The sequence below is a fragment of the Rhizobium sp. L43 genome, assembly GCF_002531725.1.
In the GTDB taxonomy this organism is placed as follows: domain Bacteria; phylum Pseudomonadota; class Alphaproteobacteria; order Rhizobiales; family Rhizobiaceae; genus Rhizobium.
This window is the reverse complement of sequence record NZ_NWSQ01000011.1, coordinates 109,267-164,277: the sequence shown is the minus strand read 5'-3', so window position 1 is coordinate 164,277 and position 55,011 is coordinate 109,267. Positions and strand designations below refer to the sequence as shown.

Genomic DNA, 55,011 nt, shown 5'->3' with positions numbered 1-55,011 from the left:
CCGGCCGCGCCATTGCTTGAAAAGGCGCGACACTCATAGGCCAAAAAACCGCCGAGGCAAAAGCCTTTCTTTGCGTCAAACCGGCGGCGGCGGAAATGCTGTTTCCGGATGGCGGTGCATTCCGGCGTCCCTCCGTTCGAAGGCGGCGGTCATGAGGCCAGCCGCCACCCCGTTCCGGTTGCTTCTGCGGTGAAATCGTCGAAGGAGAGAGGTCGCGAGAAGGCGTAGCCCTGCAGGATATCGCAGCCGAGATCGCGCAGCAGTTCGGCATGGGCTGCCGTCTCCACCCCTTCGGCCACTGTCTCGACGCCGAGCGAGCGGGCGATTTCGATGATCGAGCTGACCAGCGCGCGCTCCTGCGTGGCGTTGACGATCGGCTGCACCAGCTGACGGTCGATCTTCAGCCGCTTCGGCTTCAGCTTCAGCAGGCTGACGATCGAAGTATGGCCGGTGCCGAAATCGTCGATCTCGATATCGATGCCGAGCGCCTTGATGCGTTCGAGATTGTGTGAGACGACGTCCTCACTCTCATCGAGGAAGATCGATTCCACCAGTTCGAAGGAGAGTTCGCCAGGGCGGATATGCAGGTCGGCGAGCGATTCCAGCAGGCTGCCGTCATGCAGCCGCCGCGCCGAGACATTGACCGAGACCTTGGGCACGGCAATACCGTGCGCCGTCCAGCGCATCTTGTCGCGCAGCGCCGTTTCCAGCACGATCCGGTCGAGCATCTGCACGACATTGATCTCGTCGGCGATGCGCAGGAACTTGTCGGGGGTGAGCAGCCCCTTGGAGGGATGCTTCCAGCGCACCAACGCCTCCACTCCCGTCAGCTCCATCGTCCGCGCCGAAAATTGCGGCTGGTACCAGGCGGTGAATTCGCCATTGTCGATGCCGGCGAGGATCTCGTCGGCGGTGCGCTTGGTGTTGATGATATCGGCCTGGAGATTGTGATTGAAGAATTCGAAGCGGTTGCGGCCCATGCTCTTGGCGCGGTAGAGCGCGATATCGGCATTGATCAGCACCTTGCGCGCATCGACATGGATACCGTTGGCAAGCGCCACGCCGATCGACACGCCGCAGCGGCAGGAAAAACCCTGAAAATCGATCGGCTGGCGCATCTCCTCGATGATCCGCGTCGACAGCTCCGCCATCTCCTTGTCGCCGACGTCAAGCGCGAGGATGACGAACTCGTCGCCGCCGATGCGCGCAACGAGATCGCTGCCGCGGACGTTCCTGGCGAGCACTTTCGAGGCATGCACCAGCATCGCGTCGCCGGCGGCATGGCCGAGCGTGTCGTTGATTTCCTTGAAGCGGTCGAGGTCGATGTGCAGGATCGAGAATTTCTGCCGCTGCCGGCGGCCGTCATGGGTGAGGCTTTCAAGCGCAATGTCGAGCTTGCGGCGATTGGCGAGTGCAGTCAGCGGGTCATGCAGCGAATTGTGTTCGATCCTGTTCTTGGCAAGCTCGAGCTCGATATTCTTGGCGACCGCCTCGTCCTTGGCCGCCTTCAGCCGGATCGTCATCAGCACGTCTTCGGTGGCATCGAAGGCGATGCCCATGATTTTCATCTCGCCGGTCCCCGTCTGGTGGACCTTGCCGACCGAGCGCACATAACGCACCTGGCCGTCGCTTGCTATTACCCGGCAGACGAGGGTGTGCGTATCGCCGTTCTTCTTGAAGTAACGTGCGCTTTCGAGCGCCAAGGCCCGATCCTCCGGGTGGATGCAGCCAAGCCAGATCTCCTCGGTCATGAATCCGTTGCGCGGGGTAAGCCCGTAGAGCTCGTGCATGCGCTCGTTCCAGATCGAGCCGCCCCGGCCGGGCCGCGCTTCCCATATGCCGCATTGATAGGAATCGAGCGCGAGGTCGAGCCGGCTCGACAGCTCGGCGAGCTCTGCCTCGCGGCTGGAAAGCTCTTCAAGCGCCAGCTCCAGCTCGGCATTCTTGACCTCGCTCGTATCCCTGGCCTTGCGCAGCGTGTCGGTCGTCTCCGCATCCGTTGTCACGTCCCAGACGATGCCGATCGTCTTGCTGACGCCGCCGGCATCCGTATAGAAGGCGCCGACCGAGCGGAGATGCCGGATGCCGCCATCGGCAAGCAGGATGCGGTACTGCGCCGTACAGGCAGCGCCGGCGATACTGCAGCTGAAGAAGTGCACTTCGGCGATGTCCCGGTCCTCGGGCAGGATCGTCGCCAGCCATTCGTCGAGCGCCCCGCTTGTCTCCTGCGCCGGCTTGCCGTGCAGGGCCGCGGCGCGCGCATCCCAGAGCAGGCTGCTCGTATGATCCTGCAGCTCCCAGACGCCGATATTCGAGGATTCCAGCGCCAGATCGAGCCGCTGCGACAGTTCCTTGAGTTTCGCCTCGCGTGTCTCCAACTCCATGATGTTGCGGTTGCGCTCGCCGAGCAGCAGCGTGGCAAAGAAGATCGGGACGATGATGATGATGCCGGCGGCACCGACGATCAGGCGCAGCTCGGTTCGGTTTTCCGGTATCGCGTCCCAACCGCTGTTCGGGACGACGGAAAGCTCCCACTTGCCGCCGGCAAAGCCGATCTTCTGACGCATCGGATCCTTGTCGTCGATATCGGACGACCCGAAGAAGGGCGCCCTCGTCGCGGCCCTTGCCGGCGGGCCGATATCGCGGATGGCGATGGAGAGATGGTCGAGATGCGGATAACGTTCCTGGTTCTCGCGGTCGCGCGCCGGCATCAGCCCCGTCGCCTCGTAGAACATCTGCTGGTCGATGACGAGCTCGACCGCCCCCCAGACCCGCCGCTGGCCGTTCTCCTTGACGAAAACCGGGAAGAATATGGCAAAGGCGTCGCGGCCGTTGGTCGCGATCGGGCCATAGAAACGCGCCGACTGATCGCCGGCAGCGGGCGTCATCGCCTGGCGTGAAAGGAGCGTTTCGCGCACGTCGCGGCCGATCCGCTCATTGCCGGATTGCGGTGGATAGACGTTGCTGACGATGAAATCGGGTGCGACGGCGATATGGATGAAGGGTGGATTCTGGATCAGCAGCCAGTTGATCTGCCGCTCTATCTCCTCTCCGTTGGCCGGGCTGACGGAGATCAGGTTGGTCAGGTCGCGGACGATGCTGAGGTCCATGTTGATCTCGGCCATGACCCGGGCGCGGATGAGGTTCGCCTCGCTTTCGGTGCGGATATGAAGTTCGCGCATATAAGATTGAGTATTGGCCCGGTCGAGGCCGAAGCCGACCAGAATGACGACAAGGGCGACGAACGATGAAACCAGAAACGAGACGCGGGTATTCTTCAACACGCGCCGTAACTGCTTGTTGTCGCTCAGCCTGGAAAGCAAAATGAAACCCCCATATTCCGGGCAACTGTAGGGCGCTGGGGTTAATTTACGATTGCCCGCAGGCGATGCCGAAAAATCATGGGAAGGGAAAAACCGCGGTGAACGCGGCATCTTGATTATATTTAAAATCCTATTCATCAATTGGGCGGGAAAAGCCATTCTTCCGGGCAATTTTCGCCATATTCAGGAGGCTATCTGTGGCCAGTCATTTTTTCGTGCAGCTTCTCGTGCAGCGTTTCAAAAGGATTGTCGCCATGCGTTTCGTCGTCGCCACGCTTTTGGCAACAGCAAGTTTCCTGTCGCCGATGAGCGGTTTTGCCGAGAGCGCCGATGTCGAGGCGACGATCAAGAAGGTCGACACAGCAAATCTCGTGCTGACGCTCGATGACGGCAAGACCTATCAGGCGCCGGAGGAATTCAATTTCGACGGCCTCGAAGCCGGCGTGAAGGTGATCGTCTTCTATACCGAGGTCGACGGCAAACGCGTCATCAACGATCTCGATATCGTCAAGTAGGCAGGACTCTGGAGAAGGCTGCCCCTCACCCTAATCCTCTCCCCGTAAACGGGGCGAGGGGACGTGCCATGCGAGAGATCGGTGGGGACGGAGAGGTTGCGGCATATCCCTTCGCCCCGCGAGCGGGGAGAAGGTGGCGGCAGCCGGATGAGGGGCCGGTCCCGGTAATCTCCCGGGCCGAACTCATATCCCAATCCGACCAAGACTGAGGGCAGGCGCCCTGCAATGCCTACAGCCAGACGATCGTCCGCTCATCGGTGTCGATCCTGGCGATCCGGTCCTGCGGGATCGCGCCTTCCGCGGCACTGCTCTTCGGCAGGTCTGAAATCGTCTGGAAAAACGTGCGGATGACGCCGCCATGGGTCACGCAGACCGTCGGGCGATCGACCGATTGCAGCCATGAGCCGGTGCGCCAGGAGAGAATCTCGTAGCTTTCCGCATCGTCGCCGGGCGGGATGAAATCCCATTTCGAGGCGTTGCGTTCCGCCACCCGCTCGCGCTGCGTCGCCTTCAGCTCCTTCAGCGTCGAGCCTTCCCAGTCGCCGAAGGAAATCTCGACCAGCCGCGGATCGGTGCGATAGGCAAGCGGCGGCAGGCCCATGGCGTTGCGCATGATTTCCATCGTCGCGCGGGTGCGGCCGAGCGGGCTGGCGACGAAATCGAAGTCATCGACTGTGTCGCCGAGAATCCCGGCAAGTGCCACGCCGTTCTGCCGGGCCTGCTCCAGGCCCGTGGCATTCATCGGGATATCCTTCTGACCTTGCAGGCGGCGCTCGGCATTCCAGGCGGTCTGGCCGTGTCTGATCACGTAGATAAGCACGGTCTCAGCCCCACTCGAAATGCTTTAGTCCTTAATGACCGAAATGTCAGGCGCGTCGACCGCCTTCATGCCGATGACATGATAGCCGCTGTCGGCATGGTGCACTTCGCCGGTGACGGAACGCGACAGGTCCGACAGGAGATAGAGGCCGACATCGCCGACTTCTTCGATGGTGACGGTGCGGCGCAGCGGCGCGTTGTATTCGTTCCACTTCAGAATGTAGCGGAAATCGCCGATGCCGGAGGCGGCGAGCGTCTTGATCGGCCCGGCCGAGACGGCGTTGACGCGGATGTTCTGCGGTCCGAGGTCGACGGCGAGATATTTGACGCTTGCCTCGAGCGCGGCCTTGGCGACGCCCATGACGTTATAGTTCGGCATCACCTTTTCGGCGCCGTAATAGGTCAGCGTCAGCATGGCGCCGCCGTCCGTCATCAGCTTCTCGGCGCGGCGTGCGACCGAGGTGAAGGAATAGACGGAGATCTGCATCGTCTTGGCGAAATTGTCGGCCGAGGTGTCGACATAGCGGCCGGTCAGCTCGTCCTTGTCGGAGAAGCCGATCGCATGCACGAGGAAATCGATCTTGCCCCACAGCTTTTCGACGTTGGCGAAAACCTCGTCGATGGTGTCTTCGTCGGCGACGTCACAGTGGCCGACGAGCGTCGCGCCGATTTCGGCGGCGAGTGGCTCGACGCGCTTCTTCAGCGCATCGCCCTGGTAGGTGAGCGCGACTTCGCCGCCCTGCGCATGAATGGCCTTGGCAATACCCCACGCAATCGAACGATTGTTGGCGACACCCATGATGACGCCGCGTTTGCCTGCCATGAGGCCGGATGCTTGAGCCATATTTCGCTCCCTAGGAATTCTGATCGATCCTGCCTATGGCATAGGCCGTTAATCGGTTCAAGCTTGGCCTGGATCATCAACTGTTAGGTATCGTAACAAAGGGTGCGAATGTCATAAAAATTTCACAGGAATAGGCCTTCGCGCATGCTCCGCATGAGATCGGTGACTTTATCGTCGGGTTTTTCCCACAGGATAATGCGCAATTCGACGACGAGATCGCCTCTGCCGCCCTCTTCGCGGGGCAATCCCTGGCCGGGGATTCTGATCGTCTTGTCCGAGCCCGACCATGCGGGGATGGTGATATCAAGCGGCCCGCTCGGTCCGTCGATGCGCGCCTCGGTGCCGAGCACGGCATTTTCGATGCTGAGCGGCAGCACGGCGTGCAGATCGAAACCGTCGACCGTGAAGCGCGGATCGGCTGCGATGCGGATGTTGATGACGGCGTCGCCCCGCTGCATGCCCGGCAGCTTGAAGCCCTGACCCTTGAGCCTGATCTCGTGACCGTCGGTCGTGCCCGCCGGCAAGGAGAAGCCGATTTCGCGGCCTTCCGGCAGCGACGCGGTGATCCAGCCGCTCTTCAACACGTCGTCGATCGTCACCGTCGCTGTCGTCACCTCATCGGGTGCTTTTTCGAGACCGGTATCCTTGGCGCCGGTGAAACGGCGTACCAGGTTTGTCAGGATGCTGAGCGGCAGCGGCAGGTTGGCGCCGGCATTCGCGACGGTCTCGCCGGTCTCCTCGTCGCCCTTGGGGTCGGCCTCGGCGGTATCGCCCGTCTGCTGGTACTGGGCCTGCTGGTTCGGGCTCTGCTGATTCTGGGCCTGTTGGTATTGTGCCTGCTGGGCGCGACCCTGCGCCTGGCCGCCGGCCGCAGCGCGCGCCTGGGCGCCGAAAATGCGCTCGACCATTTCGTCGGCGGGCTCGGCCGATCCCGCCTGTTGTCTGGAGCCGTCGGCGGCGGCCTTCTGGGCAGCACGCGCCAACTCTTCCATCACACGCTCGGCATTGGCCTGCGCCGCCTTGGCGCGCACGGCCGCCTCGCGGGCGGCCTGACGCTGCTGCATGATCGTCTGTTCGTTCTTCTTGGCTTCCGCCATGCGTACGGCATTGTCGAACAGGCTGCGTTTGCGCGGGTCTTTCAGCGTTTCATAGGCACGGCCGATCTCGGCGAACCGGGCTGTTGCCGTCGGGTCGCCCTGATTGTGGTCGGGATGGGCCGATTTGGCCATGTTGCGCCAAGCCGCCTTGATCTCGTCTGCTGCCGCGTCGCGCTTGACGCCCAGAATTTTGTAAGGATCGCGCATGTCAAAACCGCCGGTGTTGCGATGCGGGAAGCCACGTCCTTGCCCGGCATCCCGAAACTCCAATATCACTGGTGCGGCGCCACCCGCCGCAAAGGCAGGGAGAGCCACTCTCAACGCCGATCGTGCGTTGGAGTTGCTAATCACTTCTTATTTCTATGGAGAGATGTGGGGTGTTTTGCCCTAAATGGTTAGCTCTTTGCTAAGCATCCGGCAGAAAGCCGTCAGGTGTTAACCTGTTGACGCGCCGGATGAACTTCCGGCTGGGATCAGCTCTCGGGCTGGAAGCTCAAAAGCTGCCAGTTGCCGCCGCCGACGAGGCAGGTCTTGCCGTAGAATTTGGCGATGCCGACATAGGAATGCCGGGTCGTGCGGAACTGGCGGCAGACCTGGCCCGACTCATTGTTCTCGACGATCGTATCGATGACGCCGGCACTGCCCGTCGATGCATTCGCCCAGGGAAGCGGCTGGCCTTCGAGCCTTTGCACGTCGGCCGAGGTCACGGCGTTGCGCACCGTCATCTCGTCGGAAAGCGTATCGGTGCTCGGCGGCGTCTGCGGCACGGTGCCGGTTGCCACCGACCGGTCGACCTTGGCTTCACTCAGGAAATCCATGCCGCTGCCGACGCAGCCGGAAAGCGAAAGCATGGCAACGCCAATGACGAAGAACGCGCTGCTGCGTTGCCGCAGGCCCTTTGTATGGCGATTTGACTTTGCTATGACTTCCACCCTGCGTCCTGTCCAGTTATCAAAAGCTGGGCGAGTTTTGAATAATCCGGGGCATTTGAACCAATATGTCGGCAAACGAGTTAACAAGCGGTGACTTTACCGAAAGTGGCGAACCCTTCAAGCTCTTTGCCGAATGGCTGAAAGAAGCCGAGGCCTCCGAACCCAACGACCCGAATGCCGTGGCGCTGGCAACGGTCGACGAGGATGGTCTTCCCAATGTCCGCATGGTTCTCCTGAAGGGATTCGACGACGACGGTTTCGTCTTCTACACCAATTTCGAGAGTCAGAAAGGCCGTGAAATTCTGGGCCAGAAAAAGGCCGCCATGTGCTTCCACTGGAAAAGCCTGCGCCGCCAGGTAAGGCTGCGCGGTCCGGTCGAAATCGTCACCGACGCCGAAGCCGACGCTTATTTCCAGACGCGGGCGCGCGGCAGCCGCATCGGCGCCTGGGCCTCCAAGCAGTCCCGCCCGCTCGAAAGCCGATTCGCGCTCGAGAAAGCCGTGGCCGAATACACCGCCCGTTACGCCATCGGCGAGATTCCCCGCCCCGCCCACTGGTCGGGCTTTCGCATCCGGCCGACCTCGATCGAATTCTGGAAAGACCAGAAATTCCGCCTGCATGACCGCGTCGAATTCCGCCGGCCCTTACCGCAGGGCGAATGGGACAAGGTCAGGATGTATCCCTGACAGGTCTACCGGCCCATCAGCTTCGGCGGCCCATCAGCTTCAGCGGCCCATCAGCTTCAGCGGAATGCCGGAGGCGAGCGCCGAAACATAGCGTCGCTTCTGGTAGAAGCCGTTGAGCGACATGCGGGGGAGATAGCCGGTCATCTGCGCCGTCGGCAGTCCGGGCTGAGTGGTGACCGCTAGGGTAAAGCCGAGATTGCGGGCAATCCTCGCCTCACGGCCGGTTGCAGCCTCGGGTGTGCCGTAGGGATAGGCGATCGTCTCGGGACGGATGCCGGTCGCCGCCTCGACGTAATCAGCCGAAACCTGCATCTCTATCCGCGCCTCGGCTTCCGGCAGGCGGGCAAGCGCGCGATGGCTGATCGTATGGGCGCCGAGCGATGCGAGCGGATGCCCGGCGAGCCATTGTAATTGACTGGGCCCCATCACCAGTTCGCGCGTGATATCGGTCGGCTCGATGCCGTTTTCCCGCGCCAGCCTGTCGATGGCGGCGACGGCGCCCGCCTCGTCGGAGCGGTGGATATACCACGCGAAGCGGTCGAAGGCGTGCCATTGCTGTTGCGGGTTGTCGAGCGCCAGCCGCTCGCTGCCGCGGCCGAAATCGAAGTGGATTTCGTTTTGCCGGCGCAACAGGACGGCGAGCGTCTCCCACCAGATGCTATGCGAGCCCTCGGCAAAACCCTGGGCGACGAATACCGTGAACGGCGCCCGGTGCCGCTCGAACACCGGCAGCGCATGCTCGAGATTGTTGATGTAGCCGTCGTCGAGCGTGAAAGCGGCAAACGGCTTTCCACCCTCGGGCTCCGCCAGCAGCCCTGGCACCTGATCGAGTGGCACGAAGCGATAACCCTCCCGCTTCAGCCGCTTAAGCGCCGCATCGAGAAAGCGCGGCGTGATTTCGAGATGCGCGTTCGGCTCGAAAGCCTCAGGCACGTGCGGACGGACATGATGCAGTGTGAAGACGACGCCCCGTCCGCGCGCCTGCCGCATCAGCCCGACTGACGCGAGCAGCCAGGAAACCTCGAGCCCGGCGCCGATCGCTGCGCGTTTTGCCAATCGCTTCAATTGTCCCGTCATGGCGCGTCCCCTGCCTTTGCCGGAGACTAGCAGGGGTGACTTAAGCCTTGCTGAATCCCGATTCGGCGCAGATGCTTCATGTCGCATTAACCAAGACGATGAAAAGACTAGAAAAATGATAGGCGTTGCCTCAAAGTCGCGCCAAACTTGCGGCTTCTGTCACATTACGGCACAAATGCCGATCTGACTGACGAGCCTGGCGCATCAAGGGGACCTGCATGAGAAAGCTTCTGGCGGCTGTTTTGACCGTAACGCTTGCCGTTTCGGCGCCGCTTGCGGCCCTTGCCGGCAGCGCTTCCCTGATCCTCGATGCCCGCACCGGCAAGGTTCTCGCCGCTGAAAACGCCGATACGCTGAACCATCCGGCCTCGCTGACCAAGATGATGACGCTTTATCTCACCTTTGAGGCGTTGAAACGCGGCAAGATCGCCTGGGATACGCCGATCAGGATGTCGAAATACGCCGCTTCGCGGCCGCCGACCAAGCTTGGCGTCAAGGCCGGCGGCACGATCACCGTGCGCGAGGCGGTCTATGGCATGATCATCAAATCCGCCAATGATGCCGCTTCCGCCATGGGCGAGACGCTCGGCGGCTCGGAAAGCGGTTTTGCCCGGATGATGACGGCCAAAGCCCGCCAGCTCGGCATGAGCCGCACCGTCTTCGTCAACGCATCCGGCCTGCCGGACGGCCGTCAGGTGACGACGGCGCGTGACATGTCGACGCTCGCCGTCGCGCTGATGAAAAATTATCCGAACGAATACCGGCTGTTTTCGGCGGCAAGTTTCAATTTCCGTGGCCGCACCGTGCGCGGCCACAATAATCTCATGTATCGCTATCAGGGCATGGACGGCATCAAGACCGGTTACACCAACGCCTCCGGCTTCAATCTCGTCAGCGCCGTCAGGGACGGCAACCGCCGCGTGGTCGGCGTCGTGCTCGGCGGCCGGACCGCCCGCAGCCGCGACGACAAGATGGCTGGTTTGCTCGACCGTTATCTCGGCCGCGCCTCCTCTTCCGGCGGCGCCAAGCTGGTGGCGAGCGTCGGCGCCAAGGAAACTGTCGAAGTCGCCTCCGCTGCCGAGGCTTCCGATGTACCGGTTCCGCTCAACGCACCGCGGCCAGTCGACGATCTCGCTGCCAAGAGCCTGGCCTATGCCGACGACGCCGTCGTGCCGCTGGAGCGCCCGGTCGCGATGGACGAAATCCTGAACGCCGGCAAGACAGCGAAAACCGCGGCGAAAAAGGCCGATGGCGACTGGCAGATCCAGATCTCGGCCGCACCGAGTGCCGATGCGGCGCGTGCACTTCTCGCCCAGGCGAAGTCGGAAGGCGGCGCGCCGCTGGTTTCCGCTTCACCCTATACCGAGGCGGTCGGGCAGGGCGCCAACAAGATCTACCGCGCCCGCTTCGTCGGCTTCGCCAGCAAGGATGCCGCCGTCTCGGCCTGCGATGCGCTGAAGCAGCGCTCCTATGACTGCATGCTGCTGCCGGACCACAGCTGATCGCCCCCCGCGCCACTGCGGCAATTCACTCTGGACAAGCATCGGGAATCAGCGTCTCCTCCCTAAACAAAAGGAGAACGTCCATGTTGCGTCGTCTTGCCGACCAGTTCGAAATCTCATCCTCTGTCCATGTCGCCGCCAACAACATCGAGCGCGATGCCGACTGGTTCCTGCTGAAGCTGCAGGAGGAAATGGGTGAACTGACCCAGGCCTGGAACCGGCTGACCGGCCGCGGCCGTGCGAAGGGCCGCACGCCCGAAGACATGCAGCGCGATCTCGCCGACGAGACCGCCGACGTTCTCGGCCACCTTCTGCTGTTTGCCCGTCACAATGATCTCGACCTTGCCGCCGCGATCGAACGCAAGTGGCTGTTTCGGCCCGCGGAGGTGGCGAAGAGCTGATGCATGTCGGCCGATAAAGTCAGCCGACCTTATAACGGTAGAATTTGCTGTCCACCGCCATCAGCGGGAAGGCGCGGGGCAGGGCGCTCTTGGCGATCTCGCTAAAGCCGTTCTTTTCGTAGAAACGATGCGCGGCGACGAACTTGTCCGTTGTGCCGAGGAAGATATCGGTGAGGCCGGTATCCCTGGCATGCGCGATCAGGCGATCGAGGAGCCGCGCCGCCACACCATGCTCGCGGCCGCGCACCGCGGCTGAGACGAACATCTTGCGCAGCGCCGCCTGGTTGTTGCCGATGTCCTTCAGCCCGACCGTGCCGACGATGGCGCCGTCCTTGACGGCGACCCAGAACTGGCCTTTGCCGGACTGATAGAAATCCGGGATGACCCGGAGATCCGGCTGCGCATCCGCGGTGATGTCGATGCCGAATTCCTCGCGCTGGATCGGGAGGATCACCGACAGCACGGCATCGGCATCGTCTGATGCGAAGGGTCTGATTTCGATGTCCGCCATCAGAGAATCCTTTCGCCTCAGGTCTGGGTGCCGCCGACGGTGATCTGATCCATGCGCAGATGCGGCTGGCCGACGCCGACCGGAACCCATTGGCCGGCCTTGCCGCAATTGCCGATGCCGGTGTCGAGCTTCATGTCGTTGCCGATCATCGACACCCGCTTCATTGCGTCCGGGCCGTTGCCGATCAGCATCGCGCCCTTGATCGGCGCCCCGACCTTGCCGTTCTCGATCAGATAGGCCTCGGTGCAGCCGAAGACGAACTTGCCCGAGGTGATGTCGACCTGGCCGCCGCCGAAGGAGACGGCATAGATGCCCTTTTTCACCGAGGCGATGATCTCCTCGGGCGTCTTGTCGCCGCCGAGCATATAGGTGTTGGTCATGCGCGGCATCGGCACATGCGCATAGCCCTGGCGGCGGCCATTGCCGGTGGGCGCCATGCCCATCAGCCGGGCATTCTGCCGATCCTGCATGTAGCCGACGAGCTTGCCGTTCTCGATCAGCACATTATAGCCCGATGGCGTGCCCTCGTCGTCGATGGTGATCGAGCCGCGGCGGTTGTCGATCGTGCCGTCGTCTACGACGGTGACGCCGGGCGCGGCGACCATCTGGCCGAGAAGGCCTGAAAAGGCCGATGTCTTCTTGCGGTTGAAATCGCCTTCCAGCCCGTGCCCCACAGCCTCGTGCAGCATCACGCCCGGCCAGCCGGAGCCGAGCACAACATCCATCGTGCCCGCTGGCGCGTCGATCGCTTCGAGATTGACGAGCGCCTGGCGCAGCGCCTCGTCGGCGCCGTATTGCCAGCTGCCTTCGGCGACGAAATCGCCGAAGCCGATGCGCCCGCCGTGGCCGTAGGAGCCGCTCTCCTGGCGATCGCCTTCGCCGACCATCACCGAAATATTGATGCGCGTCATCGGCCTGATATCGCGCACGCGGTGTCCGTCGGCACGCAGGATATCGACGACCTGCCAGCTGGCGGCGACCGAGGCCGTCACCTGCCGCACCTTGTCGTTCTTGCCTCTGAGATAGGCGTCGATGTCCTGCAGAACCTTGACCTTCTCCTCGAAGCTCGGCTGGCCGATCGGGTTCTGGTCACCGTAGAATTTCTTGTTGGTGCCTTGCGGTGCGGCGGCATAGGAGCCGGAATAGCCGCGCGTCACCGCGCCGACGGCATCGGCCGCCCGCTTCAGCGCCGCCACCGAGAGATCGCCGGCATGGGCATAACCCACCGCTTCGCCGGCCACGGCGCGCAGGCCGAACCCTTGCTCGGTGTTGAAGCTGCCGCCCTTCAGCCGGCCATTGTCGAAGCTTAGCGCTTCCGCCTGCGCATGCTCGATGAACAGCTCGCCGTCATCGGCCCCGGACAGCGCCTCGGCCACATGCTTGCGCATCGTCGCTTCGTCGGCATCGAAAAGCGTCAGGAGATCGGTGGTCATGGTATGGCTCCAATGGGCATGCGTTCAGGAATGCACTTACTCCCTAGATAGGGCTCCACATAATAAGGAGTGAAGCCCCGCCGTCGAATAATTCTTTTTTAAAGGGATGGGAGCGGCAAAACGCGCCCTCCGTCATCCTCGGCCTTGTGCCGAGGATCTGCTACATATCAGCCGGCTGCAGATGCTCGGGACAGGCCCGAGCATGACGGAGTATGGGTTGAGCTTCTGGAGTAAGGACGGCGATGGGTGACGGAATGGGAGCGTAGTTGCACTCTACGCTCGACGCCGTCGCAGCCCGCCTCACGGCAGAGCGTCAAAACCTTCAGCGAAGCCCTTGAGATCAACAGGAATGCCGATGCCTTCCTCCGGCGTCTGGAAGACGATGAAGGTTGCCTGGGCGCCGCTGCGGAAGGTCTTGAGCAGTTCGTCCTCGAGCACGACCTCGGCATAGCAGCCGTCGGCGAAGCAGCGGACGAAATAGGCGCGGCCGATATCCTTGCCGTCGACATTGAGGCCGAGCCCGTTCGGCAGCAGCACGCCGAGCGGCGCCAGCACGCGGAGAATCTTCGACTTGCGGTCGGCGGTTTTCAACACGACGACAGAAAGCCCGACTTCCGGGCGATCCTCGGCGATGACATTCTGCATTAGCGCGCATTGTTCGGTCGCGGCGCCTGCCGGCTTGTCGCAGACGACGGACCATGCGCCGTGATTGGATTTCACCGTGCCCGGCGCCTGCGGCTGGGTCTGGCCGGGCGTTACCTGGATATTCGGGCTGGCGGCATTCGGCTGCTGCGGCGCCGGGGCAGGAGCAGGCGCCGGCGCGGCAGCCGGCGGCTTGGCCGGTGACGGCGTGGGTTGTTGCGCGAAAACGGGCGTCGTCGCTGCTGCCGCGATGCTGGCAGTCACGAGAAGCGACTGCGCGAGGGAACGGAAACCCATGGAAACCTCTGGATATCGAATCATTGCGGCTATTGTTGAAGCTGCCCACCAAAAATGAAAAGCCCCACCCCGTGAAAACCGGGGGACTGCGGCGGAAATTGGACCTTTGCGAAATAATGTGTCGCGCGCGGATTGGCCGGAAAGCCGATTTTTCATATGCTGATGAAAAACTTGGGATGTTTTGCCGTTCCCGCCTGCCTATGCTTTCAGCAAAAATGCCGCATAGACAATTGCTCTGGCCTGTTGCGGCAAATGCCAAACTGTGGTTTGAAGCGCTGAAGATGGCAAGGATTCTGCGTTCTATTTTGCAGGTCAAGCGCTCGAGGGAGATAATAAGGTGATGAAGAAGGCTTATGCAGCCCTGACCACGCTGGTCTGTCTGCTTTTTGCTTCCGGCACATATGCCGACCAGCCCATGCCGTGGCAGGCGACGCTGCAGCCGGCGGCAACGCCGATCATGCGGGAAATTCATTGGTTCGAACAATATACCCTGTGGTTTATCGTTCCGATCACGCTCTTCGTTCTGGTCCTGCTCATCGTCGTCTGTTTCAAGTTCCGCGCCAGCGCGAACCCGGTTCCCTCGAAGACGAGCCATAACACGCTGATCGAGATTGCCTGGACCGTGGGGCCGGTCCTCGTGCTGCTCCTTCTCGCCATTCCCTCGTTCAACCTGCTGACGGCGCAGCTGACGCTGCCCGAAAACCCCGACGTCACGATCAAGGCGACCGCCACCCAGTGGCAGTGGAACTACGAATATGAAGGTTCGGGCGAAAGCCCGCTGGCTTTCGATTCCTACTTGCTGAAGGATCAGGATCGCGCCGCTGCCGGCAAGGAGGACAAGTCGATCTATCCGAGGCTTCTCGCCGTCGACAACGAGCTGGTCCTGCCTGTCAACAAGACGGTCCGCGTTCTCGTGACCTCGGCGCCGACCGACGTCATCCACGCTTTCGCCATGCCGTCTTTCGGCGTCAAGATCGATGCCGTGCCGGGCCGTCTCAACGAGACCTGGTTCAGGGCCGAGCGCGAGGGCCTGTTCTATGGCCAGTGTTCCGAGCTCTGCGGCAAGGACCATGCGTTCATGCCGATCGCCATCCGCGTCGTCTCCGAGGACAAGTACAAGCAGTGGCTGACCGCAGCCGCCAGCGACCTGCCCGGCGCCTACAAGACACTCATGGCCGCAACCGATGGTCCCGCAAAGACCCTCGACGTTGCCGAAGCACAGTAATTAAAGGGGATCGGGACAATGGCTGGACCTTCCGCTCACGACGATCATTCTCATGATCACGATCACACGCACGGTGATCACGCCCACCACGACCACGCGCATGACGATCACCACGATCATGGGCACAAGCCGAGCTTTGTCAATCGCTGGCTGTTCTCGACGAACCATAAGGACATCGGCACGCTCTATCTGATCTTCGCGATCATTGCCGGCATCATCGGCGGCGCGCTGTCGGTTGCCATGCGCATGGAGCTGCAGGAGCCGGGCATCCAGATCTTCCACGGCCTGGCCTCGATGGTCTACGGCTATGAAGGCGATGCCGCGATCGACGGCGCCAAGCAGATGTTCAACATGTTCACCACGGCGCACGCGCTGATCATGATCTTCTTCATGGTCATGCCGGCGATGATCGGCGGTTTTGCCAACTGGATGGTGCCGATCATGATCGGTGCGCCCGACATGGCTTTCCCGCGCCTGAACAACATCTCTTTCTGGCTGATCGTTCCCGCCTTCGCGCTGCTGCTGCTGTCGATGTTCGTCGAAGGCCCGGCAGGCGCCTATGGCACGGGCGGCGGCTGGACGATGTATCCGCCGCTGGCAACGAGCGGCACGCCGGGCCCGGCAGTCGACCTTGCGATCTTTGCGCTCCACATTGCCGGCGCCTCGTCGATCCTCGGTGCGATCAACTTCATCACCACCATCCTCAACATGCGCGCGCCCGGCATGACGCTGCACAAGATGCCGCTGTTTGCCTGGTCGGTGCTGATCACCGCCTTCCTGCTCTTGCTGTCGCTGCCGGTTCTGGCAGGCGGCATCACCATGCTGCTGACCGACCGCAACTTCGGCACCTCCTTCTTCTCTCCGGAAGGCGGCGGCGACCCGATCCTCTACCAGCATCTGTTCTGGTTCTTCGGTCACCCGGAAGTATACATCCTCATCCTGCCGGGCTTCGGCATGATCAGCCACATCATCTCGACCTTCTCGAAGAAGCCGATCTTCGGCTACCTCGGCATGGCCTACGCCATGGTCGCGATCGGCGCCGTCGGCTTCGTCGTCTGGGCCCACCACATGTACACGGTCGGCCTGTCGCTCGACGCGCAGCGCTACTTCGTCTTCGCGACGATGGTCATCGCCGTTCCGACAGGTGTGAAGATCTTCTCCTGGATCGCGACGATGTGGGGCGGCTCGATCTCGTTCCGCACGCCGATGCTCTGGGCGATCGGCTTCATCTTCCTGTTCACGGTCGGCGGCGTCACCGGCGTCCAGCTCGCCAATGCCGGTCTCGACCGCTCGCTGCATGACACCTATTACGTCGTGGCCCACTTCCACTACGTTCTGTCGCTCGGCGCCGTCTTCGCGATCTTCGCCGGCTGGTACTACTGGTTCCCGAAGATGACCGGCTACATGTACAACGAGCTGGTCGGCAAGCTGCATTTCTGGATCATGTTCATCGGCGTCAACCTGGTGTTCTTCCCGCAGCACTTCCTCGGTCTGGCCGGCATGCCGCGCCGCTACATCGATTATCCGGATGCCTTTGCCGGCTGGAACTATGTGTCCTCCATCGGCTCCTACATCTCGGCCTTCGGTGTGCTGATCTTCCTCTACGGCGTCTTCGAAGCCTTCGCCAAGAAGCGCGTTGCCGGCGACAATCCGTGGGGTGAGGGTGCAACGACGCTCGAATGGCAGCTGCCTTCGCCGCCGCCCTACCACCAGTGGGAACAGCTTCCGCGCATCAAGTAATTGCGCGGATCATCAGGACGCCGCATTCGATACGGCGTCCTGATAGTTTGACATTCAGGACGGAATGATGACGGTCATCGACAATCACGAGGTGCTTGCAAAGGACGGCGAATTGTCGGAAGCGAGTGCGCGCGATTATTTCGAATTGCTGAAACCACGGGTGATGTCGCTCGTGGTCTTCACTGCCTTTGCCGGTCTGGTGCTGGCGCCGGGTCACATCCATCCCGTCCTCGGGCTGATCGCCATCCTCTGTATCGCCGTCGGCGCCGGCGCCTCCGGCGCGTTGAACATGTGGTATGACGCCGATATCGACGCGATCATGAGCCGCACCGCCAACCGTCCGATCCCGGCCGGCCGCATCGCGCCGTCGGAGGCGCTCGCCTTCGGCCTGGTGCTGTCAGGCTTCTCGGTCGTCATCCTCGGCCTGGCCGTCAACTGGCTCTCGGCCGGCATCCTCGCCTTCACCATCTTCTTCTACGCCGTTGTCTACACCATGTGGCTGAAGCGCTCGACGCCGCAGAACATCGTCATCGGCGGTGCCGCCGGCGCCTTCCCGCCGATGATCGGCTGGGCTTGCGTGACCAACAGCGTGACGATCGAGAGCACCGTTCTCTTCCTCATCATCTTCCTGTGGACGCCGGCGCATTTCTGGGCGCTGGCCCTCTTCAAGATGCGCGATTACGAGGCCGTCGGCGTGCCGATGCTGCCGAATGTCGCCGGCGAGCGGGTGACCAAACATCAGATCGTCGCCTATGCGGTGCTGACCGCCATCTGCGCGGTCTTGCCGTCCTTCCTCGGTTTCGCGAGCCTGGGTTATGGCCTCGTCACTGCGGCCCTCGGCGCGATCTTCATATACTGTTCCATCGCCGTCTGGCGCATGCCCGACGGCGATCTGAAGATGATCCCGGCCAAGAAGCTCTTCGCCTTTTCGATCTTCTATCTCTTCGCCGTGTTCTCCGCCTTGATGATCGACCGGCTGGCCTCGCTGCTGGTCTCGCATGCGGGAGGTTGGTTCTGATGGAAATGGTCAAGCTCACCGAAGCGCAGCGCAAGTCGCGCCGCAACCGCAACGTCGCTCTCGGGCTGGTGCTCGCCGGCCTCGTCATTCTCTTCTACGCGATCACCATCGTGAAGATCGGTGGGGGGATGGCCGGATGAGCGACAACGCCGCCGCACCGAAGAAACAGGGCCGCAACAACGGCGCCGTCGTCATGATGTGCCTGAGCTTCGTCTTCGGCATGGGCGCGATGAGCTATGCCGCCGTGCCGCTCTACCGCATCTTCTGCCAGGTGACCGGTTATAACGGCACGACCCAGCGCGTCGACCAGGTGTCGAGCGTCGTGCTCGACCGCACCATGCGCGTCACCTTCGACGCCAATGTCGCGCCGGGCCTGCAGTGGGACTTCAAGCCGGTCGAGCGCGAGGTCAATCCGAAGATCGGCGAAACGATCCAGGTGAATTTCACTGCCGAGAATCGCTCGAACGAGACCCAGCGCGGCCAGGCGGTTTTCAACGTCACGCCGGGCGAAGCCGGCGTCTATTTCAACAAGGTGCAATGTTTCTGCTTTACGGAAACGGACCTGAAGCCGGGCGAGAAGCTCGACATGCCGGTGGTGTTCTACATCGATCCTGACATCGTCAAGGCGGTGGAATCGAAGAACATCCACACGGTGACGCTGTCATATACGTTCTACCCGAAAGAGGGTCCGAAGCCTCTGGCTTCGAATGAGGGTGGAGCGGAGAAGATTGAAAAGAAACTTTGATCAAGGCTCGTTTCCGGCTATGCCGGGAGCGGAGTGAAGGAAGACACCGGGGATAGCTACATGGCCGATGCTCATCAGAAGAATCACGACTATCACATCATCGATCCGAGCCCATGGCCGATTCTCGCCTCGCTCGGCGCCTTCATCATGGCGATCGGCGGCGTCTGCTATATGCGCTACCTGAACGGCGGTTCGTTCAAGGTCGCCGGCGCCGAGCTCGCCAATCCCTGGCTCTTCTATATTGGCTTCGCCTTGGTTCTCTACGTCATGTACGGCTGGTGGGCCGATACGGTGAAGGAAGCCCATGAGGGCGCCCACACCCGCGTCGTCTCGCTGCATCTGCGCTACGGCATGATCATGTTCATCGCTTCCGAAGTGATGTTCTTCGTCGCCTGGTTCTGGGCCTATTTCGACGCCAGCCTCTATCCGAACGAAGCGATCCAGGCCTCGCGCCTGCTCTACACCGGCGGCACCTGGCCGCCGAAGGGCATCGAGGTTCTCGATCCCTGGCATCTGCCGATCTACAACACCGTCATCCTGCTGCTGTCGGGCACGACGGTCACCTGGGCGCACCATGCGCTGCTGCACAACGACCGCAAGGGCCTGATCCAGGGCCTGACGCTGACGGTGCTGCTCGGCATCCTGTTCTCCTCCGTGCAGGCTTATGAATATGCCCACGCGCCCTTCGCCTTCAAGAATTCGATCTACGGCGCGACCTTCTTCATGGCGACCGGCTTCCACGGTTTCCACGTCCTGGTCGGCACGATCTTCCTGGGTGTCTGCCTGCTGCGCGCGCTGCGCGGCGACTTCACCCCGAAGCAGCATTTCGGCTTCGAGGCGGCCGCCTGGTACTGGCACTTCGTCGACGTCGTCTGGCTGTTCCTGTTCTTCTGCATCTACGTCTGGGGCGGCTGGGGCGCTCCGCTGGCCGCAGGCTGATCGGAACGAGATTTGAGAAAAGGCGGGCTTGGTGCCCGCCTTTTTTGTTGGCAAACCTCGTTCTCTACAAACTCAACGTCATCCTCGGCCTTGTGCCGAGGATCTGCTACATATCAACCGGCAGCAGATGCTCGGGACAAGCCCGAGCATGACGAAGAGGAATTGGCCGGCTTTGTCAGCGGTCTGAGGGATCTGTGCCCGCCTCTTATCGCCTCAGCGCGCCTCGGCGATCCGTTCGAAGGCCGAAGGTTCGGGAATACCGAGGTCGAGCTGATGGCGGATGGCCTCGGCGCATTCGAGCGGCGTCAGCTGTGACGTATCGACCTCCATGTCGTAGAGGCCGGGGCGGTGGACTTCCTCCTGCCAACGCCGCACCGGCTCGGGAACCGGCATCTCGTCGGTCGCCTTGAGATAGCGCATCTCGCGGCCGGGCTCGTCGACTGCGCGGCGTTTCATGATGGTCTCGATCGGACAGCGCACGCCGACGAACAGCACCGCAAAACCCTCCAGCCGCCGCGCGCAGTCGGCAAGAATGCCGAGCGGCTTGGAATAGCTGTCGTGATGGCCGAAATCGGCGACGACGTTGAGGCCGAAGCCGGCATGGATGGCGATCGATTCGTAGAGCGCGGCATAGAGGAACGGCACCAATTCCTCGAGTTCCGGCCGCTCGCCGCCGGGGCGAAGGCCGATGCCGGGCAGGTAGCGCTCCGGTGTCATGGCATTATAGGCGTCGACGCCGAGATTGATCCACGGCCCGTCGAAATGCGCCTGGATCATCTTGGCAATCGTGGTCTTGCCGCTTCTCGGAGCGCCGTTGAGGATAACGATCTGGCCGGCATGGCTGTCATGGTGCATCAGTTTTCTTCTTCTGTTTGGCGCGAATCACCACGGCGCCGCACGTCTTTTTGAGACGCGCATAACCCTCTGATTTGCTGCGTAATTCCTTCAATCCATTCCGATTCAGGGACTTATGCAGTGACGAAAAAGCGCAGGCATTTCCATTCGGGATGCGAATACTTTATGGGAGAGTTAAGGCAACATCGAAAAAGCGGCGGCCGCCAAGGCCGGAAGGAATGGCCAGAAGGAATGGAATGAACGAGGACAGCGCCCATTTTCCCCCCGTCGATCCGGTCAAGACAGGCATCAAGGGCTGCTGCCCGCGCTGCGGCGAGGATAAGCTGTTCGATGGCCTGCTCGGCCTGAAGCCGCGCTGCGCCGCCTGCGGCCTCGATTATTCTTTCGCCGATTCCGGCGACGGCCCGGCTGTCTTCGTCATCCTCATCGTCGGCTTCATCGTCATCGGCATGGTGCTGTGGCTGCAGGTGAATTACGGGCCGCCGATCTGGGTGCATATCCTGCTCTTTGCTCCACTGACGATCATCCTGTCGCTCGCGACGCTGCGCTGGTTCAAGGGCATCCTGATCGCCATGCAATATCGCCATAATGCCCGCGAAGGACGCCTGAGTGACTGAAATAGAGCAAGTAACGCCGCGCCGCCGGCTGCCGGTTTTCACCGGCATCCTGGTGCTGATCGCCCTTGCCATCCTGATTTCGCTCGGCACCTGGCAGGTGGAGCGCCTCCACTGGAAGGAAGGCCTGCTTGCCGATATCGCCGCGCGGCAAGTCGCAGCCCCTGTGCCGCTGGCCGAGATCGAGGCGATGGCAGCTGCAAGTGGCGACATCGAATACCGCAAGGTCACCGCCACCGGCCGCTACATCAACAACAAGGAGCGGCACTTCTTCGCCACCTGGCGCGGCCAGACCGGTTATTACATCTATACCCCGTTGGAGCTTGCCGACGGGCGTGCACTCTTCGTCAATCGCGGCTTCGTTCCCTTTGACAACAAGGAGCCGGAAATGCGCATGCAGGGCCAGCTGACGGATCAGCAGACCGTCACCGGTCTCGCGCGCGAAAAGCTTCCCGGCAAGCCTTCCTGGGTGGTGCCCGACAACGACGTCGCCAAGAACATCTTCTACTGGAAGGATCTCGACGTCATGGCCGAGAGCGTCGGGCTGGAGAAAGCGAGCGTCATTCCCTTTTTCGTCGATGCCGATTCCACCCCCAATCCGGCCGGCCTGCCGATCGGCGGCGTCACCCAGGTGGATCTGCCGAACGACCATCTGCAGTATGCTTTCACCTGGTACGGGCTTGCCGCCGTGCTCGTCGTCGTGGTGGCGATCTCCTGGTTCCGCAAGGGGACCAAGGCAGCCCCGCAATAGTATCGCTTCAATTCTTGGCCATATTGGGCTAGAGGTCCCTTAGCCCCACGCGGGACGTTGCTGTTGAAGCTGGACGTTGCCAAGTTCTCCCTCATTCCTGTCCTCGGGTTTAACCCGAGGGATGTCACAGGAATCCAGTCGCCCAAGTCCTTGGGCGCGGAAGGTGGACTTGGAGGTTGACACTCATTCACGGCGCCGACGCGCCGTGGCTGGATTCCTGTGACGAGCACAGGAATGAGGAATTTGACGGAACAGACATGAATATTGCGGCGAAACCTCCCTTGACGATCAGGCTCTGCGGCCCGCGCGGCTTCTGCGCCGGCGTCGACCGCGCCATCCAGATCGTCGTGCTGGCGCTGAAATCCTATGGCGCGCCGGTCTATGTGCGCCACGAGATCGTCCACAATCGCTATGTCGTCGAAGGGCTGGAAGCCAAGGGCGCCGTCTTCGTCGAGGAACTGGACGAGATCCCGGCCGAACATCGCGCCCAGCCGGTGGTCTTTTCCGCCCATGGCGTGCCGAAGTCGGTGCCGGAGGATGCGGCAAGCCGCAACCTCTTCTATCTCGACGCCACCTGCCCGCTGGTCTCCAAGGTCCACAAGCAGGCGATGCGCCACAATCGCCTCGGGCGCCATGTCGTCCTCATCGGCCATGCCGGCCATCCGGAGGTGATCGGCACAATGGGGCAATTGCCGGAGGGCTCGGTTTCGCTGATCGAAACGATCGAGGATGCGGACGCCTATATCCCCACGGATCCCGACAATCTCGGCTATGTCACCCAGACGACGCTGTCGGTCGACGATACGGCCGGCGTCATCACCCGCCTGCACGAACGCTTCCCCAACCTGACGGCGCCGGCGGCGGATTCTATCTGTTACGCGACGACCAATCGCCAGGAAGTGGTGAAGCAGGCAGCCCCCGGCTGCGATCTCTTCATCATCGTCGGCGCGCCGAATTCCTCCAATTCCAAACGCCTCGTCGAAGTGGCGCTCAGGGCAGGGGCGAAGAAATCGATCCTGGTGCAGCGCGCCGCCGAGCTCGACTGGAATGAGATCGGCGCGATTTCGACGCTCGGCCTTTCCGCCGGCGCTTCGGCCCCCGAGGTGATTGTCAACGAGATCATCGAGGCTTTCCGCGCCCGCTTCGATGCCCGCGTCGAGCTCGCCGAAACGGTGCAGGAAACCGAAAATTTCCTCGTCAACCGCGAATTGCGCAGCATCGAGCTGACGGCGGCCGACATGGCCTTCGTCAACGGCTGATCCTGAGAACGGACCCTATCACGACGCCGGATGATCAATACGGCGGATCCAATAACAGCAATGCATGAAGGCGAGACCTCCCTTGGCAGTCTATACCGATATCGCCGAAGACGATCTGAAATGGTTCCTGACGGAATATGACGCCGGCACGCTGCTCTCCTATAAGGGCATCGCCGAAGGCGTCGAAAACTCCAACTTCCTGCTGCACACCTCCAAGGACCCGCTGATCCTGACGCTCTATGAAAAGCGGGTGGAAAAGACCGATCTGCCATTCTTCCTCGGCCTGATGCAGCATCTCTCCGCCCGCGGCCTGTCCTGCCCGCTGCCGCTGCCGCGCCGCGACGGAGCGCTGCTCGGCTCGCTCTCCGGCCGCCCGGCGGCGCTGATTTCCTTCCTCGAAGGCATGTGGCTGAGAAAGCCGGAGGCGAAACATTGCCGCGAGGTCGGCAGGGCACTGGCCGAAATGCATGTGGCCGGCGAGGGTTTCGAACTCAAGCGTCCCAATGCGCTGTCGATCGACGGCTGGCGCGGGCTCTGGGAGAAATCGGCGGAGCGCGCCGGCGAGGTCGAGCCCGGCCTGCAGAACGAGATCCGAAGCGAACTCGATTTCCTCTCCGCCGCCTGGCCGAAAAGCCTGCCTGCCGGCGTCATCCATGCCGATCTCTTCCCCGACAACGTCTTCTTCTTGGGCGACGAGCTCTCCGGCCTGATCGATTTCTATTTCGCCTGCAACGACCTGCTCGCCTATGACGTGTCGATCTGCCTGAACGCCTGGTGCTTCGAAAAGGACGGCGCCTACAACATCACCAAGGGCACGGCGATGCTGGCGGGTTACCAGAGTGTCAGGCCGCTGAGCGGCGAAGAGATCGCCGCTTTGCCGGTGCTGGCGCGTGGCTCGGCGCTGCGCTTCTTCCTGACCCGGCTCTATGACTGGCTGACGACGCCGGAGGGTGCCATGGTCACCAAGAAGGACCCGCTCGAATATCTGCGCAAACTGCGCTTCCACCGCCAGATCGGCTCGGCCGCCGAATACGGATTGAGCCTATGAAACACGTCGATATCTTCACCGACGGCGCCTGCTCCGGCAATCCCGGCCCCGGCGGCTGGGGCGCCGTGCTGCGTTATGGCGACGTCGAAAAGGAGCTTTGCGGCGGCGAGGCGGATACCACCAACAACCGCATGGAACTGCTGGCGGCGATCTCGGCGCTGCAGGCCTTGAAGAGCCCTTGCGAGGTCGATCTCTATACCGACAGCGCCTATGTCAAGGACGGCATCTCCAAGTGGATATTCGGCTGGAAGAAAAACGGCTGGAAAACCGCCGACAAGAAGCCGGTGAAAAATGCCGAGCTCTGGCAGGCGCTGGAGGCGGCCCGTGACCGCCACAAGGTGACGCTGCACTGGGTCAAAGGCCACGCCGGCCACCCGGAAAACGAACGCGCCGACGAACTCGCCCGCCGGGGCATGGAGCCTTTCAAGAAGGGCAAGGCGGTTTCGTTTTAAGTGTGCAGCCTCACGCATTCGTCGGGAAAAGCCCGCTTGCGTGAATTGCCTTCCGCCCACCCCACCCTCCGTCATCCTCGGGCTTGACCCGAGGATCCACGCTGGTGTCCATCGGCATCGGGCATAGATCCTCGGCTCAAGGCCGAGGATGACGGAGATTGGGGTGGCGTTCTCGCCAAACTCTCCGCCGCCGTAACGCTTGCCGCCAACCGACCGGGCTTCGGAGAGCCGACGATGGGCAGGATTATCGCTCCTCTTGCTCCGTCATTCCTGTGCTCGTCACAGGAATCCAGTGCGTCCAAGTCCTTGGACGCCAGAAACTCCTTGCCGTCAAATGAGTCATTCACCGCGCGGACGCGCGGTGGCTGGATTCCTGTGACGAGCACAGGAATGAGGGAGGAGATACTGTGGCGCCTCATGATAGCGACAGCAGCTCTTCAAGCCGCCTATTGCTGCCGCGTCGTCGCCGCACCCTGGATCAGCCGGTGCAGATATTCGAGCTTGGTGACGACGGGCGAGGAGAGCACGAAGGGGTAGGAGTCCGGCTGGCCCATGCTGCGCTGGATGGCGTTGATGGCGATGCTGAGCGGCACCCAGGCGCTGACCAGCTGTTCGGCGCTTCTGGCCCGGTAAGGGAGGAAATCGACCTCGCCCGATATCTCCTCATGGCCGCGCGGATCGATGGCGATGCCGAACGCGCGGGCCGTTTCCAGCGTGTCGACGATATGGAGGTAATGGGCGAAACATTCGGCGAAATCCTCCCAGGGGTGCGATGCCGCATAGGCGCTGATGAAATTATCCTGCCAGCCCAAGGGCGCGCCGCCGGCATAATGGCTTTGCAGGGCGGCGGCATAATCCTGCCGTTCGTCGCCGAAGACGGTGCGGAAATCCGTGAGGCCATTCTGATCGCGCACCAGCTTGTTCCAGATGAAATGGCCGGTCTCGTGACGGAAATGGCCGAGCAGCGTGCGATAGGGTTCGTTCATCGAACTGCGCGCCTGTTCGCGCGTCGCATCGTCGGCCTCGGCGGCGCGGATGGTGATCAGGCCTTCCTCGTGGCCGGTCATGGCAGGAACGACATAGCCGTTGCTCTGTAGGGAATCCTCGAGGAAATCGAAGACGAGGCCGCCCTGCGGGTCTTGCGCCCGGTCGGGATGCGGCAGCCTCCAGCGCAAGAGCGAATAGAAGAGATGACGCTGCGCCTGGCTGATGCGCCGCCAGCGGTCGATGCCGTTCTGGGTATCGGTATTGGGAACCAGCCGGTTATGGCGGCAGGCGACGCAGAATTCGCTCCCGCTTTCGCCGTCCACCAGCCAATTGCAGATATCGAGGCCGGCATTGGCGCAGAAACGCACCTCGCGGTCGGGATCGGAAACCAGCTGCCAGAGCGCCTCATCGCGCGGTTCCAGCGCATGCATGGCGAGATCGCCGGGCAGGAAGCCGAGGCGATGGTTGCAGCGCACGCATTGCCGGTTGTCGAAGTGGACGACCTGATCGCAATTGTCGCAGGCGAAAAGCTTCATCGTTATCTCTGCAGAGCGTTGGGAGCGGATTAAAAATGCCTGCCGCGCGAGAGCGCAGCAGGCATGGTGCATGACGGATGAGCTTCTGGCTCAGAGCCGGTCGACGGCGCCCTTGAGCTTGTCCTTGACCTTACCGGTCGCGACCTGTCCCTTGCCTTTGGCTTCCTGAACGGCGCCTTTGGCCTGCATTTCGCGATCGTCCGTGGCCTTGCCGACGGCCTGCTTGGTCTTGCCGGCAATTTCGTTGGCCTTACCGGAAATCTTGTCGCTGGTGCTACCCATATGTGATGTCTCCTTGGTCAGCATGGGCCTCTTGTCCATACTTGCCGAAATGAAACGTCACTTGCGGCTATTCGTTCCCGCTGGCTTAGGCCAATCGCTCAGGCGAGCCACCTCAGGCCAACTGCGTCTCAGGCATGCCCGGCTTCGGCCGAAAGCATGGCGGCGGTCACGCCCATGCCGGCGAGCGCCCGTTCGTATTTGTCGTCGAGGCTGCGGTCGAAGATCAGTTCCTCATTGGCCGGGCAGGTGAGCCAGCCATTGTTGACGACCTCGTTTTCGAGCTGGCCGGCCGACCAGGAGGAATAGCCGAGCAGCATGGTCGCCCGCGTCGGGCCATTGCCCTTGGAGATGGCGCGCACGATGTCGAGTGTTGCCGTCAGGCAGATATCGTCGCTGACGGGGATCGAGGAGTCGCTGGAATAATCGTCCGAATGCAGCACGAAGCCGCGGCCGCTTTCCACCGGGCCGCCGGTCTGGATCGGGAAGTCGCGCGCCCTTTGCGGCAGCACGATCGAATCTTCCTGCTTGATCATATCGAGATGCAGCAGCACATCGGTGAAGGTCAGGCTCTGCGGCCGGTTGATGACGAAGCCCATGGCGCCGGCATCCGAATGCGCGCAGATATAGATCACCGTGCGGGCAAAGTTGCGGTCTTCGATGCCGGGCATCGCGATCAGGAACTGGCCATCGAAGAAGCCACGTTCCCGTCTGTTCTTCAGCGTCGATAAGGACATCGTTCCTCCTGCTGCCAGCCGCACCGAGGCCTTGACAAGAGAAACATGGGCCAATGTCACACATCAATCAACTGAAAATGAAGATTTAGATCGCCGCGACTGCTGGCGGCCAAACCCCAGTTTCGGTAAACCGTTGTTCCATGATGATTATTTCCTCAGTCCCGCGTCGGCTTTTCATTGCGGTCTTTTCGATGGCCGCAGCCCTTGTCCCGCTTTGTTCCGTCCATGCGGAAATGAGCGCCTGGGCGGACAATGAGGGCGGCCGCATGCGCCTGGTGGCGCTGGCGCCCGATGCCGGCGGCAAAATCCGCGCCGCGCTGCAGATCGAGCCGAAACCCGGCTGGATCACCTATTGGAAAGAGCCCGGCGGCAATGGCATTCCGCCCCAAGTCACCATCGCGGCGGGCAGCGGTGTTTCGCTCGATGCCATCGCCTATCCCGTTCCCAAGCATTTTTTCAACGGCGCGATCGAGGATATCGCCTATGACGCGCCGGTGACGCTGCCGCTTTCGTTGACGGCGGCAGGCAAGGGGCCAGTCGAGATCGACGCTGCCGCCTTCATCGGCATCTGCAGGGATATCTGCATCCCCTTCCAGGCGAATTTTCAGCTGAAGCTCGGCCCCGCCATCCAGTCGCACCCGCAGGAGGAGGCGATCCTCCAGGCGGCTGATGCGAGCCTGCCGAAGCCGCCATCGGCCGATTTCGACGTGACGGCGCATGCAATGTCACCTGATGGGAAGGTGCTGTCGCTGACGCTGGTTTTGCCGGGCGAGGGGAAAGGCGAGGCTAAGGCCGCGCCCGATATCATCGTCACCGGGCCGAGCGGCCATGCCTTCACCAAGCAGATCGGCGGCAAACGCGACGGCGCCACTTTCAAGGTCGATATCGCTATCGGCAAGCTGCCGGAGAATTACGCCATTTCAGGCAAACGCTGGGGCCTGCTTGTTATCGACGGCGCGCGGGCGATGGAGACCACACTTGCCTTTGAATGACCGGCTCTTATAGTCGCCGCAGATCCCTTGCGGCGCCCGCCGCCAAGCTGGAACCCGCATAACCCCCAAAGCCGGAACTCAAAGGAGAAGACCATGACCATCGCGATCGGCGACAAGCTTCCTGCCGCCACCTTCAAGGAAAAGACCGCCGACGGCCCGGTCGAAATCACCACCGAGCAGCTCTTTGCCGGCAAGCGCGTAGTGCTCTTTGCCGTGCCCGGCGCCTTTACGCCCACCTGCTCGCTGAACCACCTGCCGGGTTATCTCGAAAACCGCGACACCATCCTCGGCAAGGGCGTCGACGACATCGCTGTTGTATCAGTCAACGACTGGCATGTGATGGGCGCCTGGGCGCAATCCTCCGGCGGCTTCGGCAAGATCCACTTCCTCGCCGATTGGGACGCCGGCTTCACCAAGGCCGTCGGTCTCGACGCCGACCTCTCCGCCGGCGGCCTCGGCCTCCGCTCCAAGCGCTATTCGATGCTGGTGGAAGACGGGGTGGTGAAAGCTCTCAACGTCGAGGAAAGCCCCGGCCAGGCCACCGTCTCGGGCGCTGCCGCGATGTTGGAGCAGCTCTGAGCGTTCATTGCCAATGGATGAAGGGGCGGCCGTTCGGGCGCCCCTTTTCGATTGTGTGAGTCTTCGGCGGGACTCGAGCGGCGTCTCAGGCCTCGGTCAACCGGCCACCATCTCCATAGTGTCACGCCATGTGAAATGCGAAGTGCGCTTCGAGATCAGCCACTGACCGCCCTGGCGCACATACTCGTCATTGTAATAGACGCCGTTGGTATTCCTCATCTTTTTGCCATCGACTGTATTGACGAGGACAACCAGGCAGTAATGCACTGCCGTTGCGCGGTCTCCGTCAATTTCGGCGGTATGCTGACCATTGATATGGTAGGCCGTCTCGAAATTGGCCATGAAGCCGGTGAAGGTCTCCTGAATCTCCTTGCGACCCTTGAGCGACGCAAAAAGCTGTCCTTCAAAGTAGGTGTCGACGACAGCGTCTTCGGCAAACAGCAGGGACTGAGTGGCCAAATCTTTCTGGTCCGCGAGATTGGCGAAAGTATCGACGAGTGCTTTAAGGGCGACCCTGTCTTCGAGTGTCTGGATGCGTTGTTCCAGAGTATTGTCTTGCATGGAAATCTCCTTGAGCTGGGACGGATGGGCAGGGTTGCGCTTCAAGCGACGTCGACCGACTCTTCGGCGACTGGGACGATGGCTGAGGCGGGGTGGCGCTGCCGGACGATCAGGACGAGGACGAGAACAAGCGCGAGCGCCAACATCGCGGCCGAGCCCGTCAACGCCATCGTCACGCGATGGGCAAGAAGTGGGATACCTTCCAGGCCGCTGGTGCCGAAAGCCGTGACGGCGACCAGGATCGCAAGACCAAGGGAACTGCCGAGCTGGTGGGCGACGTTGACCACACCTGAGGCGGCGCCGGCATCGGCCCCGGAGACGCCTGATATGCCCGAGGCTGTCAGGGGGCTCAGGACGAAACCCTGGCCCCAGCCGATCAGGACCATCGGCAAGGCGATGTCACGCAGATAATCCGCATCGGCGGAGACACGGCTGAGCCAGGTCATTCCGATGAGGGTGAGGACAAAACCCGTGGCAAGCAGGCGGGCGTTGCCGAAGCGCTTCGTCAGCTGCGGCACGGCCATCGCGGAGGCAAAGTTCACCAGTGTCGCGGGCAGGAAAGCCAATCCGGTGGCGGCAGCGCTGTATCCGAGAACACTCTGCAGGAACTGCGTCGTGAAGAAAAAGAAGCCGATCATTCCGCCGAGGAAGAGAATTCGCGAGGAATAGGCCCCGACGCGTTCGCGACTGGCGAAGAGACGCAAGGGCATGATCGGTTGCCGAGCATTCCGTTCGATGGCAACAAAGGCCACCAGCAGCAATAGGGAGGCCGTGATAAGGCCGATGGTCAGGCTGTCATGCCAGCCATGGCTCGCCGAACGGATCAGGCTGTAGACAAGCGCCACCATGCCGATCGTCGAGGTCAGGCCTCCGGCAATATCGAGCCGCCCCGGCTGCCGTCCCGTCTCGGGAACGAAACGGATCGCGGCGAGGATCATGCCGAGGCCAATCGGCAGATTGATGAAGAAGCCCACACGCCACGACAGCCACTCGGCCAATATGCCGCCGAGGACGAGGCCGACGCTGGCTGCAATGCCGGCAACCGCGCTGTAGTAGGACACTGCGCGGGTGCGCTCGGTCCCCTCGGCGAAGGTCGTCTGCAGCAAGGCCAGCGTAGCCGGCGCAAGAATGGCGCCGCCAATCCCCTGGACGGCACGCGCGCCGATCATCCAGGCCGGCGTTTCTGAAAGACCGATGGCGAGCGAAGACGCGGTGAAGAGAGCAAGGCCGATGGTGAGCATGCGCTTGCGGCCGAGAATGTCGCCGGCTCTTGCACCCAGAAGCAGGAAGCCTCCGAAGGTGAGGGTATAGGCGCTTTGCACCCAGGCGAGCTCAGGGTCGGAAAAGCCAAGTTCACGATGGATGCTCGAAAGCCCCGTCAGCACGATCGACGTGTCGAGCACGAGCATCACGTAGCTCGTGAGGATGATGGTCAGGATCGCTGTCTTGTTGACCGCGTGCGATAAGGGTTTTTCCGCTCGGCTGGAGGGCCGGCTGGCCTGTGGGGGTGATCTCATGGTGCTCTCCGGAACCGTCATTGCGGCGATCGCCGCCGATGTCCCGAGAGATAGCACCCGGCTATTCTGCCGATTAGATTGCTATTCCTGCATGCGCTTTTGAGGAATTCTCATCAATGATCGGAACGTGATGGTCGGTATCGCAGCGCGTCGACCAGCACGCTGAAGGCCGGAGACATCTGGCGGCGGCTCGGATAGTAGAGGAAGTAACCATCGAACAGCGGGTTCCAGTCGTCGAGAACGGTGACAAGCCGCCCGCTCTCGATTGCATCTCGTGCATGATCCTCGAACAGGTAGGCAAGTCCGACGCCCCCGAGCGCCGCTCTCATCACCATCTCAGTGTTATTGAAAGCCAAGGGGCCATCGAGACGGACACGAACCTCCCGTCCGTCCTTTTCGAACTCCCAAACCATATAGCCTCCATAAGTCGGCAATCTGATGTTGATGCAGGCATGGGCAGTCAGGTCCTGCGGCGTCGACGGTTTTGGGTGGCGCGCGAAATAGTCTGGCGAACCAACGACCACCATTCTCATCTCAGGTCCGATCCGCACGGCGATCATATCGCCGTTCAACTGCTCGCCGAGCCGAATTCCCGCATCGTAGCGCTCCGCGACAATATCGGTGAGCGCCCCGTCCACCGTGATTTCAAACTTGATATCCGGATATTCCGGAAGAAGTCGCTCTATCGCCGGCCAGAGGATCGACGTCGTTGGATGCTCGCCGGCGGTGATCCGAACCGTCCCTGCGGGTTTGTCACGCAGTTCGGTGAGAGCCGCCAGTGCGGTGTCGATGCCGTCGAAGTGCGGCTCGATCGAGTGCAGCAACCGCTCCCCGGCATCGGTCACGGAGACGCGCCGGGTCGTTCTCGTCAGCAACCGCACGCCGAGCCGCTCCTCGAGCAGCCGCATCGAATGGCTGAGCGCCGAAGGCGAGACGCCAAGCTTCGCCGCCGCTCTGGTGAAGCTCTGTTCTCTGGCGACCGCCAGGAAAACAGTGAGGTCGTTGATGCTGTCTCGGGACATTTTTGAATTCTGCTCAATACCGAATGCGGATTTTGCAGTCTAATCGCCTTTTCGCTCATGGACTAGATGATGGGGGCAGGCAGCGCCCAAGCACATCTCGACCAGAAAGGCTGTTCTCGATGAACCACGCAGCATCAGCAAGTGCCGAGGAGGAGATCATCGCCCTCTCGCTGGACAAATTCCGTTGGAAGACATCCGGCCGTATCGATCTGGTCGAGGCGCTTTTCGACGACGATCTGCACTTCGTCCACATCACCGGGCATGTGTCTTCGAAGCAAGAGTGGATCGAAGAGCTGCGATCCGGCCGCTTTGTTTACAACCGCATCGAGCCGCGGGGCGCTTCGGTTGCGGTCGAGGGCGATCGAGCGACGCTCCGAGGCAAGGCCGTTTTCACGGTGACCATGGGGGGACACCGAGGACAGTATCGTCTGGCTTTCACCGAAGTCTATGTTCGCAAACCCGCCGGGTGGAAGCTCGTGGAGCTTCTCACCTCGACTTACTGAGGGAAATCAGCATGACCAACATCCTTATACTCGGTGCCAACGGGCAGCTGGCGCGCAACACGACGCGGATGCTCCTCGACAGGACGGACGCCAATCTCACCCTCTATCTGCGGCGGGCGGACCGTCTTGCCAACCCGGCGCCTGAAAGAGTGAGGATCGTCGACGGCGATGTTCTCGACAACGCGGCGCTCCGGCTGGCGATGGCAAAGCAGGACATCGTCTATGCCAACCTTTCCGGCGATATGGCTCACCAGGCACGGTCGATCGTCGACGCCATGCACGCGGAGGGGCTGAAGCGGCTGATCTTCATCAGTTCGATGGGCATCTACCGCGAAGTCCCCGGCGAGAAATATCGCAGCATCCTCGATCCCTATCGAGATTCTGCCGCGCTGATCGAGCAGTCGGACCTCGACTATACCATCCTGCGGCCGGGTTGGTTCACGCACGACGCTGAGATCAATTATCAGCTCACCAGAAAGGGGGAGCCATTCAAGGGACACGACGTTTCGCTCAACAGCCTGTCGGACCTGATCGTGAAGCTCGCATCCGAGCCCGCATTGCATGCTCGCCAGAGCCTCGGCGTGAGCAGCGGCTGAAATCCGCCGCAAGCGGCTCGGATGGTCGAGACTCCAATCGAAGCCGGGATGGACGCTACTGCGATCGTCTCCGCCTCACCGTCAGAAGAGCGACGAGCCCGCAAAAAACCAGCACCACGAGGGGCGGAATTGCATGCGCATATTCGCCGTGGAAGAGAACCGTAGCCACAGCCGCCAGCATCACCGCACTCCCGAGCAGTGAACCGTAGAGGCGGAGTGGTTTGAAGATGAGCATGATCGCGGTGGCGAACTCACAGATGGCGGTCAGATAGTGAAAGCTTTCCGGATAGCCCCACCGGGCGTAGTCCGCTGCGATTTCGGGGCTGACGAAGGTGTTGCCATAGGCGCCGACGAAGAAGAAGGCTGCAAGCAGCCAGGCAATGACGTTTGCTAGGGATAGGTTGACGAGAGACATAGGGGGCGACCTCAATGCGACGGCGCTTGGAGCGCGAGAATGCGGCTCGCCAGACGCCAGCCCTCCGGCGTCCGCTGCAGGCGGTCGGTATAGGTCACGCTCGCCACCGCCCCGTTCGACAACAGACCAAGCCCCTTCGAGACGGCGAGGAGCTCGTCGCCCGGGCCCTTCTGAACGTGCACATTCGTCGTGTGATGCGCCCTCGCATGGCCGTCCTGGCTGGCCATATGGCAGATCGCTGCAATGCCCGTGACCGGCGCAAACCCGAAAACGCTCGAGTCGAAATGTGCATCCTCGGTAAAGACTTCACCGAACCTGTCCCACGCATGATTGTCGACTAGGTGTGCCCAGAGCGAGAGGATTTGGTTGATCTCGACGATGTCATCCGTCGTTGGTTTCATTTTTTCATGGTCCTTGAAAGGGGATGCGGGCGAATTCGCTGTCGCGGCGAAAAGGCGGATGCCGCGTCCTCGGGACGCGACACCCCCCGTGTCGCTGAACGGTCCTGCGCAGGCCGGGTCGTCAGGCGCCCGGCCAAGGGCCGTCACCAGTTGATCGGGCCATTGGTGTTGAAAAACTGGCCGGTCGGTCCGGCGTCGTCCAGCAAAGCATATTTGACCGGGGCCCGAACGCCGTCTTCGATCGTGATGTAGCCGCCGCCTCTGTTCAATTCGGTCATGACATAGCCGGGGCAGACAGCATTCACCTTGATCGGCGTATCTTTCAGCTCAAGGGCAAGTTGCACGGTCAGCATGTTGACCGCCGCCTTGGAGGCGGCATAGCCAAGCCATTTGACATCGGGGGAGGGATTGTTTGCATCGCCCGTCCACCAAAGCGAACCCACGCTGCTGGAAAGGTTGACGATGCGCCCGCTGGCCGCCTTGCGGATCAGCGGCAACAGTTTCTGGGTCACGATCACCATTCCGATGAAATTGACCTCATAGGATTCACGCAGGGTTTCGACGGAGGCCACGCTGGGGAAATCGTCGGTGTCGAGCAGCAGGATTCCCGCATTGTTGATCAGAATGTCGAGCCTGCCGAAGCGCTCGCCGATCGATGATGCGGCAGCGTCGATCGTCTCAGGGCGATTGAGATCGATCTCGATCGCCTCGACCGCCAAGCCCTCCGCACGCAATGTTTCGGCCTTTGCCTGCCCTGCTGCAAGATCGCGTGCGCCGAGAAGGACGAGCACGCCTTCCCGGCCGAGCTGGCGCGCCGTTTCAAAACCGAGGCCGCGGGTCGCGCCGGTGACGAGTGCGATCTTTTGATCTGTGGACATTTTATCTCCCGAGCAGGCGCGCTCGCATGGCGAGGCTGTTTGCAATGACGTTGCTCAGCAACGCATCGTGAAATTGCACGGTAGATTATGTCTGTCAACGACAAATGTCACTAAGTGACATTTTATCCGAAGTGCACGACACCGGCGGCGCGATCGAAGAGATCGGCAAGTGACATGGCGGCTCCACCGTCCACCCAACTGTTTATCGATGCCCGAATGAGCGCGAAAACCGTTCCCGCGATCGTGTAGGCGACAACGTCCGGGAGCGGAGGCCGTCTGTCCGGCGAGGAGAGAATATGGGCGATTTCGTCGATCAATTCGGCGATCATCTGTTCTTTTCGTGCCGAAATGCTCCTGTTGGAGCGGATTGCCGTCTCGATGCTGAGAAAGAAACGTGACCTTTCATCGAATGCCGAAAGCATCGCCCGCGCGGCGGCAAGCAGTGCGACGGCGGGTGGCTCCGACGCGAGCCGTTCCGTCAGTTCTGCACGGATGATCGCCATACCGTCCTGCACCCAGCTGACGATCACATCCTCCTTTGTCGGGAAATAGCGAAGCAAGGTGCGAGGGGAAACGCTGACGGCGGCAGCGATATCGGCGACCGTCGTCTCCTCGAAGCCGCGCTTGTGGATCAGCTCCAACCCGGCCTCGAGCAACTGCGCTCGCGTGCGATCCTTCTTATCTTCCCGAAGTCCCAAGACTGTCTCCACGCTGACATGCGGCGCGCTCTTTTGACACATCATGCCATTTGTCGTCCAGCGACGACTTCCGCTTGGGCGCGACGTGAGCATCCGCTGCGCTGGCGGGGGAGTTTGGCGGAAACGTGCCCCCAGCCACCGTCATCCCAGGCCTTGAGCCTGGGATCCATGCCCGGTGCTGATGGAGGCGAGAGTGGATCCTCGGGTCAAGCCCGAGGATGACGGAGGGTGGGGTGGCTTCCGGAGCAAGGATAGCGGAGGCCGCATACAAGCATCCTGAAAGGGCGGCCATTTCGGTCGCCCTTTTCAATTGTGTGAGCTACTGCCCAGCTCGCCTCAATCTCGCCGCAATCGTTATAACATAACCGTAATGTTATTACATTGTAGGATGCGCCATGCCCCCGAGCCCCGACCGCCCTTCCGTCAGCCTGATCGGACAGTCGGCATTATCCAGAGTGATCGGCATGATCCTCGTCCTTGCCGTCCTCTGGCTAGCGATCCACTGGGCGGTGCTGCTGCCATGACGCCGCTGATCCGTCTCGATAATTTGACCGTCGCCTATCACAGGCACCCCGCCATCCATCATGTCTCCGGCGCCTTTGCCTCCGGCAGCCTGACGGCGATTGCCGGGCCGAATGGGGCGGGCAAATCGACGCTGCTGAAGGCGATCATGGGTGAGCTTCGCCCGGCCGAAGGCAGGGTCGAGCACCGGCTGGGGCGGGCGGAATTCGGTTACCTCCCGCAGGCGGCCGAGATCGATCGGCGCTTTCCGATCTCGGTCATCGATACCGTCATGCTCGGCGCCTGGAAGAAGACGGGCGCCTTCGGCCGCATCGCGCCCGGCGAGGTGAAAAGGGCAGGTGAGGCGCTTGCCGCCGTCGGGCTCGAAGGCTTCGGCAAGCGCCATGTCGGGTCGCTCTCAGCCGGCCAGTTCCAGCGTGTGCTCTTTGCCCGGCTGCTGCTGCAGGATGCCGGCATCATCCTGCTAGACGAGCCGTTTACCGCGATCGATGCCCGCACCACCAAGGACCTCATCGATATCGTCGCCCGCTGGCATGGCGAGGGCCGCACGGTGATTGCGGTGCTGCATGATTTCGAGCTCGTTCGCACGCATTTCCCCGAGACGCTGCTGCTTGCCCGTGAGCTTGTCGGATGGGGGCCGACCACCGAGGTCATGTCATCCGCCAATCTGATGAAGGCGCGCGCCATGGCCGAGCGCTGGGATGAGGATGCCGAGGCCTGCGAACCTGAACAGGCACCGGCGGCATGACGGCCTATGATCTCTTCCTCGCGCCCTTTGCCGATTTCGGTTTCATGCGCCGGGCGCTCGTCGCCTGCCTTTGCCTCGGGCTCGGCTCCGGGCCGATCGGCGTCTTCCTGATGCTCAGGCGCATGAGCCTGATGGGCGATGCCATGAGCCATGCCGTGCTGCCGGGGGCGGCGATCGGTTATCTCGTCGCCGGCTCGCTGTCGCTGACGGCGATGGGCCTCGGCGGCCTGATCGCCGGCCTGTCGGTGGCGCTGCTATCGGGCGCCGTCAGCCGGATGACCGTTCTGCAGGAGGATGCGAGCTTTGCCAGCTTCTACCTCGCATCGCTGGCGCTCGGCGTGCTGATCGTCTCGCTGCGTGGCTCGAATATCGATCTGCTGCATGTGCTCTTCGGCACCATTCTGGCGATCGATGCGCCGGCGCTTTATCTGATCGGCGCGATCACCTCGCTGACCCTCGTCATCCTCGCCTTCATCTACCGGCCGCTGGTGGCCGAATGTTTCGATCCGGGGTTCCTGCGTGCCGTCGGCGGGCGTGGGCCGGTCTATCATGTGCTCTTCCTGCTGCTGGTGGTGCTGAACCTTGTCGCCAGCTTCCAGGCGCTCGGCACGCTGATGGCGGTCGGCCTGATGATGCTGCCGGCCGCCATCGCCCAGCTCTGGTCGCGCAGCCTGGCCGTGATGATGGCGATTGCCGCCGGAAGTGCTGCTGCCTCCGGTTATCTCGGCCTGATCGCCTCCTACCATCTCGAACTCGCCTCCGGCCCGACGATCATCATGACGGCGGCGATTCTCTACGCCTTCTCGATCTTTTTTGCGCCTTCCGGCCTGGCCCGGCGCTTCTTTCCCCGCCCGCATTTGAAGGGCTGATCCCAAGGAGACTTCGATGAACCCGCACAGACTGCTTCTCTCCGCAGCCATCCCCGCTTTGATGGCGCTGTCGGCCATGCCTGCCTCGGCCGAAACGCTGAAGGTTGTGGCGTCCTTCACCGTGCTTGCCGATGTCGTCAAACAGGTCGGGGGTGAACATGTAAAGGTGACGAGCCTCGTCGGGCCGAACGGCGACCCCCATGAATTCGAGCCGTCGCCGGCCGACGCCAAGAATTTGAACGCGGCGGAAGTGACCTTCGTCAGCGGCGAGGGGCTGGAAGGCTGGATGGACCGGCTGATCACCGCCTCGGGCTATAAGGGCAAGCCGGTCACCGTCTCCGAAGGCATCGACGTCAGCACCATGGAAGAGGACGGCGAAAAGATCACCGATCCGCATGTCTGGAACAGCCCCGTCAACGTCAAGATCTGGGTCGCCAATATCGAAAAGGCGCTGTCAGCGGCCGATCCCGCTGACGCCGCCGCCTTCAAGGCCAATGCCGAGAACTACACCAAGAAGCTTGACGCGTTGAACGCCTATGCCCATGCGAAATTCGACAAGATCGCCGACGATCGCCGCAAGGTGCTGACCAGCCATGATGCCTTCGGCTATTTCGGCCGCGAATATAATGTCAGCTTCCTCGCCCCGCTCGGCCTGTCCACGGAAAGCGAGGCCTCGGCCGCCGACGTCGCCAAGCTGATCGAGCAGATCAAGAGCGAGCGTGTGAAGGCCTATTTCTTCGAGAATTCCAACGATCCGCGCCTGGTCAAGCAGGTCGCCAAGGCAACCGGCGCCGAGCCCGGCGGCGAGCTCTATGTCGAGTCGCTCTCCGACGCCAAGGGACCGGCGCCGACCTATGAGAAAATGTTCAAATACAATGTCGACCAGCTCGCCGCCGCTATGGCGAAATCGAGCTGATAGTCTCGGGCCGCGAGGTTGGTCCCCCGCGGCCCCTCACATATTGAGGTCGAAGACCAGGATGCCGACAAGACCTCCGTCCGTTGACGGGGCGGTGCGCTCGCCCACGATCACATGCTCGCGGTGGATGAGAGTCTGCTAAAGGCAGGTTCAGCCGAAGACCGCAATGGAAGCGGCGCGGGAAGGTTCCGGCAATCAATCTCACTTGCCTAGGCCTGTCTCTGGTAATGAGGCTAGGCCATGTTGACACCGGCGACAACACAGGGTTGCATCCGGTGTTTGCGTGGAAGGCAGGAAAGAGGATGCGCCTCATGAGGTTTATTGCGTTGGCTGCGATGGCATTGATTGCTTACGGGCCGTCGGCCAATGCCGGCTCCTTGGACGAAGATGCTTTCAGGAACATCCCCGTTGGCAAGGCCACGAAGTTTTCGAATCTATCGTCACTGGATGCTCAGGCGGTTTGCTTGCTCCAGCCCTATCAGGATCGATTGCCTTCCAATAATGCGTTGGCCGCCAGGGTGAACGACTATCTCGCCGCGAACAACTACGTGCCAGACGAAGAGCATTTCGCATTTGTGCTGATTGGGAAGGAGGCAATCGAGATCGCAGCATTCAATCGTTCTCAAAAGCTCGATGTCTTGGCCAAGCATGAGGTTTCGCCCTCGGTCGAGGAGATGTTGCCCAAGGGTTTTGCTCCCCACGACTGCGCAAGCGGTCAATTCGCAGCTTTTACCAAGATCGGGTTTCGAGCGAGAACCTACGTCTTGCTTGGCGAGGCGCGCTAATTTAGCCGCCCCAAACGAAAGGGCAGGCCTTCAAACAAAGCTTGGGAGCGGTACTGCGCTTCCAGGAACCGGACTGCTCTAAAGATTGAGGTCGAAGACCAGGATGCCGGCAAGGCCGCCGTCCGTCGACGAGACGATGCGCTCGCCCACAATCACATGTTCGGGATGGATGAGATAGGCGTCGCGCGCCTCGGCGCTTTCGAAGGTCACGGCAAAACCGTCGACGAAGCCGCCGTGCAGGCCTTCGGGCGAAACGTTCGGTCCGTATTTGATATCCAATATGCCGGGAATGACCTGTTTTAGGGCAACGATCGCCGCAAACAGCGACTCCTTGTCCTCGATCGTCATCGCGGTCTTCAGCCGCAGGAATACGCAGTGCAGGATCATCAGTGGTCCTCCCGATTTTCTGTGTCGGCAGAATAGCGGCGAAAGCCGGGAGGGCAATGAGATTTATTTTCACGCAGGCGTTGCGCCGCAAGCCTTGAGCCTTTGAGCCGTGAGCCGTGAGCCGTGAGCCGTGAGCCGGCAGATTACATCTGGTCGGTCTTGACCAGGGGCCGCTTGTAGATTTTCTGGACGAGATCGCTTGCCAGCGCGCGGGCTTCGTCCTTCTCGGCCGCCGTCATCGGCCGGCAGGTGTTCCTGGTGTTTGAACTATCGAGCACTGTCGTAGACCCGGAACTGGCGATGACGAGATGCCAGCTGCAGGAGGCGACCCTGTCGATGGCGACGGCACCATGGCAACCGGTGGACAGGCAGAAGGCAACGGTCACCTGCGCCCCGTGGTCGCCCTTATAGGCCAGCTCGACGGCTTTCTTGATATCCGTAACCCATCGCTCGCATTGCGCCTGTTTTGCCCCCGGCTGGCAGCTCTTGGTACCGGGAGTGATATCGCCGGCCTGAAGCGGTGAGACGCAAAAAACACCCAACGAGAGGGTGAGCAGAAACTTGAGCATGGGATTTTCCTTGTGCAAGCAATGAGAGGCGCACATCGCAAGCCGTTGGTCAATGGCCATCCATGAAAGGGCAGGGCGCGCGCCGGACAGACGCTGGCGTACCGGTGAAAAATGCGATCTCAGCTTGCGTTCAGGCGTCTACGGACGATGCTTGCGTGGAATTTGGCGCCATGGAGCAGTCCGTCGTCGTTGAAATCGTAGTTCGGATTGTGAAGCGGCGCTGAGTCTTCGCCATTGCCCAGGAAGACGAAGCAGCCGGGGACATGTTCGAGGAACCGCGCGAAGTCTTCCGATCCGGTCATCGGCTCGCGCCGGACCTTGATGTTCTCGGGCGCAAAGACGCTGCGGGCGGCGGCAAACGCTTCCTCGACCAGGGCGGCATCATTGAGAAGGGGAACGAATTCTCTCGTATAGCTCACCTCGGCCGAGACATTGTGGGCGAGTGCGGTGCCCTCTGCGATGCGGCGCATCTGCTTCTCGATCACAGCGCTGACCTCGGGGCGGAAGCTGCGGGCGTCGCCCAGAATGCGCGCCAGTCCAGGCAGCGCGTTGCGAGTGCCGTCGGTCAGCAGTTCCGTCACCGAGACGACGCCGATATCCGTCGGATCGAGCCTTCGGGAAACGATCGTCTGGAGGTTCGTCACCACCGCGCAGGCGGCGACCAGGACTTCGTTGCCCGAGTGCGGACGCGCGGCGTGTCCGCCGACGCCCTTGAGCACAATCTCGAAATTGTCTTCCGCCGACATGACCGCGCCGACGCGGGTCTGGAAAACGCCGACCGGAAGACCCGGCATGTTGTGCAGACCGTAGATTTCGTCGAACGGAAAGCGCGTCATCAGGCCATCGTCGAGCATCGCCGACGCGCCTTTGCCCCACTCCTCGGCAGGCTGAAAAATGAACCGGACGGTGCCGTCGAAATTGCCGTCTTCCGACAGCATCCTGGCGGCGCCAAGCAGCATCGCCGTGTGGCCGTCATGGCCGCAGGCATGCATCACGCCGGCGGTCTGCGACCGATAGGTCTTCTCTCCCTGTTCGGTGATCCGAAGGGCATCCATGTCGGCGCGCAGCGCGATGGAACGGTTGCCGCCGCCGCGCCTCAGGGTTCCGACAACCCCTGTGCCCCCAACACCTTCGACCACCTCGTCGAGCCCGAACTCCCGCAGCTTTTGCGCGACGAAAGCCGCCGTCCGCTTCTCCTCGAAGCCGAACTCGGGATGGCTGTGAAGATCGCGCCTCCAGGCGGTCATTTGCTGTTCCAGCATCTGGTTGTCCACGCTCATTTCCGCAGTTCCCCTGTTGCAAGGCCGCAAACGACGTCGAGGAGGATATTCGCCCCCGCGACAAGGTCCGTGTCGGCTGTGAACTCCTTCGGATTGTGACTGATGCCGCCGCGGCTGGGTACGAAGATCATCGCGCTCGGCGCGATACGGGCGATCATCTGGGCGTCATGGCCGGCACCCGATGTCATGCGCTTGCACCCCAGGCCCCGATCGCTTGCGGCAGACTCGATCAGGCGAACGATCGCCTGGTCGAATTTGACCGGCTCGAACCGTGCCAGTCGCTCGATCGATATGCCAACCTTTTCGTCGGCCGCCAGCCGGTCGAGGAATGCAGCGAGCGCGGTTTCCTCTTGCCTGAGGCGGTCTTCGTCCGGATCACGCAGATCGACCGTGAACGTCGCGCGGGAAGGAATGACATTGACGGCATTCGGTTCGAACGCGATGCAGCCGACGGTCGCGACAGTCGGGGTGTTCGATGCTTTTGCCCGGTCCCGCAGAAATGTGATGACGCGGGCGGCCGCGTAGCCGGCGTCCCGGCGCATCGAGATCGGTGTCGTCCCAGCATGGTTGGCATCGCCGTCGATGGTCACCTTCTGCCAGGAAATCCCCTGCAAATCCCCGACCGCTCCAATCGGTACGCCCTCCCTCTCCAGGACAGGGCCCTGCTCGATATGCAGTTCGACATAGGCGTGCGGCACCATGAAGCCGGGCGCATGGGTGCCGGCATAGCCGATCCGCGCCAATTCATCGCCGAGCACCGTCCCGTCCGTGCCCACCGTCTGCAGTGCCGTGGCGGCGTCGAGGCCACCGGAATAGACCAGCGAACCCATCATGTCGGGTGCATAGCGCACGCCTTCCTCATTGGTGAAGGCGGCAACGACAATGGGGCGCTTGGGTTTAAACCCCTGGCTTTTCAGCGTCTGGATCACCTCGAGGCCGGACAGCACGCCATAACATCCATCATAGATGCCGGCGTTGATAACCGTGTCGATGTGCGAGCCGATCATGACAGGCTTTTCCCCGACATCCCCGGCATTCCAGATGCCGAAGACGTTGCCGATCCGGTCGACGGCAACCTCCAGCCCAGCCTCCTCAAGCCAGGAGACAAACCGGTCGCGTCCAAGCCTCTCGGTCTCGGACGCCGCCAATCGGACAAGCCTGCCATCCGCATCGCGGCCGATCTCGCCGAGTTCGCGGATGCGCTCGAGCAGGCGGGAGGAATCGATCGAACGATGGCTCATTCTGAAGCTCCAGTCTTGGATTTCGCGGCGACCGCGGCTGGTGACAGCCCGACGATCTCTTCATATTTGCCGGGGTCGGTCGCGCCTTCGGTGTTCACCAGGAAGATGCGGGAATGCCCGTCGAGCGACAGTGCTTGCCGGATCGCCGGATCGCCGATGGCGCTGATCAGCCCGGCAAGCCCCACCCCGCCGCTTTCGCCGGCGACGATCGCGGGGTCGTTTCCAGCGGGATCGGCAAGCCGCTTCATCACTGCGATCGCGTCGTCTTCATCCACCGTCATGAATGCGTCGGCGACCCGGGAGAGAATACGCCAGGCGACGAGGGAAGGTTCGTAGCATTCGAGCATCGCCATGATAGTCGGCTCGCCGTGGGCAACGGTCACCAAATGTCCCGCCCGAGCCGTTTCGAACAGGCAGGCGGCGCGGGCGGGATCGACGACGATGAAGGTCGGGCGTTTGTCGCCGAAGGCGATGGCCATGTGGCCTGCGACAGCGGCGGCGATCCCGCCGACACCTGCCTGAATGAAGATGTGGGTCGGCGGCTGCGGCATTGCCCTCAGGGCTTCCCGGACAAGGGCGGTGTAACCCTGCATCACCAGCCCGGGAATGCGCTCATAGCCGGGCCATGAGGTGTCCGACACGATCGTCCAGCCTTTTTCTTCGGCAATGCGCGCGGCCTCCCGAACGGAATCATCATAGGTCCCGTCGACACGGATCATATCCGCGCCGAAGCGAGCGATGGCGGCGACACGTTCGTCGCTGACACCGGAATGCACTGAGATCACCGCCCGGGCTCCCACCAGCTGCGCACCCTGCGCCACCGAGCGGCCGTGATTGCCGTCGGTGGCGCAGGCCACCGTCATCGTCTCGGCGATTTTGCGGACAGTCGAAGAATGCAATTCCGAGATATCGATTGCGCGGCCGAGCCTGTGCGCCGCTTCATCGAGGACGAGCCGGATCACGGCATAGGCGCCGCCAAGCGCCTTGAAGCTCCCGAGGCCGAGGCGGTGGCCTTCGTCCTTCATGTGGATCGAGGCGACACCGATTTCCTCTGCCAGCGCCGGCAGAGCCACGAGCGGCGTTTCCGCATGGTTTTCCCGGAAGCTCAGGTGGCGCTCGACTGCGTTTGCGGCATCCAGCCCGAGGATTTCGGCGTCGCGTGGGTCGAGCGGCTGACGATAGTCGGAATTGCTGTTCAGCAGAAACATAGGCGCCTCACTTATGTTGTCTCTTGAAACATATTGCAGCCGATGTGAAAAAGGCGCTGCATTTCGCGGGCATTTTTGCAAGTTTGTTTCGTTGGAGCCTTCATTTTGAGCCGACCGGGAAAATTTCCGCAGCTGGATGCTTTTGACCGCAAAATCCTGGCGATCCTGCAAAGGGACAATAGCACGCCGCAGCGGACCATCGGCGAAGCCGTCGGCCTGTCTGCGCCGGCCGTCCAACGCCGGATCAAACGGATGGCAGAGGAGGGGGTCATCCAGGCGAACGTCGCCGTTCTCGACCCCGCAGCGCTTGGGCAATCGATCACCATCTTCGTGGAGGTGGAGGTTATCAGCGAAACGTCAAAACAGATCGAAGAGGCCAAAAGCCAGTTCGCGGCCGCGCCTGAAATCCAGCAATGCTACTACGTCACCGGCGAGGCGGATTTCGTTTTGGTCATCGTCGTCCCGGCAATGGCCGACTACGAGGCTCTGACGCGGCGGCTGTTTTTCGGCAACAACAACGTCAAGCGCTTTCGGACATTCGTCGCGATGGATCGGGTGAAGGTCGGCTTGAGCGTTCCCGTCGAGCGCTGAGGCCGATCGCCCGGTCAGGCGCGCTTCGTCAGCGGAAAGCGCTCCCGAAGCAGCCGCAGCACCGATTCCGAAGGAATTGGCGGCCCGAAGAGATAGCTCTGTCCGTAGCTGCAGCCCATCTTGGCGAGTTCGATCGCATCCTCGTTGGATTCGATCCCCTCCGCCACCACCGTCATCTCAAGCTCGCGCGCCATCGATATCACCGAACGGAGCACGGTCGCCTTCTTGTCGCTGCCGTCGCGCACAAGCGCCTTGTCGAGCTTGATCATGTCGAAGGGGAAGCGGGTGAGATAGGCGAGCGACGAATAGCCGGTGCCGAAATCGTCGAGCGCCAGGCCGATGCCGGCTTCCTTCAGCTTCTGTAAGACGAGGCGGGCCTGTTCCGGATTTTCCATCACCATGGATTCCGTCAGTTCGAGCTTGAGGCGCGATGGCTGGCAATGCGTCTTGGCGAGAACCGAACGCACATCGTCATAGAGTTCGTTGTTGAGCAGTTGCACGCTCGACAGATTGATCGAGACGAAGATCGGCAGTTCGCCCGTCTGGTTCTGCCAGCTCATCAGATCGTTGGTCGCCTGTTCCAGCGCAAACATGCCGAGCGGACCGATGAGATCGGAGGCTTCGGCGATCGGAATGAATTCGGATGGCTGGATATTGCCGCGTTTGGGATGTTCCCAGCGCATCAGCGCCTCGAAACCGGCGACCTCGACATCTTCAAGCCTGGCGATCGGCTGGTAGACCATCGACAATTCCTTGCGCTCGATGGCGCGGCGCAGATCGGTTTCCAGCTGCAGCCGGTCGGTGCCGAAGTCGCGGAAGGCCGGCTGGAACGGCTCGACGCGGTTGCCGCCGGCCCGTTTGGCCCGGTACATCGCAAGCTCGGCGTCGCTGAGCAGGCCGGTGGCGCTTTCCTGCCGGTCGACCCAGGAGGCAAGCCCGACCGAGGCCGTCAGGATGATCTCGCGATTGGCGAAGTTGATCGGCACCATGATCGCCTTGCTGATCGCATCGGCAAAATCGGCAACCTTGGCCGGATTGTGCTCGGACACCAGGATCAGGCCGAACTGGTCGCCGGCAAGCCGCGCCAGCGTGTCCTGCGGCTTCAGCAGCCGGCGGAGCCGCCGCGTCAGCGCGATGAGAATATTGTCGCCGGCAGCAACGCCAAGCGCATCATTGACCAGCTTGTAGCGGTCGATATCGATCACCATCACCGTCGGCCTGAGCGTGTCGCCGCCCGGCGCCAGCGCCAGCACCGACTGCAGCCGGTCGAGGAAGACCTGGCGGTTCGGCAGGCCGGTCAGATTGTCGTGCAGCGCATCGTGCAGCAGCCGCTCGACGGAATTCTTCTGCTCGGTCACGTCGACGATCGTGCCGACGCAGCGGATGATCTCGCCGTTCGAGCCGAGCACCGGCCGGGCACGGATCAGCAGCCAATGGAAATGGCCGTCCTCGGCGCGGATGCGGAACTCGTGGTTCAGCCGCCCGCGGCGATGTTCGAGCAGCACGTCGAGGGTGGCGCGGAAGCGGTCGCGATCATCAGGGTGCAGCCGCGGCAGCCAGTTGCGGGCCGCGCCGTGCATGGCCCCCGGCGATAGGCCGAGCTTGACCGAGACATCGGGAATGGTGACGACGCGGTCGCGCGCCACGTCCCAGTCCCACACCATGTCGCCGGATCCGGTCAGCGCTAGGGATTGCCGTTCGAGATCGGAAAACAGCCCCTGCTGGAAAGCGCCGCCGGCAAAGGCGTGCTGCATGACGGTGAAGCCGATCAGGAGAACGATCAGCACCAGGCCGCCGCCGAGCGCCGGCTGGATGATATCGTTGTCGAGCCGGCCGGTGACCGTCAGCCACGCCCCGAACAGCCAGACCAGCGTCAGCGCCCAGGCCGGCACCAGCAGGATGGCGCGGTCATAGCGGTTGAAGCCGAGATAGATGATCAAAAGCAGGCCGGTCGCCGCCGTCAGCGCGAAGGACAGCCTGGCGATGCCGGCGGCAATCGACGGATCGTAGATCGCCACACCGAACAGCAGGGCAAGGCCGAGCACCCAGGCAAGCGTGGCATAGCCGAGATGCGCATGCCAGCGGTTGAGGTTGAGATAAGTGAAGAGAAAGATGACGAAACTGGAGGCCAGCGCCACCTCGGCGCAGGCGCGCCATATTCGCTGGTCGGCCGAGGCGACGCTGATCAGCTTGCCGAGGAAACCGAAGTCGACGCAGATATAACCGAGTACCGCCCAGGCAAGGGCTGCGGTTGCCGGCAGCATCGACGTGCCCTTGACGACGAAGAGGATGGTCAGGAACACCGCCAGCAGGCCGGCAATGCCGAGCACGATGCCGCGATAGAGCGTGAAGGCGTTGATCGTGTCCTTGTAGGCGTTCGGTTCCCAGAGATAGATCTGCGGCAACTCCGGCGTCGACAGCTCGGCGACGAAGGTGATGACGGCGCCGGGGTTCAGCGTGATGCGGAAGACGTCGGCCTCGTCGCTCGGCTGCCGGTCGAGCGCGAAACCTTCGCTGGGCGTGATGGCGCTGATGCGCTGCGAGCCGAGATCCGGCCAGAACAGCTTGGAATTGACCAGACGGAAATGCGGCGCGACGATGACGCGCTCGAGCTGCTCCTCCGAGACATTGGCGAGCGCAAACACCGCCCAGTCGCCCTGGTGGTTTTCCGAGCTTGCCCTGACCTCGATGCGGCGGCGGATGCCGTCGGCACCCGCGGCCGTCGAAACCTGGAAGGCCTCGCCCTGGTTGACGTAGATTTCGGTCGTCGCCGTCAGATCGAGCGCGGTATCGTCACGGGAAATCTTCACCGGTTCGGCCGCCTGGGCAGCGCCCGCCACCAAGGCGAAGGCTGCCAGGAAAAGGGCTGCGATCACCGCGATCACTCGTCCGGACGGTGACTTGGGCAGCATGCGGTCTCTGGTCATCGGCTGTCGGTTTTCCTGCCTTTATCCGTATCGGTGGCGAGACGTGAAAACATCACATGGTCATGCCACTGACCGTTGATCTTCAAGTATCCGCGCAGATAGCCCTCCTGCTGAAACCCGGCCTTTTCAAGCAGACGGATGCTGCGCGCGTTATCTGGAATACAGGCTGCTTCGATACGGTGCAACTCAAGCCCGGTGAAGATGTAAGGAATAACCATTTGCAGAGCGGCGAACATATGCCCCTGGCCGGCATGGCGTTCGCCCATCCAGTAGCCGATCATGCAGCTTTGTGCCGCACCCCGCCTGATATAACCGATGGTGATGCCGCCGACGAGCGTCATGTCGCCCTTCAGGAAAATGAACAGCGGGATTGCCTGGCCCGAGGCATATTCCTGCTTGCCGCGGATGACACGGGCGCGGTAGGCGCCCTCCGTCAACTCGTCGCGCCGCCAGGTCGGCTCCCAGGGTTCGAGGAACTTGCGGCTTTCGGCACGCAGCCGGTGCCACTGGTTGAAATCCTGGTAGCGCGGCAGGCGCAAGAGATATCTGTCGTTCTCCAGCTCCACCGTTTCCGGCTGCCGCGACAGAAACCGAAACACCGATTTTGGCATCGATCACTCCCGGCGGGACGCAGCCGGCTCAGCGGCCGGCCTGCATCGTCTTCGGTGCCGGGACCGAAAGCGAAGCGGTGATGTCTTCCATCGGCGCGAGCTGGTCCAGCGGCCCGATCGCCGAAAGCGTCGGCACCGTGTCGTAAAACAGCCGGCCGGCGAGATCGGTCAGCCGCTCGATGGTGATGCCTTCCAGCCGTTCCATCATCTCCGGATTGGAGATCGGCTCGCCGTAAAGCATCATCTGCCTGGCGATCTGGCCGGCGCGCGACGCCGGGCTTTCCTGGCCCATCAGCAGCTGGGCGCGGATCTGGGCGCGGGCGCGCTCGATTTCCTTCTGGTGGATCTGATCGGCTGACTTGTGCAGCTCGTCGATGATGACGGGCACCAGTTCCGGCAGGTTTTCGCCGCCGGTCGCGGCATGAATGCCGAAAATGCCGGTGTCGGAAAAGCCCCAGTGGAAGGCATAGACGGAATAGCAGAGACCACGGAACTCGCGCACCTCCTGGAACAGCCTGGAGGACATGCCGCCGCCGAGGATATTGGCGAGGATCTGCGAACAGTAGAAATCGCGGGCGTGGTAGGGTTTGCCCTCGAAGCCGAGCAGGATCTGCGCATCCATCAGGTCGCGCGGTTCGCGCACGCTGCCGCCGATATAACGCGCCGGTTCCATGACGGGCGGGGCGGAAGGCGAAGTCGGCAGGCTGGCGAAACGCTCCTCGACCATGCGGACGAATTCTTCATGCTCGACGGCGCCGGTGGCGACCACGAACATGCGGTCGGTCGTGTAGTTGCGGCCGAGATAGCCGCGGATCTGCAGCGGCGTAAAGGAGACGACGGTCTCCGGCGTGCCGAGGATGGCCCGGCCGAGCGTCTGGTCGCGATAGGCGACCTCGGAGAACCGGTCGAACACCACGTCGTCGGGCGTGTCGTTGGCGGCGTTGATCTCCTGCAGGATCACCTGCTTCTCACGCTCCAGCTCCTCCTCCTCGAAGGCCGATTCGGTCAGGATGTCGGCGAGGATATCGACGGCAAGCGGCACGTGGTCCTTGAGGACGCGGGCGTAATAGGAGGTCGTCTCGGTCGAGGTGGCGGCGTTGACTTCGCCGCCGACATCCTCGATTTCCTCGGCGATCTGGCGGGCCGAGCGGCGTGCCGTGCCCTTGAAGGCCATGTGCTCGAGCAGGTGGGCGATGCCGTGCTCGTTGTCCGTCTCGTTACGCGATCCCGATTTGATCCAGACTCCGAGCGCAACGCTTTCAAGGTGCGGCATGGTCTCTGTAACTACTGTCAGCCCGGATTTCAGCCGGGTGCACTCAACTGTCATTGGCTATCTTTCTGCGCCTGCCGTCGTCTCGCCGCGGGCGTGTTTGCCGATAAAGGTTTCTACGGCTTTCAGCTCCGGTTCGATGATCTGGAAGCGCTCCTCCCTGTGCATCAGATCAGCAAGCCACGTCGGAAGCGCCGGGTCAATACCGCTGGCCGATTTTACGGCGACCGGGAATTTCGCCGGATGTGCGGTCGAAAGCGTCACCATCGGCGTATTCGGCTTTTCTTTCTTGTTGGCGACGTAGACGCCGATCGCCGAATGCGGATCCAGCAGATAACCGGTCTCGGCATGGGTCTTGCGGATCGTCTCGGCCACTTGGCTCTCGCTGGCGCGGCCGGCGCGGAAGTCGCGGCGGATCGCCTTCAGCGCCTGCGCGCCGATCTCGAAACCGTTGGACTGCTTGAGGCTTTCCATCGCCGCGCGCACCTTGGAGGCGTCGCGCCCATAGGCTTCGAACAGCAGCCGTTCGAAATTCGAGGAGATCTGGATGTCCATCGACGGCGACGTCGTCGCCTTGACCGCCTTCATGTCGTAGCGGCCGGTCTTCAGCGTCCGCGCCAGAATGTCGTTTTCGTTGGTGGCGATGACCAGCCGGTCAATCGGCAGGCCCATGCGCTTGGCGCAGTAGCCGGCGAAGATATCGCCGAAATTGCCGGTGGGCACCGTGAACGAGATCTTCCGGTCCGGCCCGCCGAGCGCCACCGCCGCGGTGAAATAATAGACGATCTGGGCCATGATGCGCGCCCAGTTGATCGAGTTGACGCCGGAGAGACGAACCTTGTCGCGGAAGGCGGCGTCGTTGAACATCGCCTTCACCAGGTTCTGGCAATCGTCGAAATTGCCCTCGACGGCAAGCGCATGCACGTTGGATGAAGACGAGGTGGTCATCTGCCGCTGCTGCACCGGCGAGACCTTGCCATGCGGGAAGAGGATGAAGATGTCGGTGCGCTCGCGGCCCGCAAAGGCGTCGATCGCCGCACCCCCGGTATCGCCCGAGGTGGCGCCGACGATCGTTGCCCGCTCGCCGCGCTTCTCCAGCGCATAATCCATCAGCCGGGCGAGCAATTGCATCGCCACGTCCTTGAAGGCGAGCGTCGTGCCGTGGAACAGTTCCATGACGAAGCTGTTCGGCCCGGTCTGGACGAGCGGCGCGATCGCCGGATGGCGGAAGGTGCCGTAGGCCTCGTCGATCATCGCCCGGAAGGTGTCGGCGGGGATCTCGCCATTGGTGAAGGGCGACAGGATGGTGAAGGCGACCTCCTGATAGCTCTTGCCGCGCAGCGCCCGGATTTGCTTCTTGGAAAAGCTCGGCCATTCCCGGGGAACGTAGAGCCCGCCGTCGCGCGCCAGCCCGGTCAGCAGAGCGTCGCAAAAGCCGAGGGCAGGGGCCTCGCCGCGGGTCGAGATATAGTCCACGTCAGTCATCCTTGATCTATCGCTGGAAGAAATCCGGCCGGGCGCAGCCGTGGCGCGCTCTGCCGAAAATGGGAGAGGGGCTGCCCTGCCGGCACGCCATCGCGGGTATCCTGTTGAAGTTGCCCGCATCCGGCGGCGAAAAGTGCATCAAAACGGTGCTTACCCAATCGATTTTTGTTTGCGCCGCTGATATAGACCATCGCAAACCGTCATGAAAGGCCTCGCGGAAAAGACATGGGGCCTCCAAGAAACGCTTGTACAAGGGATGGAATATGGTGCTCGGCAAGGTCTCGCGTCTCATCGTCTCCGCATCTGTTCTTGCCCTGCTCACTGGTTGCAACTCGCTCGGCATAGGCGGCGACAGCAAGCCGGCGGCGCCGGCCCAGCCGAACGGCACCGCCCAGATCATGCCGCTGGCCCCCGCCAATCCCTCCTCGAACAATCCGTCGATCGGCACCGCCACGACGGCGCAGGGCACCGTTGCCCCGGTCGTCCAGGGCGCCTGCCCGCAGATCTTCATGCGTGACCAGGATGCGATCTTCCGCACCTATGCCAAGGGCAAGAAGGACGATCCGCAGCAGATCGTCTTCCAGGCCTCGTTCGGCGATTACACCCGCCAGTGCTCGCTGAGCGACACGAACCTGACGATGACCGTCGTTGCCCAGCTGCGCCTGATCACCGGCCCGGCCGGCGCCCCCGGCCCGGTGACGCTGCCGATCCGCGTCACCATCCTCGACGGCGAGACCGTGCTCTATTCCGAGGTCACCAAATTCGCGACCGCCATCCCGGCAGGTGCCCCGGGCACCCAGGTGATCTTCCGCAAGGACGGCATCAAAATGCCGGTCGGCGCCGGCGCCCTGGTGCGCGTCAATGTCGGCTTCGACAGCCAGCCTGCGAAGACCAAGAAGAACAGTTAGAGAGATATCGGCGACTGTTTCCGGGGCCCGGATGCACCACCTTCCCTCATTCCTGTGCTCGTCACAGGAATCCAGCCACGGCGCGTCGGCGCCGTGAATGACCACTACGCAACGACGCCATTCTTCCGCGCCCAAGGACTTGGGCGCACTGGATTCCTGTGACGAGCACAGGAATGAGGGAGGAGAGAGTGTCGCCTGAGGCGGCTCTAGAGAACGTTGTCCCAGGCCGCCAATGCGGCGACGACGCCCGGTAGGTCGTTCATGCGGGAGATCGCTGTTTCGGCGCCGGCATCGGTCAATTTGTCGGCATGGGCGGGATAGCTGTGCGAGGCGCCGGTGAAGCCGATGACGCGCATGCCGGCGGCGCGAGCCGCATGCACGCCGTGCACGGAATCCTCGACCACGACAACCCTATCGGGCGACACGCCCATCTGGCTTGCACCGTGCAGGAAGATGTCGGGCTTCGGCTTGGCGCGGTCGGGGCCGAGATCCTTGGCGGAGAAAATGTTCGGCGCAAACAGCGGCTTCAGCCCCACCTTGCTCAGCATCATGTCGAGCCGCTTGCTGCTCGAATTCGAGCAGATGCAGCGCTTCATCGGCAGCCTGGAGACGGCGAATTCGACGCCGGCAATGGCCTGGACGTCGTTGGCCAGCCTGAGGTCGAGCATCTTCTCCGACTTATCGAGCAGCGAGGCCGAAAGCGGGATGCTCGCCTCGCGCTCGATCTGCAGCAGGATGTTGCGCCATGTCATGCCGGCGAAGCGCTCGCCCATTTCTTCGACGCCGATCGGATATCCGGCCTCCGTCAGCAGCGCGGATTCGACTTCCGCGGCGATGATTTCCGAATCGACCAGAACGCCGTCGCAGTCGAAGATGATGAGGTCGAAGCCGTCCATATGTTCACGCCTTGCTGAAAATCTGGGCCGAAAGCCTGGGTGTTGTCCGGGAATGCTGCGGCTTTACACGATGCTCGGCCAAAGCTCAACCTGATCTCAAGCATGGCTGCGATGCGGCATGCGACCGGCTCGGCGCCCCCGCTTCACCCGGGTGAACCCTCGCTTCACCCGGGCAACCACGACGCGCGTTCAGGCCGCTCCGGGCGGCCCCGCCACTTCGTAGCGCGCCCGGCTCAGGCTGACCAAGCTTGCTATGGCGGCGCAGCCGCCTGATACGACGACCGCAAAGTTGAGCGCTGTCGACAACGGCAAAGTTGCGAAAATGATCGACATCGAGATCCCGCCCAGCGTTTGGCCGAGAAGCCGCGCGGTGCCTTGCATGGCGCCCGCGGCACCACTTCTGGCCTTCGGTGCCGAGAGCAGGAGAATGCGGTTGTTCGGCGTCTGGAACAGCCCGAAACCGAGGCCGGTCAGCACCGTGCCGACGAGAAATGCGATGCCGCTCGGGTCGGGCGGGGTGAGGCCGGCCACCAGAAGGCCAAGCGCCATCAGCGCTCCGCCGATGGCGCAAAGCCATGCCGTCTTGACGCGGTTTGCCAGACGTCCCGAGACCGGCGCAATGATCGCCGTCGCGGCCGGCCAGGCCATCATATAGAGCCCGGCCAGAACCGGCGTCATGTGCAAGCTATGTTGCAGGTAGAAGGGGAGCGCGATGGTGCTCAGCATCTGGCCGCAGAAGCAGGAAATCGAGGCGATCACCGCCACGCGGAATGCCGGTGTCGCCAGGAGGTCCCTCGGGATAAGCGGGACGTCACTCTTCCGTTCGAGGCGCAGCAGGCCGAAAAGGCAGGCGAGCGATGCCGCGATGAGGGCCGTACCGCTGACCGGCGCGGTCGCTATCCGGTCGGCGCCTGAGAAGAACAGGATGAACATCGCCGTATTGGCCAGCAGCGCCTTCGCATTCAGCTTCCGCTTCGCGCCCTCGACGTGCCCGAGCAGGCCGCCACCGAAGAGAACGACGATGCCGAGCGGTATATTGACCGCAAACAGCCAGGGCCAGCTCGTGACGGAAAGGATGGCGCCGGCAATGCCCGGGCCGGCAGCCGAAGAAATGGCGATGATCATGGCGTTGATGCCGATGATCGGACCCAGCATGTGCTGCGGCAAGGCCTGGCGCAGGTTCATCATCGCCAGCGCCATGATCGCGCCGGCGCCGAGGCCCTGGGCGAAACGAGCCAGGATCAGCAAGGGCAGGTCACCCGCCAGAGCGCAGGCCGCGGAAGCCGCGGTGAACAGCGCGACGCCGATCAGGAAGACCCGCCGCGCGCCGTAGATTTCACCGAGCGCCCCGCAGGGAAGAATGGCGACGAGCACGGCCAACTGATAGGCCGAGACGACCCAGACGGTATTATCGGCTTTCGCGTGCAGCGAAAGCGCGATCGAGGGCAAGGCGACGTTGGCGATTGCGCCGTCGAGAACGACGAGAACAACGGCCAGAAGCAAGAGGGCAACAGCCAGATAGCGTCGAGGCGACGCCAGGCCGTCTTGAGCGATCGGTGCGGTGTAGGTGAGGGACATGGGAACTCCTCGGTGCTTGTGCGATGACCGACTAATTACGTCTCGCTGAGCTCATGCGCCAGACGCAACGAAATCAATAGACCGTTGCGCAAGGCGCCATGCCTGATTAGACTTGCACCATGTCCGATCTCGATTTCAATCTCCTGGTGGCGCTGGATGCGTTGCTGCGCGAGCAGAGCGTATCGGCCGCCGCCCGCCGGCTTGGCCTCAGCACATCGGCCATGAGCCGGACGCTTTCGCGCTTGAGGACGGCGCTCGGCGATCCGATCCTCGTGCCGGCCGGGCGCGGCATGGTTGCGACGCCCCATGCCCTGGCGATTGCCGAGGACGTCCATGTGTTGAAAGACGCGGTGAAAACGGTGCTGAGCCCACCATCGACCGTGGAAATCCGGGAGGTGCGGCGCGACTTCACCATCCGTGCCAACGAGGCCTTCGTGCTTCTCTACGCCGCCGACCTCAGCGCCGCCGTGACCAACGCTGCGCCGGGAATAAGGCTTCGCTTTGCGCCGAGATCGGACAAGGATGTTCAGGCTTTGCGGGACGCGGCGGTCGATCTGGATATCGGCGTCCTGCCGCGCGACGGCGGCGAACTGCGTTGCCAGACCCTGTTCGAGGATCGGTTTGTCGGTGTCGCCAGGGTAGGGCATCCGATCTTCGATGCAGGGATAACGGCCGAACGTTATGCCGCATTGGGCCATGTGGTGTTCTCGCCGCAAGCAGACTACGTCGGCCCCGTCGACCGGGCGCTCGCCAAACTGGGCCATGAGCGTAACGTCAGGCTGATCGTGCCGAGC

Annotated in this window: 59 protein-coding genes and 1 pseudogene (1 of these 60 only partly in view); 28 read left to right on the top strand and 32 right to left on the bottom strand. The window is 62.2% G+C overall.

Annotated features, from left to right (window positions below; genetic code table 11):
* Window positions 1-149 precede the first annotated feature (149 nt).
* Complete coding sequence (locus CO667_RS16495) at window positions 150-3,323, bottom strand: EAL domain-containing protein (protein WP_097619381.1); 3,174 nt, start codon at window positions 3,321-3,323, stop codon at window positions 150-152.
* 254 nt (window positions 3,324-3,577) lie between these two features.
* Between CO667_RS16495 and CO667_RS16490 the strand changes: the two genes are divergently transcribed.
* Complete coding sequence (locus CO667_RS16490; RefSeq protein ID WP_003569889.1) at window positions 3,578-3,838, top strand: DUF1344 domain-containing protein; 261 nt, start codon at window positions 3,578-3,580, stop codon at window positions 3,836-3,838.
* Window positions 3,839-4,067: 229 nt separating this feature from the next.
* On the opposite strand, the gene CO667_RS16480 is transcribed toward CO667_RS16490, so the two are convergent.
* The 4 genes from CO667_RS16480 to CO667_RS16465 all read right to left on the bottom strand — a co-directional run bounded on the left by CO667_RS16480 (window position 4,068) and on the right by CO667_RS16465 (window position 7,530).
* On the bottom strand, window positions 4,068-4,658 hold the full coding sequence (locus tag CO667_RS16480; RefSeq protein ID WP_097619380.1) for a histidine phosphatase family protein: 591 nt from the start codon (window positions 4,656-4,658) through the stop codon (window positions 4,068-4,070).
* A 24-nt stretch (window positions 4,659-4,682) separates the two neighbouring features.
* Window positions 4,683-5,501: an enoyl-ACP reductase FabI gene (gene fabI, locus CO667_RS16475; RefSeq protein ID WP_097619379.1), complete on the bottom strand. Its 819-nt coding sequence runs from the start codon at window positions 5,499-5,501 to the stop codon at window positions 4,683-4,685.
* A gap of 122 nt (window positions 5,502-5,623) precedes the next feature.
* Complete coding sequence (locus CO667_RS16470) at window positions 5,624-6,805, bottom strand: DnaJ C-terminal domain-containing protein (RefSeq protein WP_097619378.1); 1,182 nt, start codon at window positions 6,803-6,805, stop codon at window positions 5,624-5,626.
* A 266-nt stretch (window positions 6,806-7,071) separates the two neighbouring features.
* Window positions 7,072-7,530, bottom strand: a complete 459-nt coding sequence (locus CO667_RS16465) for an RT0821/Lpp0805 family surface protein (RefSeq protein ID WP_097619377.1) — start codon at window positions 7,528-7,530, stop codon at window positions 7,072-7,074.
* A 65-nt stretch (window positions 7,531-7,595) separates the two neighbouring features.
* Here CO667_RS16465 and pdxH point away from each other — a divergent pair, with 65 nt between their 5' ends.
* Window positions 7,596-8,216: a pyridoxamine 5'-phosphate oxidase gene (gene pdxH, locus CO667_RS16460; protein WP_097619376.1), complete on the top strand. Its 621-nt coding sequence runs from the start codon at window positions 7,596-7,598 to the stop codon at window positions 8,214-8,216.
* Between the two features lie 39 nt (window positions 8,217-8,255).
* Here the strand turns inward: pdxH and CO667_RS16455 are convergent, their stop codons facing one another.
* Complete coding sequence (locus CO667_RS16455; RefSeq protein ID WP_097619375.1) at window positions 8,256-9,293, bottom strand: polysaccharide deacetylase family protein; 1,038 nt, start codon at window positions 9,291-9,293, stop codon at window positions 8,256-8,258.
* Between the two features lie 218 nt (window positions 9,294-9,511).
* Here CO667_RS16455 and CO667_RS16450 point away from each other — a divergent pair, with 218 nt between their 5' ends.
* Both CO667_RS16450 and CO667_RS16445 read left to right on the top strand, forming a co-directional pair.
* Window positions 9,512-10,795, top strand: a complete 1,284-nt coding sequence (locus CO667_RS16450; protein ID WP_097619374.1) for a D-alanyl-D-alanine carboxypeptidase family protein — start codon at window positions 9,512-9,514, stop codon at window positions 10,793-10,795.
* 83 nt (window positions 10,796-10,878) lie between these two features.
* Window positions 10,879-11,196, top strand: a complete 318-nt coding sequence (locus tag CO667_RS16445; RefSeq protein WP_097619373.1) for a pyrophosphatase — start codon at window positions 10,879-10,881, stop codon at window positions 11,194-11,196.
* A gap of 19 nt (window positions 11,197-11,215) precedes the next feature.
* Here the strand turns inward: CO667_RS16445 and CO667_RS16440 are convergent, their stop codons facing one another.
* The 3 genes from CO667_RS16440 to CO667_RS16430 form a co-directional block, all read right to left on the bottom strand.
* Window positions 11,216-11,707: a GNAT family N-acetyltransferase gene (locus CO667_RS16440; protein ID WP_097619372.1), complete on the bottom strand. Its 492-nt coding sequence runs from the start codon at window positions 11,705-11,707 to the stop codon at window positions 11,216-11,218.
* A 17-nt stretch (window positions 11,708-11,724) separates the two neighbouring features.
* Complete coding sequence (tldD, locus tag CO667_RS16435) at window positions 11,725-13,140, bottom strand: metalloprotease TldD (protein WP_097619371.1); 1,416 nt, start codon at window positions 13,138-13,140, stop codon at window positions 11,725-11,727.
* Between the two features lie 300 nt (window positions 13,141-13,440).
* Window positions 13,441-14,103, bottom strand: coding sequence for an invasion associated locus B family protein (locus tag CO667_RS16430; RefSeq protein WP_179874161.1), 663 nt, complete (start codon window positions 14,101-14,103; stop codon window positions 13,441-13,443).
* Between the two features lie 11 nt (window positions 14,104-14,114).
* Here CO667_RS16430 and CO667_RS16425 point away from each other — a divergent pair, with 11 nt between their 5' ends.
* The 7 genes from CO667_RS16425 (at window position 14,115) to CO667_RS16395 (ending at window position 19,746) form a co-directional block, all read left to right on the top strand.
* Window positions 14,115-14,420, top strand: coding sequence for a hypothetical protein (locus tag CO667_RS16425; protein ID WP_143540721.1), 306 nt, complete (start codon window positions 14,115-14,117; stop codon window positions 14,418-14,420).
* Window positions 14,420-15,304: a cytochrome c oxidase subunit II gene (gene coxB / locus CO667_RS16420; protein ID WP_032983170.1), complete on the top strand. Its 885-nt coding sequence runs from the start codon at window positions 14,420-14,422 to the stop codon at window positions 15,302-15,304. Before CO667_RS16425 ends, coxB begins: the two co-directional genes overlap by 1 nt.
* Window positions 15,305-15,322: 18 nt before the next feature.
* On the top strand, window positions 15,323-17,044 hold the full coding sequence (gene ctaD, locus CO667_RS16415) for a cytochrome c oxidase subunit I (protein ID WP_097619368.1): 1,722 nt from the start codon (window positions 15,323-15,325) through the stop codon (window positions 17,042-17,044).
* A 67-nt stretch (window positions 17,045-17,111) separates the two neighbouring features.
* Window positions 17,112-18,062, top strand: coding sequence for a heme o synthase (locus tag CO667_RS16410; protein WP_097619438.1), 951 nt, complete (start codon window positions 17,112-17,114; stop codon window positions 18,060-18,062).
* On the top strand, window positions 18,062-18,202 hold the full coding sequence (locus CO667_RS35425; RefSeq protein ID WP_028755765.1) for a hypothetical protein: 141 nt from the start codon (window positions 18,062-18,064) through the stop codon (window positions 18,200-18,202). Before CO667_RS16410 ends, CO667_RS35425 begins: the two co-directional genes overlap by 1 nt.
* On the top strand, window positions 18,199-18,807 hold the full coding sequence (locus CO667_RS16400; protein ID WP_097619367.1) for a cytochrome c oxidase assembly protein: 609 nt from the start codon (window positions 18,199-18,201) through the stop codon (window positions 18,805-18,807). Before CO667_RS35425 ends, CO667_RS16400 begins: the two co-directional genes overlap by 4 nt.
* A gap of 60 nt (window positions 18,808-18,867) precedes the next feature.
* Window positions 18,868-19,746, top strand: a complete 879-nt coding sequence (locus CO667_RS16395) for a cytochrome c oxidase subunit 3 (protein WP_097619366.1) — start codon at window positions 18,868-18,870, stop codon at window positions 19,744-19,746.
* 213 nt (window positions 19,747-19,959) lie between these two features.
* Here the strand turns inward: CO667_RS16395 and CO667_RS16385 are convergent, their stop codons facing one another.
* Window positions 19,960-20,601, bottom strand: a complete 642-nt coding sequence (locus tag CO667_RS16385; protein WP_097619364.1) for a chloramphenicol phosphotransferase — start codon at window positions 20,599-20,601, stop codon at window positions 19,960-19,962.
* Between the two features lie 236 nt (window positions 20,602-20,837).
* Between CO667_RS16385 and CO667_RS16380 the strand changes: the two genes are divergently transcribed.
* The 5 genes from CO667_RS16380 to rnhA all read left to right on the top strand — a co-directional run bounded on the left by CO667_RS16380 (window position 20,838) and on the right by rnhA (window position 24,725).
* Entirely contained in the window at window positions 20,838-21,218 is a 381-nt protein-coding gene (locus CO667_RS16380; RefSeq protein ID WP_097619363.1) for a DUF983 domain-containing protein, read from the top strand.
* Window positions 21,211-21,966, top strand: coding sequence for an SURF1 family protein (locus CO667_RS16375; protein WP_097619362.1), 756 nt, complete (start codon window positions 21,211-21,213; stop codon window positions 21,964-21,966). The genes CO667_RS16380 and CO667_RS16375 overlap by 8 nt, the downstream gene beginning before the upstream one ends.
* Window positions 21,967-22,223: 257 nt before the next feature.
* Window positions 22,224-23,225, top strand: coding sequence for a 4-hydroxy-3-methylbut-2-enyl diphosphate reductase (gene ispH / locus CO667_RS16370; RefSeq protein WP_097619361.1), 1,002 nt, complete (start codon window positions 22,224-22,226; stop codon window positions 23,223-23,225).
* 82 nt (window positions 23,226-23,307) lie between these two features.
* A complete protein-coding gene (locus CO667_RS16365; RefSeq protein WP_097619360.1) occupies window positions 23,308-24,273 on the top strand; it encodes a homoserine kinase in 966 nt (321 codons plus the stop codon).
* Window positions 24,270-24,725: a ribonuclease HI gene (rnhA, locus tag CO667_RS16360; RefSeq protein ID WP_025415509.1), complete on the top strand. Its 456-nt coding sequence runs from the start codon at window positions 24,270-24,272 to the stop codon at window positions 24,723-24,725. Before CO667_RS16365 ends, rnhA begins: the two co-directional genes overlap by 4 nt.
* A 446-nt stretch (window positions 24,726-25,171) precedes the next feature.
* On the opposite strand, the gene CO667_RS16350 is transcribed toward rnhA, so the two are convergent.
* The 3 genes from CO667_RS16350 to CO667_RS16340 all read right to left on the bottom strand — a co-directional run bounded on the left by CO667_RS16350 (window position 25,172) and on the right by CO667_RS16340 (window position 27,264).
* Window positions 25,172-26,248 (bottom strand): putative zinc-binding metallopeptidase, encoded by a 1,077-nt coding sequence (locus CO667_RS16350; RefSeq protein WP_097619358.1) that lies wholly within the window; start codon window positions 26,246-26,248, stop codon window positions 25,172-25,174.
* A 90-nt stretch (window positions 26,249-26,338) separates the two neighbouring features.
* Window positions 26,339-26,530, bottom strand: coding sequence for a CsbD family protein (locus tag CO667_RS16345; RefSeq protein WP_003546001.1), 192 nt, complete (start codon window positions 26,528-26,530; stop codon window positions 26,339-26,341).
* Window positions 26,531-26,658: 128 nt separating this feature from the next.
* The gene (locus tag CO667_RS16340) at window positions 26,659-27,264 is read right to left on the bottom strand and encodes a YqgE/AlgH family protein (protein WP_097619357.1); all 606 of its coding nucleotides are present in this window, start codon (window positions 27,262-27,264) and stop codon (window positions 26,659-26,661) included.
* A 140-nt stretch (window positions 27,265-27,404) separates the two neighbouring features.
* Between CO667_RS16340 and CO667_RS16335 the strand changes: the two genes are divergently transcribed.
* Both CO667_RS16335 and CO667_RS16330 read left to right on the top strand, forming a co-directional pair.
* Complete coding sequence (locus CO667_RS16335; protein WP_097619356.1) at window positions 27,405-28,256, top strand: protein-disulfide reductase DsbD domain-containing protein; 852 nt, start codon at window positions 27,405-27,407, stop codon at window positions 28,254-28,256.
* 93 nt (window positions 28,257-28,349) lie between these two features.
* Window positions 28,350-28,835, top strand: a complete 486-nt coding sequence (locus CO667_RS16330; RefSeq protein WP_097619355.1) for a peroxiredoxin — start codon at window positions 28,350-28,352, stop codon at window positions 28,833-28,835.
* Window positions 28,836-28,931: 96 nt separating this feature from the next.
* Here the strand turns inward: CO667_RS16330 and CO667_RS16325 are convergent, their stop codons facing one another.
* The 3 genes from CO667_RS16325 to CO667_RS16315 all read right to left on the bottom strand — a co-directional run bounded on the left by CO667_RS16325 (window position 28,932) and on the right by CO667_RS16315 (window position 31,935).
* On the bottom strand, window positions 28,932-29,396 hold the full coding sequence (locus CO667_RS16325) for a nuclear transport factor 2 family protein (protein ID WP_097619354.1): 465 nt from the start codon (window positions 29,394-29,396) through the stop codon (window positions 28,932-28,934).
* 41 nt (window positions 29,397-29,437) lie between these two features.
* A complete protein-coding gene (locus tag CO667_RS16320) occupies window positions 29,438-30,913 on the bottom strand; it encodes an MFS transporter (RefSeq protein ID WP_097619353.1) in 1,476 nt (491 codons plus the stop codon).
* A gap of 113 nt (window positions 30,914-31,026) precedes the next feature.
* A complete protein-coding gene (locus CO667_RS16315) occupies window positions 31,027-31,935 on the bottom strand; it encodes a LysR family transcriptional regulator (protein WP_097619352.1) in 909 nt (302 codons plus the stop codon).
* A gap of 119 nt (window positions 31,936-32,054) precedes the next feature.
* On the opposite strand from CO667_RS16315, the gene CO667_RS16310 reads away from it, so the two are divergent.
* Both CO667_RS16310 and CO667_RS16305 read left to right on the top strand, forming a co-directional pair.
* Window positions 32,055-32,438 carry a nuclear transport factor 2 family protein gene (locus CO667_RS16310; protein ID WP_179874160.1) on the top strand — a complete coding sequence of 128 codons (384 nt, stop codon included), beginning with the start codon at window positions 32,055-32,057 and terminating at the stop codon, window positions 32,436-32,438.
* A gap of 11 nt (window positions 32,439-32,449) precedes the next feature.
* Window positions 32,450-33,034, top strand: coding sequence for an NAD(P)H-binding protein (locus CO667_RS16305; RefSeq protein ID WP_097619350.1), 585 nt, complete (start codon window positions 32,450-32,452; stop codon window positions 33,032-33,034).
* A 55-nt stretch (window positions 33,035-33,089) separates the two neighbouring features.
* On the opposite strand, the gene CO667_RS16300 is transcribed toward CO667_RS16305, so the two are convergent.
* The 4 genes from CO667_RS16300 to CO667_RS16285 all read right to left on the bottom strand — a co-directional run bounded on the left by CO667_RS16300 (window position 33,090) and on the right by CO667_RS16285 (window position 35,426).
* Window positions 33,090-33,449: a DoxX family protein gene (locus tag CO667_RS16300; RefSeq protein WP_097619349.1), complete on the bottom strand. Its 360-nt coding sequence runs from the start codon at window positions 33,447-33,449 to the stop codon at window positions 33,090-33,092.
* An 11-nt stretch (window positions 33,450-33,460) separates the two neighbouring features.
* Entirely contained in the window at window positions 33,461-33,850 is a 390-nt protein-coding gene (locus tag CO667_RS16295) for a nuclear transport factor 2 family protein (protein ID WP_097619348.1), read from the bottom strand.
* 143 nt (window positions 33,851-33,993) lie between these two features.
* Window positions 33,994-34,728: an SDR family oxidoreductase gene (locus tag CO667_RS16290; protein WP_097619347.1), complete on the bottom strand. Its 735-nt coding sequence runs from the start codon at window positions 34,726-34,728 to the stop codon at window positions 33,994-33,996.
* Window positions 34,729-34,850: 122 nt separating this feature from the next.
* Window positions 34,851-35,426, bottom strand: a complete 576-nt coding sequence (locus CO667_RS16285) for a TetR/AcrR family transcriptional regulator (RefSeq protein ID WP_097619346.1) — start codon at window positions 35,424-35,426, stop codon at window positions 34,851-34,853.
* Window positions 35,427-35,821: 395 nt separating this feature from the next.
* Here CO667_RS16285 and CO667_RS36255 point away from each other — a divergent pair, with 395 nt between their 5' ends.
* Genes CO667_RS36255 through CO667_RS16270 form a run of 4 tightly spaced genes read left to right on the top strand, consistent with a single transcriptional unit; the run spans window position 35,822 to window position 38,481 of the window.
* On the top strand, window positions 35,822-35,950 hold the full coding sequence (locus CO667_RS36255; RefSeq protein WP_280953225.1) for a hypothetical protein: 129 nt from the start codon (window positions 35,822-35,824) through the stop codon (window positions 35,948-35,950).
* Entirely contained in the window at window positions 35,947-36,696 is a 750-nt protein-coding gene (locus tag CO667_RS16280; protein WP_097619345.1) for a metal ABC transporter ATP-binding protein, read from the top strand. Before CO667_RS36255 ends, CO667_RS16280 begins: the two co-directional genes overlap by 4 nt.
* Window positions 36,693-37,565, top strand: a complete 873-nt coding sequence (locus tag CO667_RS16275) for a metal ABC transporter permease (protein ID WP_097619344.1) — start codon at window positions 36,693-36,695, stop codon at window positions 37,563-37,565. The genes CO667_RS16280 and CO667_RS16275 overlap by 4 nt, the downstream gene beginning before the upstream one ends.
* Window positions 37,566-37,581: 16 nt before the next feature.
* Complete coding sequence (locus CO667_RS16270; protein ID WP_097619343.1) at window positions 37,582-38,481, top strand: zinc ABC transporter substrate-binding protein; 900 nt, start codon at window positions 37,582-37,584, stop codon at window positions 38,479-38,481.
* Between the two features lie 36 nt (window positions 38,482-38,517).
* Here the strand turns inward: CO667_RS16270 and CO667_RS16265 are convergent.
* Window positions 38,518-38,613, bottom strand: a pseudogene (locus CO667_RS16265) (Dabb family protein); the annotation flags it as partial.
* A 179-nt stretch (window positions 38,614-38,792) separates the two neighbouring features.
* Between CO667_RS16265 and CO667_RS16260 the strand changes: the two are divergent.
* On the top strand, window positions 38,793-39,266 hold the full coding sequence (locus CO667_RS16260) for a hypothetical protein (RefSeq protein ID WP_245433147.1): 474 nt from the start codon (window positions 38,793-38,795) through the stop codon (window positions 39,264-39,266).
* 78 nt (window positions 39,267-39,344) lie between these two features.
* Here CO667_RS16260 and CO667_RS16255 read toward each other — a convergent pair whose 3' ends face one another.
* The 5 genes from CO667_RS16255 to CO667_RS16235 form a co-directional block, all read right to left on the bottom strand.
* Window positions 39,345-39,653 (bottom strand): Dabb family protein, encoded by a 309-nt coding sequence (locus CO667_RS16255; protein WP_097619342.1) that lies wholly within the window; start codon window positions 39,651-39,653, stop codon window positions 39,345-39,347.
* A 143-nt stretch (window positions 39,654-39,796) separates the two neighbouring features.
* On the bottom strand, window positions 39,797-40,222 hold the full coding sequence (locus CO667_RS16250; RefSeq protein ID WP_097619341.1) for a hypothetical protein: 426 nt from the start codon (window positions 40,220-40,222) through the stop codon (window positions 39,797-39,799).
* 119 nt (window positions 40,223-40,341) lie between these two features.
* A complete protein-coding gene (locus CO667_RS16245) occupies window positions 40,342-41,502 on the bottom strand; it encodes a M20 aminoacylase family protein (protein ID WP_097619340.1) in 1,161 nt (386 codons plus the stop codon).
* Window positions 41,499-42,743: a Zn-dependent hydrolase gene (locus CO667_RS16240; protein WP_097619339.1), complete on the bottom strand. Its 1,245-nt coding sequence runs from the start codon at window positions 42,741-42,743 to the stop codon at window positions 41,499-41,501. The genes CO667_RS16245 and CO667_RS16240 overlap by 4 nt, the downstream gene beginning before the upstream one ends.
* On the bottom strand, window positions 42,740-43,951 hold the full coding sequence (locus CO667_RS16235) for a diaminopropionate ammonia-lyase (protein WP_097619338.1): 1,212 nt from the start codon (window positions 43,949-43,951) through the stop codon (window positions 42,740-42,742). Before CO667_RS16235 ends, CO667_RS16240 begins: the two co-directional genes overlap by 4 nt.
* 105 nt (window positions 43,952-44,056) lie before the next feature.
* Between CO667_RS16235 and CO667_RS16230 the strand changes: the two genes are divergently transcribed.
* A complete protein-coding gene (locus tag CO667_RS16230) occupies window positions 44,057-44,542 on the top strand; it encodes an Lrp/AsnC family transcriptional regulator (protein WP_097619337.1) in 486 nt (161 codons plus the stop codon).
* Between the two features lie 14 nt (window positions 44,543-44,556).
* Here the strand turns inward: CO667_RS16230 and CO667_RS16225 are convergent, their stop codons facing one another.
* The 4 genes from CO667_RS16225 to thrC are packed head-to-tail and all read right to left on the bottom strand — an operon-like array spanning window position 44,557 to window position 50,835.
* A complete protein-coding gene (locus CO667_RS16225) occupies window positions 44,557-47,469 on the bottom strand; it encodes a sensor domain-containing phosphodiesterase (RefSeq protein ID WP_097619336.1) in 2,913 nt (970 codons plus the stop codon).
* A complete protein-coding gene (locus CO667_RS16220; protein WP_097619335.1) occupies window positions 47,466-48,080 on the bottom strand; it encodes a GNAT family protein in 615 nt (204 codons plus the stop codon). The genes CO667_RS16225 and CO667_RS16220 overlap by 4 nt, the downstream gene beginning before the upstream one ends.
* 28 nt (window positions 48,081-48,108) lie before the next feature.
* Entirely contained in the window at window positions 48,109-49,407 is a 1,299-nt protein-coding gene (locus CO667_RS16215; protein WP_097619334.1) for a pitrilysin family protein, read from the bottom strand.
* A 3-nt stretch (window positions 49,408-49,410) separates the two neighbouring features.
* The gene (gene thrC / locus CO667_RS16210) at window positions 49,411-50,835 is read right to left on the bottom strand and encodes a threonine synthase (protein ID WP_097619333.1); all 1,425 of its coding nucleotides are present in this window, start codon (window positions 50,833-50,835) and stop codon (window positions 49,411-49,413) included.
* A gap of 263 nt (window positions 50,836-51,098) precedes the next feature.
* Here thrC and CO667_RS16200 point away from each other — a divergent pair, with 263 nt between their 5' ends.
* Window positions 51,099-51,743, top strand: a complete 645-nt coding sequence (locus CO667_RS16200; RefSeq protein ID WP_097619331.1) for a hypothetical protein — start codon at window positions 51,099-51,101, stop codon at window positions 51,741-51,743.
* 206 nt (window positions 51,744-51,949) lie between these two features.
* On the opposite strand, the gene CO667_RS16195 is transcribed toward CO667_RS16200, so the two are convergent.
* Entirely contained in the window at window positions 51,950-52,639 is a 690-nt protein-coding gene (locus CO667_RS16195; RefSeq protein ID WP_097619330.1) for an HAD family hydrolase, read from the bottom strand.
* A gap of 189 nt (window positions 52,640-52,828) precedes the next feature.
* Window positions 52,829-54,217 carry an MFS transporter gene (locus tag CO667_RS16190; protein WP_179874159.1) on the bottom strand — a complete coding sequence of 463 codons (1,389 nt, stop codon included), beginning with the start codon at window positions 54,215-54,217 and terminating at the stop codon, window positions 52,829-52,831.
* Window positions 54,218-54,336: 119 nt separating this feature from the next.
* On the opposite strand from CO667_RS16190, the gene CO667_RS16185 reads away from it, so the two are divergent.
* A protein-coding gene (locus tag CO667_RS16185; RefSeq protein ID WP_097619329.1) for a LysR family transcriptional regulator crosses the window boundary here: on the top strand, window positions 54,337-55,011 show its 5' portion. The gene runs 219 nt beyond the window's last position; the window shows 675 of its 894 coding nt (coding positions 1-675); its start codon is at window positions 54,337-54,339; the stop codon falls past the right edge of the window.

Bases quoted from the DNA above. Each gene is read 5' to 3' on its own strand.
- CO667_RS16490 (WP_003569889.1), top strand. From the start codon at position 3,578: ATGCGTTTCGTCGTCGCCACGCTTTTGGCAACAGCAAGTTTCCTGTCG.
- fabI (WP_097619379.1), bottom strand. From the start codon at position 5,501: ATGGCTCAAGCATCCGGCCTCATGGCAGGCAAACGCGGCGTCATCATG.
- CO667_RS16470 (WP_097619378.1), bottom strand. From the start codon at position 6,805: ATGCGCGATCCTTACAAAATTCTGGGCGTCAAGCGCGACGCGGCAGCA.
- pdxH (WP_097619376.1), top strand. From the start codon at position 7,596: ATGTCGGCAAACGAGTTAACAAGCGGTGACTTTACCGAAAGTGGCGAA.
- CO667_RS16455 (WP_097619375.1), bottom strand. From the start codon at position 9,293: ATGACGGGACAATTGAAGCGATTGGCAAAACGCGCAGCGATCGGCGCC.
- CO667_RS16450 (WP_097619374.1), top strand. From the start codon at position 9,512: ATGAGAAAGCTTCTGGCGGCTGTTTTGACCGTAACGCTTGCCGTTTCG.
- CO667_RS16445 (WP_097619373.1), top strand. From the start codon at position 10,879: ATGTTGCGTCGTCTTGCCGACCAGTTCGAAATCTCATCCTCTGTCCAT.
- CO667_RS16440 (WP_097619372.1), bottom strand. From the start codon at position 11,707: ATGGCGGACATCGAAATCAGACCCTTCGCATCAGACGATGCCGATGCC.
- tldD (WP_097619371.1), bottom strand. From the start codon at position 13,140: ATGACCACCGATCTCCTGACGCTTTTCGATGCCGACGAAGCGACGATG.
- CO667_RS16430 (WP_179874161.1), bottom strand. From the start codon at position 14,103: ATGATTCGATATCCAGAGGTTTCCATGGGTTTCCGTTCCCTCGCGCAG.
- coxB (WP_032983170.1), top strand. From the start codon at position 14,420: ATGAAGAAGGCTTATGCAGCCCTGACCACGCTGGTCTGTCTGCTTTTT.
- ctaD (WP_097619368.1), top strand. From the start codon at position 15,323: ATGGCTGGACCTTCCGCTCACGACGATCATTCTCATGATCACGATCAC.
- CO667_RS16410 (WP_097619438.1), top strand. From the start codon at position 17,112: ATGACGGTCATCGACAATCACGAGGTGCTTGCAAAGGACGGCGAATTG.
- CO667_RS35425 (WP_028755765.1), top strand. From the start codon at position 18,062: ATGGAAATGGTCAAGCTCACCGAAGCGCAGCGCAAGTCGCGCCGCAAC.
- CO667_RS16400 (WP_097619367.1), top strand. From the start codon at position 18,199: ATGAGCGACAACGCCGCCGCACCGAAGAAACAGGGCCGCAACAACGGC.
- CO667_RS16395 (WP_097619366.1), top strand. From the start codon at position 18,868: ATGGCCGATGCTCATCAGAAGAATCACGACTATCACATCATCGATCCG.
- CO667_RS16385 (WP_097619364.1), bottom strand. From the start codon at position 20,601: ATGCACCATGACAGCCATGCCGGCCAGATCGTTATCCTCAACGGCGCT.
- CO667_RS16380 (WP_097619363.1), top strand. From the start codon at position 20,838: ATGAACGAGGACAGCGCCCATTTTCCCCCCGTCGATCCGGTCAAGACA.
- ispH (WP_097619361.1), top strand. From the start codon at position 22,224: ATGAATATTGCGGCGAAACCTCCCTTGACGATCAGGCTCTGCGGCCCG.
- rnhA (WP_025415509.1), top strand. From the start codon at position 24,270: ATGAAACACGTCGATATCTTCACCGACGGCGCCTGCTCCGGCAATCCC.
- CO667_RS16350 (WP_097619358.1), bottom strand. From the start codon at position 26,248: ATGAAGCTTTTCGCCTGCGACAATTGCGATCAGGTCGTCCACTTCGAC.
- CO667_RS16345 (WP_003546001.1), bottom strand. From the start codon at position 26,530: ATGGGTAGCACCAGCGACAAGATTTCCGGTAAGGCCAACGAAATTGCC.
- CO667_RS16340 (WP_097619357.1), bottom strand. From the start codon at position 27,264: ATGTCCTTATCGACGCTGAAGAACAGACGGGAACGTGGCTTCTTCGAT.
- CO667_RS16335 (WP_097619356.1), top strand. From the start codon at position 27,405: ATGATGATTATTTCCTCAGTCCCGCGTCGGCTTTTCATTGCGGTCTTT.
- CO667_RS16330 (WP_097619355.1), top strand. From the start codon at position 28,350: ATGACCATCGCGATCGGCGACAAGCTTCCTGCCGCCACCTTCAAGGAA.
- CO667_RS16325 (WP_097619354.1), bottom strand. From the start codon at position 29,396: ATGCAAGACAATACTCTGGAACAACGCATCCAGACACTCGAAGACAGG.
- CO667_RS16320 (WP_097619353.1), bottom strand. From the start codon at position 30,913: ATGAGATCACCCCCACAGGCCAGCCGGCCCTCCAGCCGAGCGGAAAAA.
- CO667_RS16315 (WP_097619352.1), bottom strand. From the start codon at position 31,935: ATGTCCCGAGACAGCATCAACGACCTCACTGTTTTCCTGGCGGTCGCC.
- CO667_RS16310 (WP_179874160.1), top strand. From the start codon at position 32,055: ATGAACCACGCAGCATCAGCAAGTGCCGAGGAGGAGATCATCGCCCTC.
- CO667_RS16305 (WP_097619350.1), top strand. From the start codon at position 32,450: ATGACCAACATCCTTATACTCGGTGCCAACGGGCAGCTGGCGCGCAAC.
- CO667_RS16300 (WP_097619349.1), bottom strand. From the start codon at position 33,449: ATGTCTCTCGTCAACCTATCCCTAGCAAACGTCATTGCCTGGCTGCTT.
- CO667_RS16295 (WP_097619348.1), bottom strand. From the start codon at position 33,850: ATGAAACCAACGACGGATGACATCGTCGAGATCAACCAAATCCTCTCG.
- CO667_RS16290 (WP_097619347.1), bottom strand. From the start codon at position 34,728: ATGTCCACAGATCAAAAGATCGCACTCGTCACCGGCGCGACCCGCGGC.
- CO667_RS36255 (WP_280953225.1), top strand. From the start codon at position 35,822: ATGCCCCCGAGCCCCGACCGCCCTTCCGTCAGCCTGATCGGACAGTCG.
- CO667_RS16280 (WP_097619345.1), top strand. From the start codon at position 35,947: ATGACGCCGCTGATCCGTCTCGATAATTTGACCGTCGCCTATCACAGG.
- CO667_RS16275 (WP_097619344.1), top strand. From the start codon at position 36,693: ATGACGGCCTATGATCTCTTCCTCGCGCCCTTTGCCGATTTCGGTTTC.
- CO667_RS16270 (WP_097619343.1), top strand. From the start codon at position 37,582: ATGAACCCGCACAGACTGCTTCTCTCCGCAGCCATCCCCGCTTTGATG.
- CO667_RS16260 (WP_245433147.1), top strand. From the start codon at position 38,793: ATGAGGTTTATTGCGTTGGCTGCGATGGCATTGATTGCTTACGGGCCG.
- CO667_RS16255 (WP_097619342.1), bottom strand. From the start codon at position 39,653: ATGATCCTGCACTGCGTATTCCTGCGGCTGAAGACCGCGATGACGATC.
- CO667_RS16250 (WP_097619341.1), bottom strand. From the start codon at position 40,222: ATGCTCAAGTTTCTGCTCACCCTCTCGTTGGGTGTTTTTTGCGTCTCA.
- CO667_RS16245 (WP_097619340.1), bottom strand. From the start codon at position 41,502: ATGAGCGTGGACAACCAGATGCTGGAACAGCAAATGACCGCCTGGAGG.
- CO667_RS16240 (WP_097619339.1), bottom strand. From the start codon at position 42,743: ATGAGCCATCGTTCGATCGATTCCTCCCGCCTGCTCGAGCGCATCCGC.
- CO667_RS16235 (WP_097619338.1), bottom strand. From the start codon at position 43,951: ATGTTTCTGCTGAACAGCAATTCCGACTATCGTCAGCCGCTCGACCCA.
- CO667_RS16225 (WP_097619336.1), bottom strand. From the start codon at position 47,469: ATGACCAGAGACCGCATGCTGCCCAAGTCACCGTCCGGACGAGTGATC.
- CO667_RS16220 (WP_097619335.1), bottom strand. From the start codon at position 48,080: ATGCCAAAATCGGTGTTTCGGTTTCTGTCGCGGCAGCCGGAAACGGTG.
- CO667_RS16215 (WP_097619334.1), bottom strand. From the start codon at position 49,407: ATGACAGTTGAGTGCACCCGGCTGAAATCCGGGCTGACAGTAGTTACA.
- thrC (WP_097619333.1), bottom strand. From the start codon at position 50,835: ATGACTGACGTGGACTATATCTCGACCCGCGGCGAGGCCCCTGCCCTC.
- CO667_RS16200 (WP_097619331.1), top strand. From the start codon at position 51,099: ATGGTGCTCGGCAAGGTCTCGCGTCTCATCGTCTCCGCATCTGTTCTT.
- CO667_RS16195 (WP_097619330.1), bottom strand. From the start codon at position 52,639: ATGGACGGCTTCGACCTCATCATCTTCGACTGCGACGGCGTTCTGGTC.
- CO667_RS16190 (WP_179874159.1), bottom strand. From the start codon at position 54,217: ATGTCCCTCACCTACACCGCACCGATCGCTCAAGACGGCCTGGCGTCG.